The 50,934-nt window shown below is 45.8% G+C and carries 37 protein-coding genes, 1 tRNA gene and 2 pseudogenes; 14 read left to right on the top strand and 26 right to left on the bottom strand.

The window, feature by feature from the left end; genetic code table 11:
• The first annotated feature begins 73 nt into the window (after positions 1-73).
• Positions 74-661 carry a hypothetical protein gene (locus QUA40_RS10360; protein ID WP_333124881.1) on the top strand — a complete coding sequence of 196 codons (588 nt, stop codon included), beginning with the start codon at positions 74-76 and terminating at the stop codon, positions 659-661.
• 282 nt (positions 662-943) lie between these two features.
• On the opposite strand, the gene QUA40_RS10355 is transcribed toward QUA40_RS10360, so the two are convergent.
• Complete coding sequence (locus QUA40_RS10355; protein WP_333124878.1) at positions 944-1,438, bottom strand: GAF domain-containing protein; 495 nt, start codon at positions 1,436-1,438, stop codon at positions 944-946.
• A gap of 387 nt (positions 1,439-1,825) precedes the next feature.
• Here QUA40_RS10355 and QUA40_RS10350 point away from each other — a divergent pair, with 387 nt between their 5' ends.
• From QUA40_RS10350 to QUA40_RS10330, 5 genes are all read left to right on the top strand, one after another.
• Complete coding sequence (locus QUA40_RS10350; protein WP_333124876.1) at positions 1,826-2,698, top strand: alpha/beta hydrolase; 873 nt, start codon at positions 1,826-1,828, stop codon at positions 2,696-2,698.
• A 1-nt stretch (position 2,699) separates the two neighbouring features.
• A complete protein-coding gene (locus tag QUA40_RS10345; protein ID WP_333124874.1) occupies positions 2,700-2,927 on the top strand; it encodes a helix-turn-helix domain-containing protein in 228 nt (75 codons plus the stop codon).
• 630 nt (positions 2,928-3,557) lie between these two features.
• Complete coding sequence (locus tag QUA40_RS10340) at positions 3,558-3,767, top strand: hypothetical protein (RefSeq protein ID WP_333124872.1); 210 nt, start codon at positions 3,558-3,560, stop codon at positions 3,765-3,767.
• A gap of 164 nt (positions 3,768-3,931) precedes the next feature.
• Positions 3,932-5,374, top strand: a complete 1,443-nt coding sequence (locus QUA40_RS10335) for a hypothetical protein (RefSeq protein WP_333124870.1) — start codon at positions 3,932-3,934, stop codon at positions 5,372-5,374.
• A gap of 548 nt (positions 5,375-5,922) precedes the next feature.
• Positions 5,923-11,412 (top strand): response regulator, encoded by a 5,490-nt coding sequence (locus QUA40_RS10330; RefSeq protein WP_333124867.1) that lies wholly within the window; start codon positions 5,923-5,925, stop codon positions 11,410-11,412.
• Positions 11,413-11,469: 57 nt separating this feature from the next.
• Here the strand turns inward: QUA40_RS10330 and QUA40_RS10325 are convergent, their stop codons facing one another.
• The 4 genes from QUA40_RS10325 to QUA40_RS10310 all read right to left on the bottom strand — a co-directional run bounded on the left by QUA40_RS10325 (position 11,470) and on the right by QUA40_RS10310 (position 15,727).
• Positions 11,470-12,177 carry an ABC transporter ATP-binding protein gene (locus QUA40_RS10325; protein ID WP_333124864.1) on the bottom strand — a complete coding sequence of 236 codons (708 nt, stop codon included), beginning with the start codon at positions 12,175-12,177 and terminating at the stop codon, positions 11,470-11,472.
• Positions 12,178-12,238: 61 nt separating this feature from the next.
• Positions 12,239-13,018 carry an ABC transporter ATP-binding protein gene (locus QUA40_RS10320; RefSeq protein ID WP_333124861.1) on the bottom strand — a complete coding sequence of 260 codons (780 nt, stop codon included), beginning with the start codon at positions 13,016-13,018 and terminating at the stop codon, positions 12,239-12,241.
• A 208-nt stretch (positions 13,019-13,226) separates the two neighbouring features.
• Positions 13,227-14,042, bottom strand: a complete 816-nt coding sequence (locus QUA40_RS10315; RefSeq protein ID WP_333124858.1) for a class I SAM-dependent methyltransferase — start codon at positions 14,040-14,042, stop codon at positions 13,227-13,229.
• Between the two features lie 119 nt (positions 14,043-14,161).
• Positions 14,162-15,727 carry an ABC transporter permease subunit gene (locus QUA40_RS10310; RefSeq protein WP_333124856.1) on the bottom strand — a complete coding sequence of 522 codons (1,566 nt, stop codon included), beginning with the start codon at positions 15,725-15,727 and terminating at the stop codon, positions 14,162-14,164.
• A 52-nt stretch (positions 15,728-15,779) separates the two neighbouring features.
• Between QUA40_RS10310 and QUA40_RS10305 the strand changes: the two genes are divergently transcribed.
• Complete coding sequence (locus tag QUA40_RS10305) at positions 15,780-15,923, top strand: hypothetical protein (protein ID WP_333124852.1); 144 nt, start codon at positions 15,780-15,782, stop codon at positions 15,921-15,923.
• A gap of 55 nt (positions 15,924-15,978) precedes the next feature.
• Positions 15,979-16,551, top strand: coding sequence for a Uma2 family endonuclease (locus QUA40_RS10300; protein WP_333124850.1), 573 nt, complete (start codon positions 15,979-15,981; stop codon positions 16,549-16,551).
• Positions 16,552-16,683: 132 nt separating this feature from the next.
• Here the strand turns inward: QUA40_RS10300 and QUA40_RS10295 are convergent, their stop codons facing one another.
• The 4 genes from QUA40_RS10295 to QUA40_RS10280 all read right to left on the bottom strand — a co-directional run bounded on the left by QUA40_RS10295 (position 16,684) and on the right by QUA40_RS10280 (position 22,230).
• Positions 16,684-17,760, bottom strand: a complete 1,077-nt coding sequence (locus QUA40_RS10295; protein WP_333124848.1) for a branched-chain amino acid ABC transporter permease — start codon at positions 17,758-17,760, stop codon at positions 16,684-16,686.
• Positions 17,761-17,909: 149 nt separating this feature from the next.
• Positions 17,910-19,304, bottom strand: coding sequence for a branched-chain amino acid ABC transporter substrate-binding protein (locus QUA40_RS10290; RefSeq protein ID WP_333124846.1), 1,395 nt, complete (start codon positions 19,302-19,304; stop codon positions 17,910-17,912).
• 314 nt (positions 19,305-19,618) lie between these two features.
• Positions 19,619-21,070: an NAD(P)/FAD-dependent oxidoreductase gene (locus tag QUA40_RS10285; protein ID WP_333124843.1), complete on the bottom strand. Its 1,452-nt coding sequence runs from the start codon at positions 21,068-21,070 to the stop codon at positions 19,619-19,621.
• A 128-nt stretch (positions 21,071-21,198) separates the two neighbouring features.
• The gene (locus QUA40_RS10280; RefSeq protein ID WP_333124840.1) at positions 21,199-22,230 is read right to left on the bottom strand and encodes a glycosyltransferase family 2 protein; all 1,032 of its coding nucleotides are present in this window, start codon (positions 22,228-22,230) and stop codon (positions 21,199-21,201) included.
• A gap of 726 nt (positions 22,231-22,956) precedes the next feature.
• Between QUA40_RS10280 and QUA40_RS10275 the strand changes: the two are divergent.
• A pseudogene (locus tag QUA40_RS10275) lies at positions 22,957-23,931 on the top strand (glycosyltransferase family 2 protein).
• A gap of 122 nt (positions 23,932-24,053) precedes the next feature.
• Here the strand turns inward: QUA40_RS10275 and QUA40_RS10270 are convergent.
• Complete coding sequence (locus tag QUA40_RS10270) at positions 24,054-24,593, bottom strand: Dps family protein (RefSeq protein WP_333124837.1); 540 nt, start codon at positions 24,591-24,593, stop codon at positions 24,054-24,056.
• 936 nt (positions 24,594-25,529) lie between these two features.
• On the opposite strand from QUA40_RS10270, the gene hetZ reads away from it, so the two are divergent.
• From hetZ to QUA40_RS10245, 5 genes and pseudogenes are all read left to right on the top strand, one after another.
• Positions 25,530-26,711, top strand: coding sequence for a heterocyst differentiation protein HetZ (gene hetZ, locus QUA40_RS10265; protein WP_333124835.1), 1,182 nt, complete (start codon positions 25,530-25,532; stop codon positions 26,709-26,711).
• Positions 26,704-27,780, top strand: a complete 1,077-nt coding sequence (locus QUA40_RS10260) for a hypothetical protein (protein WP_333124833.1) — start codon at positions 26,704-26,706, stop codon at positions 27,778-27,780. Before hetZ ends, QUA40_RS10260 begins: the two co-directional genes overlap by 8 nt.
• Positions 27,781-27,985: 205 nt before the next feature.
• Positions 27,986-30,352 carry a transglutaminaseTgpA domain-containing protein gene (locus QUA40_RS10255; RefSeq protein WP_333124831.1) on the top strand — a complete coding sequence of 789 codons (2,367 nt, stop codon included), beginning with the start codon at positions 27,986-27,988 and terminating at the stop codon, positions 30,350-30,352.
• Between the two features lie 123 nt (positions 30,353-30,475).
• Positions 30,476-30,697: pseudogene (locus QUA40_RS10250) on the top strand (DNA-directed RNA polymerase subunit omega); the annotation flags it as partial.
• A 498-nt stretch (positions 30,698-31,195) separates the two neighbouring features.
• Positions 31,196-32,008, top strand: coding sequence for a GUN4 domain-containing protein (locus QUA40_RS10245; RefSeq protein WP_333124884.1), 813 nt, complete (start codon positions 31,196-31,198; stop codon positions 32,006-32,008).
• Positions 32,009-32,350: 342 nt separating this feature from the next.
• Here the strand turns inward: QUA40_RS10245 and QUA40_RS10240 are convergent.
• The 16 genes from QUA40_RS10240 to QUA40_RS10180 all read right to left on the bottom strand — a co-directional run bounded on the left by QUA40_RS10240 (position 32,351) and on the right by QUA40_RS10180 (position 50,129).
• A tRNA-Leu gene (locus QUA40_RS10240) sits at positions 32,351-32,432 on the bottom strand.
• Positions 32,433-32,656: 224 nt separating this feature from the next.
• Complete coding sequence (locus QUA40_RS10235) at positions 32,657-33,367, bottom strand: peptidoglycan-binding protein (protein ID WP_333124829.1); 711 nt, start codon at positions 33,365-33,367, stop codon at positions 32,657-32,659.
• A 626-nt stretch (positions 33,368-33,993) separates the two neighbouring features.
• Positions 33,994-35,934: a sucrose synthase gene (locus QUA40_RS10230; RefSeq protein ID WP_445301143.1), complete on the bottom strand. Its 1,941-nt coding sequence runs from the start codon at positions 35,932-35,934 to the stop codon at positions 33,994-33,996.
• A complete protein-coding gene (locus tag QUA40_RS28995; protein ID WP_445301142.1) occupies positions 35,935-36,099 on the bottom strand; it encodes a hypothetical protein in 165 nt (54 codons plus the stop codon).
• Positions 36,100-36,417 (bottom strand): hypothetical protein, encoded by a 318-nt coding sequence (locus tag QUA40_RS28990; RefSeq protein ID WP_445301141.1) that lies wholly within the window; start codon positions 36,415-36,417, stop codon positions 36,100-36,102.
• Between the two features lie 129 nt (positions 36,418-36,546).
• A complete protein-coding gene (locus tag QUA40_RS10225) occupies positions 36,547-38,070 on the bottom strand; it encodes a carboxypeptidase M32 (protein WP_333124826.1) in 1,524 nt (507 codons plus the stop codon).
• Positions 38,071-38,149: 79 nt separating this feature from the next.
• Positions 38,150-39,352, bottom strand: coding sequence for a tetratricopeptide repeat protein (locus QUA40_RS10220; RefSeq protein WP_333124823.1), 1,203 nt, complete (start codon positions 39,350-39,352; stop codon positions 38,150-38,152).
• A 372-nt stretch (positions 39,353-39,724) separates the two neighbouring features.
• The gene (locus tag QUA40_RS10215) at positions 39,725-40,066 is read right to left on the bottom strand and encodes a type II toxin-antitoxin system PemK/MazF family toxin (protein ID WP_333124821.1); all 342 of its coding nucleotides are present in this window, start codon (positions 40,064-40,066) and stop codon (positions 39,725-39,727) included.
• Positions 40,053-40,454 carry a type II toxin-antitoxin system prevent-host-death family antitoxin gene (locus tag QUA40_RS10210; RefSeq protein WP_333124818.1) on the bottom strand — a complete coding sequence of 134 codons (402 nt, stop codon included), beginning with the start codon at positions 40,452-40,454 and terminating at the stop codon, positions 40,053-40,055. Before QUA40_RS10210 ends, QUA40_RS10215 begins: the two co-directional genes overlap by 14 nt.
• A 141-nt stretch (positions 40,455-40,595) precedes the next feature.
• A complete protein-coding gene (locus QUA40_RS28985) occupies positions 40,596-40,742 on the bottom strand; it encodes a TPR end-of-group domain-containing protein (RefSeq protein WP_445301140.1) in 147 nt (48 codons plus the stop codon).
• Positions 40,688-42,898: a tetratricopeptide repeat protein gene (locus QUA40_RS10205; RefSeq protein ID WP_333124815.1), complete on the bottom strand. Its 2,211-nt coding sequence runs from the start codon at positions 42,896-42,898 to the stop codon at positions 40,688-40,690. The genes QUA40_RS28985 and QUA40_RS10205 overlap by 55 nt, the downstream gene beginning before the upstream one ends.
• Positions 42,879-44,225 carry an ATP-binding protein gene (locus QUA40_RS10200; protein WP_333124812.1) on the bottom strand — a complete coding sequence of 449 codons (1,347 nt, stop codon included), beginning with the start codon at positions 44,223-44,225 and terminating at the stop codon, positions 42,879-42,881. Before QUA40_RS10200 ends, QUA40_RS10205 begins: the two co-directional genes overlap by 20 nt.
• A 170-nt stretch (positions 44,226-44,395) precedes the next feature.
• Positions 44,396-44,914, bottom strand: a complete 519-nt coding sequence (locus QUA40_RS10195) for a Ycf51 family protein (RefSeq protein ID WP_333124810.1) — start codon at positions 44,912-44,914, stop codon at positions 44,396-44,398.
• 76 nt (positions 44,915-44,990) lie between these two features.
• Positions 44,991-46,049, bottom strand: coding sequence for an adenylate/guanylate cyclase domain-containing protein (locus QUA40_RS10190; protein WP_333124808.1), 1,059 nt, complete (start codon positions 46,047-46,049; stop codon positions 44,991-44,993).
• Positions 46,046-46,420, bottom strand: coding sequence for a response regulator (locus QUA40_RS10185; RefSeq protein ID WP_015177895.1), 375 nt, complete (start codon positions 46,418-46,420; stop codon positions 46,046-46,048). The genes QUA40_RS10190 and QUA40_RS10185 overlap by 4 nt, the downstream gene beginning before the upstream one ends.
• Entirely contained in the window at positions 46,413-50,129 is a 3,717-nt protein-coding gene (locus QUA40_RS10180; protein WP_333124805.1) for a response regulator, read from the bottom strand. Before QUA40_RS10180 ends, QUA40_RS10185 begins: the two co-directional genes overlap by 8 nt.
• Between the last annotated feature and the right edge of the window lie 805 nt (positions 50,130-50,934).

Genomic DNA, 50,934 nt, shown 5'->3' with positions numbered 1-50,934 from the left:
CTGAGTTTCACACGTTTGAGCTTGTTAAGAAAGTCCCTCTTGACTTTCTATCGCTCTTCTTAACTTGTCACCAATGGAGGATGACTTATTTGATGTCATCGAGTTTCTTTACGATCGTGTTTCTGAGCCGATTCATCGATACGATGAATGGAGTAATCATGGAGATTCTTATGACACCTTCGATAGGGAGACTGGTAAGCAAGAATTTAGAGATAGGATTAATGAGTTATTGTGTGACTATAGAGAGGGATATGAAATCTCCAAAAAGGGTGAAATTCTAGAATTTTCCGAGGAAGGATTGAAGGAGTTAGTTCTTGCAGAACTGCCTGCTTACGATCTTGAAAATGTTGAGCAGCGAGTTGAATCCGCAATTCTTAAATTTAGACGTTCTCGCTCATCTCTAGATGAAAAGTTTGATGCAGTTCGAAACTTATTTGATGTTCTTGAGTGGCTGCGCGATCAAATTAAGGAAGTAAAATTAAACCACGCCGAGAGGGCTTTATTTGATATAGCTAATAACTATTCAATACGACACCACAAGGATGGCCAAAAGCAGGATTATGACAAAGCCATTTGGTATAATTGGATGTTCTATTACTCTCTGGCAACGATACACGCTTGTTTAAAGCTAATTAAAAAGGATGAAAGCCAGTCACCATAAGCGCTAGGGGTAACACTTTATTGCAGCGGACGAGCAAAAACCACTGGTGATGAATTTGAGGTTATTTCTCGCCGCTGCATTTTACTGCTGATTGTCTCAATCCGTTATGACATCGGAAGCTGAATCAAGAGTTAGGAATTCCCGCTGAGATTGTCATCCAGCCCTATGAGTCGGTACAAACTCCCGCTTAACAATAGAACACCATATTTTGGTTGGTTGGTAATATTCGATCGCACAGACAATGCACCCCAACTGTCACAAAGCGGGATTTTGGATGAAAGATTAACTATCTTGAATTGTGGGAGACGTTGCCATATTTTGCGCTTGTCTTTGCATGAATTCAATATCGGACAGCGACCAAGTGCGGGGCCCGCTGCACTGATGAGCAATTAACAGCCCCCACAGTCCTTTGTTCGTTAAAATTGGCACAACTAAATTGGCGCGAACTTTCAGGCTACGCAGAAAATCTCGGTGGCATTCGTGAATTTGTCCTACTTCAATATCTGCAATTGCTTTAACTCTGCCGGCTTCGTACAAAGCAGCGTATTCGTCGTTAAAACATTCATCTGGCCCTGTTGAACCCAAGATTGAGAGTTCGATCGCACTCAACATCTCGTAAGTCACTCTACCTTGCCACTGCTTATAAAAATGATAAAGCAGCGCGCGATCGCTCTGCAAAATTTCTCGAATGTCGTAGAGGGATTTTTCAACTAATACGTCGCGCTTTAGACGATCTGTCAAGCGGTTAACAATGTTTTGCAGCCGATCGCCCGACATAGTATTAACTCCTTTAATTCCTAGTACACTCGCCCGATCTTAATTATTGAACTGGCATCTACACAACACCTCAAATTGTTGCGCTTCGGGATTTTCCCGCGCTCGAAAATGAGGAATTTTTGGCTTAACAGTTGTCTGGATGCCAGCGACATTATACTATTATTTTGACAGAGATAGCAATCTTTTTGGGAAACGGGCGATGGTGTCGGGCCCCGCAAGCTACGGCTTTTTTGGCGCGAAGAACCACCGGCGGCACGCCTGTTCCACACATGAAGAGCAAAGGAAGAGTTTATAAGTGCTAGGAGAATTGCTAGATATGCCTAAAGTTGGTTCCTCTTAAAGAGAGGAACTGCTAGGATATCTCGAAAGCTAGAGGAAGCATCAAATATGTCTGTGCTAGAAGCTGCTTGGAAACACGAATTTATCGTTACGAACGGCATTAAACTGCACTATGTCACTCAAGGTTCTGGGCCGCTGATGCTGATGCTGCACGGATTTCCTGAATTTTGGTATTCTTGGCGGCATCAAATCCCGGAATTTGCATCAGATTATAAAGTCGTCGCTGTAGATCTCAGGGGTTACAACGACAGCGACAAACCTCACGATCAATCTGCTTACGTGATGGCAGAGTTTGTGCAAGATGTCAAGGGCATTATTCAGGGTTTGGGATACGAAAGTTGCGTCTTAGTTGGTCACGACTGGGGAGGTGCGATCGCCTGGAATTTTGCTTATGCTTATCCCCAAATGGTGGATAAATTAATTGTGATGAATCTACCGCATCCAGCCAAGTTTGCTGAAGGGTTACGCACTCCCCAACAATTGCTGAGAAGTTGGTACATCTTGTTATTTCAGTTGCCAGTTTTGCCGGAGTTGTTAATTCAGTTGGGCGACTATCAGGCAATTGCGGCTACTTTGGAAGGTATGGCAGTTAACAAAAGCACCTTTAGCCCCTCAGATATCGAAGCTTACAAAGATGCGGCTGCCAAACGGGGCGCTCTGACTGCTACTATCAATTATTACCGCAATATAGCTAGCGGATTTCTCGATCGCCAGAATTGGAGCGTGCTGCAAGTTCCGACGCTGATGATTTGGGGAGAAAATGATGCCGCCCTCGGCAAAGAGTTAACCTATGGAACCGCAGATTACGTCCGGGATTTTCAGATTCATTACATTCCTAATTGCAGCCACTGGGTGCAGCAGGAACAGCCGCAGTTAGTGAATCGGTACATGAGAGATTTTTTGGCTAGCAAAGCTGTTTGAATTGACTCCTAGCCGCGATCGACTGCTGCAATTATTGGTTTTATTGGGACAAAAGTTCGGTCGCGAAATGGCACAAAGACTGTTAATTGATTTGAGATTGACTCATCAGGAGATTTCCCAAGCACTTGGGATTACGCGGATTACAGTAACGCGACTGATGGCTAGGCTGGAAGAGGAGGGATTTATCGATCGATCGCGCCGTCAATACATTGTTTTAACTTCGCGTTAGTTTGATTTTCACATAAGAGATATTTTTCATCGCAGATCAGCGCAGATCGACGCAGATATTTTTTAGGTATCTGTGTTTATATTTCAACTTACCGCAGATCACATTACTCTCGGCTATCGGTTGTAGTTCGATGAGGGGTTGAAACTGCTTTGTTGTGCATGGCAAACGCATCTAATTTATAACTTTCCCCTCATAGAGTTTTTTAGCTTTCACAAGCACTATGTACGGGTCAAGCAATATCAACTGGACGCACTAATCTCGATCTATCTATCGCAACCAGCTCTTTCTCTGACACGCTCGAATTATCTTCTGAGTCAAAAGACTGGAATAATCACGTATCTGGAATTACGTTTAATTGTCTTGGTCCAATTAATCTAGACGATGTAGATTCTAAGCTTATTGCTAATAAAAATTAACTACTTTATAAAATTTTATGGTTTACTGAATGTCTTTAAGCCCTGAACTTCACTCAAAAGAAAGATTTTGATGTTAGAGCTTGGTTAAGTTTCATCTCCTTAATAATAATATCAACAACTATTGTTAAAATTGGTTTAAAAAAAACTGCATACTCCATCTTTCCCAGCTCATGTTTCGGGACACAATACCTTTAGCCGCGCAGCAGATGTAGTTTTGACAGCTTTCTTCGGCGATAATGTTAGTTTTACCACCGTCGCCGATGCTTCGGTAAATTTGCAGCCTCTGGCTTTTAAAAGTATTACTAAATCTGCGGAGGAAGCCGGGATGAGTCGCGTTTACGGCGGTTATCACTGGTTTTCAGACAATCGAGATGGGTTGACAGCGGGCAGGAATTTGGGCAAGTACGTTGTGGAAAAGTTTTAGTAACAGGAATTACGCAAATTTTCTCAATGTATTTGACTGTTGACTAAAGACTAAAGACTTAAGCCATTAGTCATTTTCTCTCTAAAGCTTAAAATTTTTCATCTAAAATGCTAGGACTACCTGCTATATTTATAGGCGTGATTTAATCATTAGTCATTAGTCCCGTGTTATCAAAAACAACTATTCGGAATTTTACGCTAGCCATTTTGATGGCCCTCAGCCTAGCGTTGTTCAGCGGAACGACAACTTTTGCTCAAAACATCGAAACAATTAAAATTTCCGGCAATGCTGCGGGTGTTAGCACTCGCTACATCGGTGCAGTCGAGGGCAATATCAATTTCGACATCAAAGATTTGCAAGATTTGGGAATTAATACCTACCGCATTTACGGCGGGATGTCCCGATGGGAAGCCGAAGACGATGATGGTAAATACGGGTGGCCGGAAATATCCCAAATTAAGGCAAATCCAAATATAATTAATTGGGCGCATTGGGATCAGATTATGACCACTCCGCCCCAGGGTAGCGATTATTGGTGGTCGGGAAAACCTGGTATAGTTTGGCAAGGCAATGCCCGGACTATTTTTAATAGTCTCAAACAAGCAAATATTCGCCCAGTTGTGAGTATTCGGAATGTTGATAATAACTGGAATCCGAGTTGGGCGCTGCAACTGAATCCGCCGCGCACAGCAGAAGACTGGAATGAGTGGTGGGAACACGTTTTTGCTACGGTTTATTGGCTGAATGTTCGCAATGATTACCGCGTTGATGATTGGGAAATTCACAACGAACCGGACAATCGCGCTCAGGGTTGGGGGGGGACTAGGGCTGACTATTTTGAATTGGTTAAGGTGGCAAAAGATGCGATCGACTTTGTTTACACAACTTATTTGCCCGATCGCACTTACCGTATCCACGGCCCGAAAACCATAGGTGGCAGCAGTTGGCCGGCTAGTGCTTTGCAGGAAATACCGAATTATTTCAATACAGTCAATGTCCACAACTACGATGCAGATATTTCTAACTACACCCGCAAAGTGCGCGGCTGGATGAACGGTACTGTCCGCGCTAACTCGCAGCTTTGGGTAGGTGAATGGGGAACTTACAACACTAGCTACGGTGATTTATCTTTAGCTTTAAACTTGATTAAGAATTTGATTAGAGGTTCTCAACCGGGGGATAATTATATTTACGGAAGTCACATATTCTGTTTGTACGACTGGGGCAAGCCCGCAGGGGTGGAAGGTTTGCTTGGGGACGGGGGAAAACGGCGCGCAGGCTACTATGCTTTGCGGATGGGAATTAGGGCTTTGCAGGGCGGGAAAGCTACCTTTTTTCCTATCACTAACAGTTCCGATATAATGGCAGTGGCAACTCTTGATGCTAGCAAGAATGTTTACTTGCTGGTTGTCAATGACCGAGCAACATCTTACACTGTTAATGCTGATATTTCGGAGCTGATAAAAACTGGTAATGGCACGGTGCGGGAGTTCAGTTCTAAAACAATGGATGAGGTTGTTGGTAGCTTAAGGCTCAAGGGCGGAAATGCGAGTTTTGCACTGGCGGGGAACAGCGCTATTCTCATCAAGTTCGATCGCCAGAATTGAAGCTCAAATCCTCTGGGCCATAATTGGGATAAGATAGAATTAGTTATGCTCAAAATTATTTATTTTCTGCCTGTTTGGCCCTGGAACCCTGGAACCCTTGAACCCTCGAACCCCTAATTGCACAGTTGCCATACCTAAGTCGTGCTGTTGTGATTCCCCTCCTGTCGCTGGTAAATTGGTAGCGTGCAGGTATCTTGCCTCAAACAGAATGCGAGCGAGAGTTCGGTTGAGGGGCAGAAAGTAGGGTGCAGTCTAGACAATCGCAGAAATTCTTGCTCGTAAACCCGCAGCAGTTAGCTAGGCGAGGAATTACCCGCCTGCCTTCATCGGGGCCCTCTAGCAGATGGGATTGGTTCTGAAAGTCAGAAGCCGTCAATTATCAGGATATGGCACGGAATTAATTTTAAATGCCAAGATGCTGGAAGTAGGGGTGAGTTTAATCGTACAGAAACTTTGAGCGCGCTTGGAAATCTCGCGGGCAAAGCCTCTCAATCACTCTGCTGCTTGCGATCGGGTTTTTTCAACAAATATCACTTTTATGCCCCCTGATGTTTATTCCCTCTCTCAGTCAGGTCATCAACCGCAATCCCCTCACAGTCACCCCTGAGACGCCCGTAGAAAAGGCGATCGAGCTGATGAGTAGCACAGGAGCCAGTTACGTCCTCGTGGTAGAACCGCGCGGGCATTCTCAACTCGGAAATCCCACCAACGGGACTTCCCCACAATCGCGGGAACAGTCGGGTTTCTACAACGGCATACCGCCTGCGGTCGCAGGAGGCAACGGGCTGCGTCTCAACGGCTCAAAAGCTCCCTATGCGGGCGGCCAGACAGTGCTGGGGATTTTTACAACGCGAGATGTCGTACAGCTAAATTCGATCGGCGCTGCTTTGAGGGGATTTGCGATCGAGCAAATCATGATCCGAACCGTAACTGTAGCCAGAGAATCGGAAATTGCCGACTTTTTTGCGTTAGCAAATCTCCTGGAGAAAAATCAGATCAGCCATTTGCCGATCGTCAGCGACACTGAAGAACTTGTCGGTTTAATTAGCTCTCAAAGCTTGGTGCAAATGTTGCAGGGAATTGGGGAATCGACACAAAAAGCAATTAGCAGCGCTTCGCCACCTGCGGCTTTCGCGTTCCCTCCGCCGCTGCCAATTCTGAATCAGAAATTAGAGCTGCCAGCAAGTTTAATTAAACTTTATCAAATCCCTCAAATAGCAGCCTCGCGAATTATTCACGCTCCTGCTACTTCTTCGGTTCGCTATTTGGCGCAACTGATGTTTAGACACAATGTTAGTTATGTATTAATCACTGAAACCCCCGATCAACACTCGACTGGTGCGGCTCACAATTCTAAATTTACAAATCCTAACATTCACAAACTGGTTGGGGTGGTAAGTTCGCGGGATATTGTGCAGTTGCAGGCGCTGGGAAGAGATTCTAACAAAATTAAAGCGGGAGCAATTTGCAGCAGTTCGCCACCGCTGGTGCGATCGCACTCTACCCTCGAAGCAGCCGTCGCGCTGCTGCAAAAACACTACTGCCAGTTGCCTTTATTAGTCATCAACGAAACAAATCACCCGATCGGGATTATCAATCCTAAAACTATCCTTTTACAAGCGCTGGATTCAAAATCTCTGCATTCTGGCTTGATCGCTTTGCAGCGCCAGCTAGAATCTAGCAACGTTCAATACAAAAAACTCTCTGCAGAAATACAGCGGACAGCACCAAATAGCCACCTCGTGGCTGAAATTTCTCACCACAGTTTCGTAGACCGGCAAAATATCCCCCCTGCAGTCAACAATCAGGGGATTTGGGACTGGAATCTCGAAACAGATGAGTTTTTTTATTCGGCGCGGTGGCAAGAAATGCTGGGCTACCAAGAAGGGGAAATCTCGAATCGCCGATCGGAATGGTGGAGTCGCATCCACCGAGATGATATTGACTCGGTAAAGGCAGCTTTAGAAGAACACTTCGCCCAAAAGACACCGGATTTTGCAGCAGAATATCGTATGTACTGTAAAGACGGCAGCACTGTCTGGGTGCTGAACCGAGGTCAAGTTTTACGCAGCGCTACCGGCAAACCGCTGCGGGTAGTAGGAACTCATACAGATATTACTCCAAACAAGCAGTTTGAAGTCAAAAACCGCGAGCATGATCGGGAGCAGTTCCATCTATTTGACTCTTTGAAAGCAACAGTAATTTTCCACATAGATGCGGCGGGGGTTTGGAAATTTCTCAACCGCGCTTGGACGGAAATTACGAATTTTTCGGTGTCCGAAAGTTTGGAAACTAATTTTTTAGAGTGGGTGCATCCAGATGAGCGCGAGCAATGTGCAAATTTATTGGAGTCTTTGCTGTCGGGGAAGTCGGAATTTGAACGGCGAGAACTGCGATTTAAGTCCAAGTCGGTTTCGGGGAAAAACTCCTTGGGAATTCACAGTAATTCCGGCTTTGTTTCCGTGGAACTATTTGCCCAAGTCCGGCGGAATTCCCAAGGCGAAATAGCGGGAATTTTCGGGACTTTGCACGATGTCTGCAACCGCCTCGAAGGAGTTGAGGAACTGCGGGAAAGTGAGCGGGCAATTCGATCGCTCTACGAGGTAATGGTGAGCTCGGAAGGCTCTTTTGACGATCGAACTATCCGGTTGCTGGCCATGGGTTGCAGTCAGTTTGGGATGGATATCGGGCTGTTGGGCAGGGTTTTGGGCGATCGCTACGAAGTGATTGCGGCTTATGTACCGGAAGATTTTCCCTTTGGATTTGCTAAAGGAGACGGTTTTGCTTTGAGCAGAACTTTTGAGCGAGAGGTTTTGCGATCGAGCGAACCTATTTCTGTCGAATCAGCCGGCACTACTCAGTGGCGCAACCACCCCGCTTACAGCGTGCGGAAGTTGGAGGCTTTTGTGGGGACGAGAGTAATAGTGCAAGGGCGAATTTTTGGCACTTTGAGCTTTACTTCCCGCACCACTAAATCTCCTTTGAAACCGCTGAATTTTGAAATTTTAAAGTTAATGGGCAATTATATCGGCGCGGAAATTGCCCGCGAAGAGCGAGAGCGAACTTTGCAAGGTCAGTACCAGCGCGTTTTACTACTCAAACAAATTACTCAAAAAGTGCGCTCGACTTTAGATACTCAAGAAATTTTTCAGACTACAGCTACCCAAATCGGTCGCGTATTTGGCGTCAATCGCTGTACAATTCACACCTATCTTTCCGAACCTTATCCGCATCTTCCTTGCGTCGCGGAATACTTAGAACCAGGTCACGAATCGGCTTTAGATTTAGAACTTTCTGTCACTTATAACCCCTACACAGAAAAACTACTCGCTGAAGATATAGCCCTGGCATCTCCCGATGTGTTTGCAGATCCTTTGCTCGAATCTTCGGGGCCAATGTGCCGCCGCATCGGATTAAAATCTATGTTGGCTGTTCGCACTTCCTATCAAGGAGAACCGAATGGAATTATTACTTTGCACCAGTGCGATGCAACTCGCCAGTGGAATCCCGACGAAATTGAACTCTTAGAAGATGTTGCCGCTCAAGTTGGAATTACCTTAGCTCAAGCACAACTTTTAGAAACGGAAGTTCAGCGACAGCGACAGTTAGCCGAGCAAAATGAAGCTTTGGATCAAGCACGACAAGCGGCGGAAGTTGCTAATAGAGCTAAGAGCGAATTTTTAGCGACTATGAGTCACGAAATCCGCACTCCGATGAATGCGGTCATCGGGATGACGGGCTTGCTGCTGGATATGGAACTAACTGCTGAACAGCGGGATTTTGTGGAGACAATTCGTACCAGCGGCGATGCTTTGCTGACTATTATTAACGATATTCTCGACTTTTCCAAGATTGAATCTGGAAAATTGGATTTGGAACGCAGCCCCTTCGAGCTGCAAAACTGTATAGAAGAATCTCTGGAATTACTGGCTCCGAGAGCCTCAGAAAAAGGTTTAGAGCTGGCTTACTTTATTGATGATTCTGTTCCGAAAAACATTTTAGGAGATGTCACGAGGCTGCGCCAAATTTTGGTAAATCTGCTGGGGAATGCAGTTAAGTTTACAGAATCTGGAGAAATTGTGGTGTGCTGTACGGCTAGGCAAATTGAACAGGTAGCTGCTAACAGTTCGCCAGATAAAATTAATATTTTAGCGCCACAACTGCTAACAATTAACCAGGGAGAGTTGCCACGTAGCAGACAATACGAGATTCAATTTGCTGTCCAAGATACGGGAATTGGCATTCCGCCAGACCGGATGGATCGCCTGTTTAAAGCTTTTTCGCAGGTGGATGCTTCGACAACGCGACATTACGGCGGGACGGGTTTGGGACTGGCTATCAGCCAGCGTTTGAGTGATATGATGGGCGGTACAATGTGGGTTGTCAGCCAGGTTACTCCGGGAAGTTCTAAGTCTCTACCGGGAGTTTCTGCGATCGGACAAAGTATCGCTGGAAGGTCGCCTGCAGAATTTACTCCGCCGTCGATATCGGGTTCGGGTTCGATTTTTTATTTCACGGTGACTGCTGAAGCGAATGACATCCGGGCTGAGGAAAAAAGGCCCGAATTTGCCGCTGGTAAGCGCTTATTAATTGTTGAGCATCATGCCATTAATCGACAAGTTTTGATCCGGCAGGCCGAGTCTTGGGGAATGATACCCGTGGCTGTAACTTCGGGTGCTGAGGCTTTGGAAATTATTAAAGGAAACTCGCCGCTCGATTTAGCTATTTTGGCGATGAATCTACCCGATATGGACGGTGTGGCTTTGGCTGTGGAGATTCGGAAATTTGAGCTGAGCAATTTGTCTGGTGGCGACGGTCTAAATCCGAATGCCATCGTTAAAAACACTCGCAAAATAGCACTACCTTTGGTGCTGTTTACTTATTTAAGTAAGGCAGAAGTTTGGAAAAAACTTGAAACTACAGAGGTACATTTTTCTGCTTTTTTAACTAAGCCTTTAAAACAGTCTCAGTTTTATAATGTGTTGCTGCAAGTTTTTGGATATGTTACTGGCAGAAGCGGCAGGGGAGAAGTTTCAAATGTGGTGACTTTGACTTCGGGATTGAAGTATTTTGAAAATTCTCAAGAACATCACCGCGTGCAGCGGACGCCTGCTGTTTTGAGGCAGGTTGCGGCCAATTCTGCCGGACAGGATGCAGCTAATTCTAGTCAGATTCGGATTTTGCTGGCTGAGGACAATGTGGTGAATCAAAAAGTCGCTACACATTTACTCGACAGGATAGGATATCGGGCTGATATTGCGGCTAATGGGTTGGAGGTTTTGGAGGCGCTGAAGCGGCAATCTTACGATGTTGTGCTGATGGATGTGCAGATGCCTAACATGGATGGGTTGGAAGCGACGCGCCGCATTTGTCAGGAATGGCCTGCTAACAAGAAGCCGAGAATTATTGCGATGACTGCTAATGCGATGCAGGGCGATCGCGAAAAGTGTCTGGAAGCAGGTATGGACGATTATATTACTAAGCCGGTGCGCCGGGAAGAGTTGGCGATCGCCTTGAGCAAGTGCTCACCTCTGAAGCGGGATGAATTGGATGCGATTACTGAGCAAAACAATCAAGATATTTCTGATCACATTGACAGTGAGGTTGCGGCATCTTCTAGCGTTCAACCGGGAGCCGATTCGCCGATTGATTTTCATATTTTGCAAAATCTCCGCGAGCTAGACGATGATGAAGACCCAGATTTTTTGGGGGAGCTAATTAAGATATATTTGGTAGACGCACCGCAACATTTAGAAACTATTAAGGAGGCTATTTTTCTCGGCGATGCTGATAGTTTGAAGCTGGCTTCTCACACGCTGAAGTCGAGCAGCGCCAATTTAGGAGCGGTGTCTTTTTCTGCAGTTTGCAAGGAGTTGGAGTATATGGGCCGCCTGGCGGTTGAGTCTGGAGGGGAACAGGTTTTTGATGTGAGTGCGGCGCGCGATCGCCTGTTGGAAGCCCAAGCGGAGTGGGAAAAGGTGCGGGCGGCTTTTGAGACGGAATTGGAAACGGGGAAGTTGCGATCGCAAACGGGGTAATTGCTAATTGGTAATTAGTAATTGCCGTTACCGATTACCCATTACCAGAATAGCTATTTAACTTTCACCTAAATATGCTTTGCGGACAGTTTCATTTGACTGCAAATCACTAGCAGTACCAGCGACTACAACCTGACCGGTTTGGATGACATAGCCGCGATGGGCTACACTTAAAGCCATGCGGGCGTTTTGTTCCACCAGTAAAATAGTTGTTCCTTCAGCATTAATATCGCGGACGATCGCAAAAATTTGACTGACTAACATCGGTGCCAATCCCATACTCGGCTCGTCCAATAATAACAAGCGGGGGCGCGACATCAAAGCCCGGGCGATCGCCAACATTTGCTGTTCGCCACCGCTGAGAGTTCCCCCTTTTTGACTAATTCTTTCTCGCAAACGAGGAAATAAATTTAATGCTTTTTCCATATCGGACTTGATACCGAGAGTATCGTTGCGGAGATAAGCACCCATTTCTAGGTTTTCTTGCACCGTCATTCGCGGAAAAATCAACCGCCCTTCGGGACTTTGAGAAATCCCCAAACGGACGATCGCCTCTGTAGATAGTGCTTCTAAAGGCTTTCCCTCAAATAATACAGTGCCTTGGCGCGGGCGCAGCAGTCCTTGAATCGTGCGGAGAGTTGTAGTTTTCCCCGCCCCGTTGCTGCCGATTAATGTCACAACTTCTCCCTGCGAGACTGTTAGCGATACTCCTTTGAGAGCGTGGATATTTCCGTAGTAGGTGTGAAGGTCTTTAATTTCCAACATAATTGCTCTTTGTGGGCTATCTTTACCTAAATCTTAATCAAAATATGGAGATATTTACCCATTAACCATGTCCATCTTCTTCTTTTCCCAAATATGCCTCAATTACGCGAGGATCGGCGCGAACTTCTGCCGGAGTTCCCTCAGCAATTTTAGTCCCGTACTCCATAACACTAACGCGATCGCTAATTCCCATCACCACTTTCATATCATGTTCAATCAGCAAAATACTCAAATTCAACTCATCGCGAATTCGGTAAATAAAGCGAGTTAAATCAGCCGTTTCGTTCGGGTTCATCCCGGCAGTGGGTTCGTCTAAAAGTAACACTTTCGGATCGGAAGCCAAGGCTCTCGCAATTTCCAATCTCCGCTGATCGCCGTAGGAAAGGTTTTTTGCCAACTCCGGCGCTTTAGCAACACCTAAACCGACAAAATCAAGCATAGCGAGCGCTTTTATGTTAGCTTCCCGTTCCTCCAAAATCACAGCCGGAGTGCGGAGGATTGCACCCAACAAACCTGTTTTTAATCGGCAGTGTCTACCTACTAAAACATTATCCAGCACAGTCATGTTGTTAAACAAACGGATATTTTGAAAAGTTCTAGCAATGCCGAAACTTGTCAGGCGATCCGGAGGCAAACCCGTGATATTTTTCTGTTCCAAAAGCAACTGACCGCCACTTGGTTTGTAAATACCCGTAAGCATATTAAAAAAAGTAGTCTTGCCCGCACCGTTGGGGCCGATTAAACTGGCGATCGATCCTTTTTCCAAAGTTAAACTAACCTGGTTGACGGCAGTCAAACCGCCGAATCGCATTGTAAGTTGTTGTGCTTCTAATAATGACATTTTGGTTGTATTTCCTAATATTGTAGAGGAGTGCAAGCGGGATACTCGCGAGCTTTCACGCACGCGAGTCAATTTGAGATAAGCTGTTGTGCATTTAAATTGTATATTTCGAGTCCCCATCAAAAATCGTCAAATCCTCTCCCCCTCTCCTCTTCTCCCCCTCTCCCTCTCTAATACCATAGGCAATCTAGATGCAACACAGCTTATTTTAGGACATATTCTCTAGGGTACAGAGAAAATAAAACTTAAAAAGATTAGATTCTAGCGAACGGCCAGGGCGATATTGTGCGTGTAAATCGGCAGTCGAAAAGTTTTCAATAACTTTGAGATGGAGTTCGTCAGCCAAAGTTGCAATGTTTTCAAACCCAGTAATCCACGGTGCATACATACTTTCGTATTTATCTATGTAATCATTGATATCTTGGTAGCCCGTAGTTCTCAAAATTACCTTTTCCGACATATAATCAAAGGACAATCGAAAATTATCAACATAGTCGCGAATTTGTTCTAACACAAATATTACATCTTTTTTGTCAAGCAAGGTAGTGTTGCCTTCCCACAAAAAATATGTCGGTCGAGCGAAATCAAATTCACTCTGTTTCAGCAAGGGGATTAAACCGTCTTTTATGTAATCGCCGGGGATGTAGCGAACATTAGCAGTAACTTTGTTAGCTTTGAGAGTTTCTTCTTTTAATTGAAGAGTCGCGCGATCGTCTATTTCAAAATAAGTTACTTTTTCGCCATTAATTCTAGCAGCGCGAGTATCCAAACCCGAACCTAAAATAACTACTTGTTTGCAACCTCCTAAAATTTGGTTTGACAAAACATCATCAAAATATTTAGTCCGCAACTTAATCATTTCTTTAGCTGCGGGAGAGTTTTGAGCTATTTTTGCAGCTATTTCTTGTGTTTCCTCATTGAGCCAAATTTTTACTACAGGATCAGTGTAAAGAGGCATTGCTTCTTCATTCTCTTCTGCTCTAAACTCCGCAACGATAAAAGCAGTACCAGTTACATTGTTCATGGCTAATCTTTCATCCTTACTAAGCTGTTCTGCATTTAAACCAAACTTTGGGGCGGGTAGTATTCCGAACTCACAAGAATTTTAAGAAGCACGATTGTTAAAATTAGATGCACAGCAGCTTATTGACTTCTCGCATCTGCTAAAGACTCATTGCTCGCTTCAGCATCAGAATGCAGTTCAGCTTGGTGGATCTTATCAGGAATCAGTCCCTCCGGCCGCACGAGCATCATGACAACAAGAGTTAGGCCGAAGAGAAATAAGCGCATTTGAATCGGGTCTAAACTGGTTGCTAGAAAGTCTCGCAACTGGGGAATTGCAATCCTGGGGAGTACAAAAGTATTCAGAAAACCCTTGAGGACTTGCGCTAATTGTGGCAGATAAAGCCGATCGGCAGACATGATAATGATAGCGCCCAAAATCACCCCGGTCATATTCCCCAAACCGCCTAAAATCACCATACACAGGATGATTACCGACACCGAGAAATCGAAAACGCTGGGAAAAATCGCGCTGATATAGGCGGCGTAAAACGCGCCTGCAAAGCCCGAAAACGTCGCTCCCATCGCAAAAGCCGAAAGTTTGGTTTTGACTAGGTTAATGCCCATCGCACTCGCCGCTAATTCATCTTCGCGCATGGCATTCCACGCCCTGCCCAAGCGGGAATCTCGCAGCCGCGAAATCATGAAGTAAGCGAAGACAACTAGCAGCAAAATTAGGTAGTACCAGGGAAAGTAGTTGCCGGTGCTAAAAGTGCCGATAATGGGGAGAGATGGACGCCCGATCGGGTTTATGCCCGCTTCGCCGCCGGTGAGGTTAAAAGGTCGATCGCACCCAACCAGACACAGCACCAACTCGGGTTTACCCAAAACAGCCGCAACAATCTTCGAGACTGGTTCGTCGATCCGAATCGCGGTTAAATTCCTAAACACAACCGGAATAATTTCGCCAAAACCAAGGGTAACAATCGCCAAATAATCGCCCTTGAGCCGCAGTGTGGGAATACCGAGGATTACACCCGCGATCGCAGCTACACCGGCCGCGATCGGCAATACTACCCAAAAGTTCCAAGCAATATTTAACTGTCCAGAAGATAGCAAAGCAGTCGTATAAGCGCCGATCGCAAAAAACGCCGCATATCCCAAATCCAACAAACCCGCAAAACCCACAGTAATATTCAAACCCAGCGCCAACATAATAAAGATTTGAATCTGTACTACAGTAGCAATCCAGCCGGTTTGAGCCTGAATGTCGATAAACGGAAACAGAATTAGAATAAAAGCTAATGTCACCAGAGTTGCCAGCCGCTGGCGTTCCCCCTGCAAACCCTGCAAAGCACCCATTAACGTAGCTGTCAAAATTGCGATCGTCAAACTGCAAATCCCGTACAGCAGCGTCGTCGGCAAAGCAACAGCAGGTTGACCAGACAAAGGTCTAATCAAAACCCCTTCTACCACACTCGCAATTAATAGCCAAACTCCCAATCCCAATCCCGCTAAACTGCCGATCGCAGCACCCATTTTCGGGCTGTAAACCTTCTGCTCCCGACAGCTAATAAAGCCGACCGCCGTACCCATCAGCCAGCCGATTACGGTGCCGCTCCAACCGCCGAATAACAAAACAGTCAAAGAGGCAATCGCCCCTAAAATACCAGTCGATTTAATTGCTTTAATTGTTTTTTTTGACATAGGAAGAAGTTATTAGTCATTAGTCAGTAGTTAGATGAAAGAATGCTAGGAATTGCAGTTTATAGATGCGACTGACGCGGGCAGTGCAAACTTCTGCCTCAAGCAACTCGATCGACGGCTGGTTCGGGAAACTGCTGAGCGGGCTAGCTACAGTTTAGAGTCTTTTGATCTCGATTGTTTCTCGATCGCGATCTAAAATTGAAATATACTGGAACTGTTACCGGAACACACTTCAAACGGGCGATCGCGATATGGTACAAGCACCTCAAAAAACTATCACCCTAGACGAGTTTTTGCAACTCCCAGAAACCCAACCCGCTAGCGAATACATCAAAGGTGCGATCCTCCAAAAACCTATGCCACAAGGAAAACACAGCAAACTACAAGGCAGACTCGTAACAGTCGCCAACGACATCGCAGAGAAACCGCAAATTGCCCTAGCCCTACCAGAACTTCGCTGCACTTTTAGCGGACGTTCCATTGTTCCCGATGTCGCAATTTTTGTTTGGAATCGCATTCCCCTAGACGCTGACGGCGAAATTGCCAATACATTTAATGCTCATCCAGACTGGACAATAGAAATTTTGTCCCCAGCCCAAAGCCAAACCAAAGTCACAAACAATATTTTGCACTGTTTGAATGCCGGTTGTCAGATGGGTTGGTTGCTCGATCCCGATGAAAAAAACATTTTAGCCTATCCCGCAGGGCAGCAACCGATTGCATTGCAAGAACCAACAGATATACTCCCGATGCCCAAATTTATGCCGGAAATGCAGTTGACTTTAGGCGAAGTTTTTGGCTGGCTCAAACCAGGGAATATTTAAAACGTAAAACTAAAACGTAAAATGCGATCGCTTTTATTGCCCCGCCGAATTCTTTAATAATTCGGGCATCTGGGTGTCCTGTTTTTTCATGTCTACTTAAATGCCTCTTGCCATTATTTAAACCCTGCAATTTCAAACCTTCTCCTGAACATTTTCTCCTAACAAACCCCCTGGCCGAAAAGCCAAAATCACCACCAAAACCCCAAACACCCAAGCATTAGTCCAGCGGCTCGACAAATACTGATCGCTCAAAGACGAAAGCAACCCAATCAAAACCCCTCCTAACATCGCCCCGACAATATTGCCAATCCCCCCCAAAACCGCCGCTGTAAAAGCCCTCAAACCAGCCGTAAACCCCATCGTAAAAACAATAGTATTGTTGTACAGACCAACCAGAATCCCCGCCGAACCTGCCAAAGCTCCCCCAATCAAAAAAGTTAGAGCAATAATCTGATCTACATTAATTCCCATAATTTTAGCAGCATCGCGGCTTTGAGCCGTTGCGCGCATCGCCTTTCCCAGACGAGTGTATTGCACAAACACATGAAGCAAAACCATCAATACAACCGCCACCACCAACACAATTAAATCCTTCGTAGTAAATACAATACTCGTTTGAATTCCCAAAGCTTTGAAAATATCAACTCGCGGTAACAAATCGGGAAAACTTTTCGGCGCAGCAGAATTAGAACCCATCACCGGAATAAAAGCTTTCAATCCTCCCCAAAACAGTCCCATATTTTGGAAAATAAAAGAAACTCCAATTGCCGAAATTAAAGGAGCTAAACGGGGAGCATTTCGCAAAGGCCGATAAGCGTACTTTTCCACAACAATATTCAGCCCAGCACAAAACACTGAACATACAATTAAAGCGACTAACATCACCGGTATAGCAATACTTAAAGGTGCGCCATCTTGAATGCCAAAAGCCCCGAACACAGTTAGGGAAGCAAAAGCGCCCAACATATACAAATCGCCGTGAGCAAAATTGATTAACTCAATAATGCCATAAACCATAGTGTAACCCAAAGCAATAATTGCAATCAGCGCCCCGTTGACAAGACCAACTAATAACTGTTGGATAAAAACTTCAGGATTGCTGGCTATTTCCCCAACAATTTTGGGCAAGTCAAAGCCGGCAATTGGCCCTAACAACAAAACTATATAAGCTACACCTAGATATAGAAGAATACTCTGCCATTTTTTCATAATTTTGGGTTGATTGGTAATTCGTAAGGTGCGCCGAAGAGCACCCTACTTTAGTAATTGGGTAAGGTGCGCCGAAGAGCACCCTACTTTAGTAATTGGGTAAGGTGCGCATTGCTATTAATTACCGCCGATAAATGACTAATAAGTAATTATTCCGTCTTGAGGGCGTTCACGAACTCCCACTTGCCACCTTTAACAACATTTCCTGACATTGTAGTCAAGCTCGTGTCCCCGTTGGTGTCAAAACTCCAAGTGCCGAGTACCCCGTTAAAATCTTTAGTTGCCAAGACAGCTTCGCGGATAGCAGCGCGGTCATTTTTGCAAACTTTATTAATTGCTCCGATCGCAACTTTAGCAGCTTCATAGGCGTAAGCTGCATAAGCTTCCGGTTCAGCATTATATTTTGCCTTGTAACTTTCGTACCACTTCGCACCGGCACCAGTCAATTCTTGAGGAGGCAAGCCGCCAAAAGTCGCGTAAACTCCTTCGGCATCTTTGCCTGCCGCGTCAATTAAAGCTTGCTCTTTGATGCCGTCCGGGCCCATGAATTTAACTGCGTCAGGCGTCATACCGACATTTCTCATGTCTTTAATTATTTGCCCGGCATTGCTTTGAGTAGTGCCTCCAAAGTAAATCATGTCTGGATTTAAAGCTTTGATTTTATTCATTAACGCCTTATAGTCGCTAGCTTTAATATCAATTCCCTCTCTCCCGAGGACTTGAATTCCCAACTTTTTAGCAGTTGCTTCAAAAACGTCAGCGATGCCTTTGCCGTAGAGTTCTTGGTCGTCGAGAATGTAGACTTTTTGCACGCCTAAAGATTTCGCCCAGTTGCCAGCTACAGCACCTTGAAGGTCGTCAGCGGGGACAACGCGGGTGAAATTACGAGTGCCAGCGGGATAATAAACGTTGGGTTCTTTGGCTTCGCCTTTTCCTGGTTTAGTCAGTCCCGGATAAGTGTTGGCCGGACTGATCATGACGATGTTAGCTTGGTTGAGCACGGGAATGGAAAGCTTGGCGGCACCGGAGTTATAGTGACCGATGACGGCAACTACCGAACCGTCAGCCACGGCTTTGTTAGAGTTAGACGTTACTTGGGCCGGATCCCATTTGCCGGCGGCGGCGGTAGCGTCATCGAAAACTTCGTATTGGATTTTGATTTTGCCGTCGCAAGCTTTGGAGTTGGTTTCGGCAAGTGCTTGTTGGATGCCGTTGACCATTGTTTGAGCTTGACCCAAGGCGCTGCCAGTCATGGGGAGCATGGAGACAATTTTGACAGTATTTGGGTCTCCGGGGCTGCTGACTGCGACGGGAGTGGCTGCGGGACTGGTTTCGGGGCTGCCCCCGGGAGTTGTGGCGGTGGGTGCTGGAGGATTTTGACAGCTAGCGCAGAGAGAGGCTATTCCGGCGGCAAAAAGTAATTTCCGCAATCCTGCGGCGCCGATATTCTGTGTTGAGTTAGTTTTTGGGGGTGTGGCACTTTTGCCTCCTGACTTCTTGGAAAAGTTCATAGGTTGGTTGGTTTGTTGCTTGCGTCTTAGCATAATTTCACTGTTTTAAGTATGTAGTCAAGAGTTAGCACAAATTTTCAAATTTTACGCCAACTTTTAAAGATACACCGCTGCGATTAAAAGTTCGGGACTTGGGGTACATCTCCTGTCTCTGGTTCCCAGGCTCTGCCGGGGAATGCGTACCGGGAGGCTCTGCCTCCAGCAAACGAGGCTCTTTATCGAAAAATGGTTTGCAGGCAGAACCTGGGAAGCAGTTAAACAACTTAAAACCAGTTAAACTTGTGAAAAACTAAAAGGGAAAGGAAAATACTGATTTCCTTTCCCTTTCTCAACACCCCAGCGTCAAATCAGCTTGATTGCGAAATTAAAGACGAATCCTTTTTTTCTTTTGAGCGATCGACTGAAAAATCTTCATGGTACGATCGCTCAGTATTCACATCCCACAAATCGTGCTTTTCGCCGAGAATATTTCTCACAGCCAGCATCCCCGTCAGCATGGAATGGTCTTGGTTGTTGTATCGGTGCATACCGTTTCGCCCGATCGTCTGCAAATTTTCCATTCCCTTAAAAAAACCTTCAAGTACCTGCAAGTGTCCTCGATATTCGGCATCGTACACTGGATAAGCTTTAAGTTGCCGTATGACTACTCCATCTTCCACATCAGCAGTTGTTGCTAAACCCAAACCAACTAACTCGCGAGTGGCTAATTCGACAAGTTCCGCGTCCGACATTTCCCAAATGTCGTCGCCTACGCTACAGAAATATTCCATTCCCAAACAACTTTTGCTGGTGTCTGGAACTAAAGCGGCGCTCCAATTCTTAAAGTTTTGAATTCGTCCCACTTTAACTTCGGGGGAGTGAATGTAAATCCAGTTGTCAGGAAACAAATCCTTGCGATTGACAATCAGCGATACAATCAAAAAATCTCGATATTTGAGCGAACGTGCGGCGTGCAATACCTCTTCGGGCGGCTGCGGTTTCATTCTTGCTACCAGCGCTGATATCGGCATACTCGTAATGAAATTATCAGCAGAATATTGAACTAATTCTCCGTTTTGCTCCGCAGTAATACTTTTAATTCTATTACCTTCACGCTCCAAGCTAATGACTTTAGTATCGAGATAAACTTTGCCGTCTTTCTTCTCCACAGCTTCCGCGAACTTTTCCCACATCATCCCCGGCCCCAAAGCCGGATAATCAAACTCTTTGATTAATGTTTTAGTGTCGTTGCTACCAAACAAAGCATTAATAATTGCAGTCGTTAGCGACAATCCTTTAATCCGCTGCGCCGCCCAATCTGCTTGAATTTCCGAACAGGGAATGCCCCAAACTTTTTCAGTGTAAGTCTTAAAAAATGTTTTGTACAAGCGTTCGCCAAAACGATTGATCACCCACTGTTCAAAAGTTTTTTCTTCCGTAAGTGGCCAAATTCTAACTTTCAGATAGCTCAAAATAATCAGCGTACTCTCAATTATGCCCAAATTAAAGAGAGTATTGAAGGCACTGATCGGATAGTTAAAAAATTTACCTCGATAAAAAATTCGCGACAATCGTGGCACTTTAATAAACTCATTTCCCAGTACCTCTTGCCACAACTGCTGCACGGCTTCAACTTTAGTATAAAAGCGGTGGCCGCCAATGTCGAAACGATAGCCTTTGTAGGTTTCGGTGCGAGCTATTCCCCCAACTTTATCACCTTTTTCTAATACAACAGGGATGATGCCTTGCTTGACTAGCTCGTAAGCTGCCGTCAAACCCGCAGGGCCTGCACCGACGATCGCAACAGGATAATGTTTCACTCAGCCTACCTCCAGCTTTTTTATCCAAACTATACAGTTATTTATAACTTGTCAAAGGGATAGATGCACCCGTGAATACCCTGAGAAACGATCAAGCGACATGAGGTTTAAGCACAATTTGCCTTGATTTATTGAGCGGATACCGGCAAGCTAACTTTGCCAGTCACAGGCTTTTTTTGGTATAAGTAGCGACCAGTGCCGATCGCGAATGCCAGTCCGCTGTAAAAGTAGAAAAGCCAGTGCCACGGAATAGTTTTCAGGGCAAATAGGATACCGTGTTTACGGTAAAAAAATCGGTAAAGTGGTGCATTAATTGCTACCAGGGGTATTGCCAGCAAACCAGCCACTAGCAGAAAGCTCAGCGACCAGCACGTCCCCAAAATTGCCAGCAGGACTGCATAAGTTAAAATCACGCTGATGCGGTTTGAAACTTGCAAGTTGAGGTCGTTATTCAATTTGCGATCGCGCCAAATCAGTTCTGTCCAAGGCAGCGCTCGGTAGAAAAAGTCAGCTTTCACCATCCCCATAGGTTTCCACCGCTTTAAATGCTTCACCTGCAAGGTTTTACACAGCCGAATGTTATAACCTGCTTGTTTCAAACGGTAGCCGAACTCAATATCTTCGATCGAAGCTTGGCGGTAACTCTCATTAAAGCCACCCATTTGCAAAAAAATTTCCCGGCGAATCACTCCGCAAGCGCCCCAAAAAGTCGAAGCTTCTTCGTTACCTGTTTGGTGCACGTAGTGGTGCAGCAAGTTCCTGTACTGCGATAGAAAATCAGGATCTCCAGGATCATCGTCGTAAGAGCCAATGAAAGCAGCTAAGTACGGATTATTTTTGAACATCGATATCGCATAGCCCACAGCTTCTGGACAAACAGCGACATCAGCATCCACAAAAAACAGAATATCTCCCTTTGCAGCTTGGGCACCCAAATTCCTTGCCCGCGCTGGCCCCCCGCATTCGGGAATCCTGATGACTTTGGCGCCGAATTCCTTGGCCAGACGCCAGGAACCGTCGCTTTCGCCATCTGCTACTACAATAATCTCGATCGGCTTGGGCACAGCTTGAGCCAGTTTTGACAAACAGGTGCGGAAGTAAGCGCCCCCGTTGTGGACTGGGATAATAACGGATACAGTGGGGTCGGCGGTAGAAATCATTACCTAAATTGTTTAAATTTCAGGGGCTAAAATTTGCTGGAATTTTATTGGTGCTACTTTACGAAGGGTAAAATTAGCTCTACTTTTTTATTTATAACTCGATTTCTGTTTGTCTTCAACTAGATTTTTTGCTGGTATTTTCGATTTGATTTTCCCCATTCTTACCTCTATTTTACGCCATATCTTGCTGAGACTGACCTGATGTAGACAACAGCTTTACAAAATCTTTAAATATATCATTGTTTGTGTAAACCTGGGAAAAAGCCCCAGCAGCATTTTGGTGCGGCTGTGTTGCAATGCACAAGACTTTGATTTTATAAGTAGGCGCACCGTATAAAATAAAACATTATTTATACGTAGACCAGGGAACTGTCAGGACTTGCGCGGTACAATTTTTTTTACAGACCTCATCCGCGAGTGACTCCTGCACCAAGTCTCGATAGGGAGTGCGGACTCAATGCACATTTTATGAATTTTGGCAATATATTTTAAATATACCTGTTAAAATTTCCGACTCTGTACGATCGAGCTTTAGTAATTTGCTAACATACCCTTAGCTATGTCCCTTGGAGCCAAAAGTTTTACCTAAACCATTTTTTATATTACATGAACACCCCCCAAACCACTTTAAATCAGCCATTAGTTTCAGTCATCATACCAGCTTTCAACGCTGAAAATTTTATTGCTAAAACCTGAGAGTCTTTCTTATCTCAAACTTATCAAAACATAGAAGTTTTAGGAGTAGACGACGGCTCTACAGATACAACACCCGAAATCGTCCAATCTTTTGCTCAAAAAAATAGCCGAATTCTCTTATTGCAGCAGTCAAATGCAGGCGTCGCCACCGCTCGTAACCTAGCAATTGAAAAATCAAAAGGCGAATATATTGCTCCCCTTGATGCCGACGATATTTGGTATCCGCAAAACCTAGAAAAACAAGTCGAATGCTTAATTAAATCAGACCAATCTGTAGGAGTTGTCTATTCATGGTCACTTGATATAGACGAAAAAGACCTATTAACCGGTGAATTTTACAACTCCACCATCGAATGAGAAGTATACAAAGCTTTAGTTTATAAATATTTTATGGGTAATGCGAGTTCATCTCTGATCTGCCGCATTTGTTTCGAGAGAGTCGGCGGTTACAATTGCCAATTGAAAGCCGAAAACGCCCAACGCTGCGAAGACTGGGAACTTTTTCTCCGCATTGCTGAGCATTATAAATTTAAAGTAGTGCCAGAATTTTTAGTGGGCTACCGACAGATTTCCAGCAGTATGTCTTGCAACTATGCAGCAATGGCAAAATCTCACTCTCTAATTATGGCAGGTGTCCGGGAGCGGCATCCTGAAATTCCTACCAATATTTATCGCTGGTCTAACAACAGTTTTTATATATACAATTTAGCCGTTAAAAGCCACCGTAACGGCAACCACCGCAGTACATTATTTTGGCTATATCGAGCTTTTCGAGAAGATTCATTCATGACTTTTTTACGCCATAATTTGTACATTTTGTCAATAGAAAGTATATTAAAAATTTTAGTTTCATCTGTTACTCAATCTCGGTCAGACTTAAAATCAACATCAACTGAGACTGAAGGTACAACAATTTCCACCATCAAGAGGCAAACCATGATTCATAAAATGCTCCCGTCCCAGGTTTATGAAAGAATGCGATTGAATAATTTTGTCAACCGATAACGCGAATAAACCCAAGAACAAAAACCAGATTTCTTAAATAAACCTGGTTTTTGAGGCAAGCTATGGAAGAGAGTTAAATCAACAGAAATAAATTTTTGCTTCTTCCTTCTACTTATATATCTCTAAGCGTGAGAAGCTGTAGCAGTTTGAGCTTTTGGCTGCTGGCCGTCTGGCGCTAGGGATTCTCCTTCAATAAACGATCGCAACATCCAAGCCATTTGTTCGTGCTGTTCCATCAAACCCGTCAAAAAGTCTGCGGTTCCGTCATCCTTAAACTCTTCACCGCACTGTTCGACGTGTTGGCGGAGATTGCGAATAATCAGTTCGTGGTCATCAACTAAACGTGATACCATTTCCGTAGCCAAAGGCAAATCGCCGATATGTTCTTTAATCGAGCCATACTTCAGAAAACCCTCAGCAGTACCAATTGGATAACCACCTAAAGTTCTCACCCGTTCGGCCATAGCATCGATATTTAGTGTTAACGCCTGATAGTGTTCTTCCCACAACTGGTGGAGCGATCTAAACTGTGGGCCCACTACATCCCAGTGATACTTTTTGGTTTTGATTAACAGCAGATAAGCATCTGCCAGGTCGTGATTCAATAGTTCGATAACGCCTGCACGCTGCTCGTCAGATAGACCTATGTTTAACTTACGCATTGAAAATTCTTCCTTCAACTCTAACTTTACATTTATTAGAACAAATTACGCCCCAGACTTACATCAACCCAGAGGACGATCGCAGACGATCGAACTTTAGTAAAATATCTGCTTTTCAGGTTAAAGTAATTGCAATATAGATACCCTTAGATAGATGCCATGAAACTTATTGTTCTGGAGTGCCTTTGTTTGGAAAACACAAGGAGGGGGCGGCAGGTGAGCCCCCAGTCAATCCCGCTAGAGAAAAAGGCGGCACTCTGATTGCTAGTAAAAATCAAGGAATTTATGTCCCAGTTAACCAACATCCCACACACTTAATTGTGTAGGCTGCTTTAAATGACGGCATAGGGGACTTGGAATTAAATATAACCCCAGTTATCCTAGAAGGCTAGGAAACAGATTTTCTGACATGAGCGGTGCTGACCTCTGTGATTGCTAGAAATGATATTGAGTCAAACCGTTAGATAGACGTTCCAGGATGCTGCCAAGAAACAGACGGGCGATCGCCGTCTAAACTTTATGGCAAAAGTGGCGGAAGACCCAGATCAAATACAGCCATGACACCCTTTGTCCCATCTAGTAGACCACCAGGAGAAGCTGTGTGTTCGCTTCACCTTCGGGAATCCTTGCTGCTGTGACCACCACAGCACTAAGCCGAAGGTATCAACGGCAGTGTAGCGTTTTCGGCCCGCATGAAGGCTTTGTCAAACCCGACACTCTGATGAACCATCGTTATGGCAACTGTTTAAACCAGGTTTTTGACGGATGGCACCTCCAGGACAGATAAAAAAAGCAGTCCCCTGTGTTTGCGCCAAGGAGGAGATCGAGGGCATTGCAGTTTGTCCTATCTGGGGAATACGGGGTAAAGTAGCGGTAGGAAATATTTATCCATACTTTTACTAACTGTGCTAATTTCATTGTTAGCTGTAAACCATCATGCGGGAAATCTGCCAGAGCGTGGAAACCATATTTCAACTGCTGTTAGACGAACTTAAAAAGTCCACTCGCGCGTCTGAGCAGAACTGCCAAGATGTAGCAGGGCGACTCGCAGCAGAAGTCAACAGGATATGCACTGAAAGCCAGCGGATTCAAGCCTCCGGAGATATAGAAGGTGCAGCCCAGAGCCTGGCTCAGCACCGCTTGCAACAATGCCTCCACTATTACAATTTAGGCTCCGGGCCCGGGCGAGTAGAATTGCACAGTACCCTCAGCGCGATCGTCTATCGCTACATCACTCCTCCGCAGGTGCAGTCTAGCTATCAGGCGCGAGTAGAACTGATTAAAGATTTTTTGCAAGGATTTTATCTCGAAGCTTTAAAGGCATTCCGGCGCGAAACCCAACTACCACCCACCTACAGTCCCCGCACTCGCTTAGAACTAGCAGAGTATATGGCTTTTGTAGAGCGCTTTGGCAAGCGGCGCATTCCTTTACCTCGCAACCGCAGCCAGCAACTAATTATTTTACGGGCCCAAACCTTTTCCCAGCAGCAGCCCAAAGAAACCTCCGTAGATATGGAACAAGCCGCCGACGGAGGGGCTTCAGATTCCGACCAAACTTGGAACGACACCTCGGTGCACTCCGTGCGGGAAGCGATGGCGGGACAGGGTTCCGCGGCAATTCGTCCCCTCGGCGACGAGTCAGAATCTCTGCGGCAAACTGTGATTGACGAATTAGTGGCTTACTTGAAAGAGCGCAACCAAGAAGACTGCGCCGATTACTTCGTGCTGCGCTTGCAAGACTTGCCAACTAATGAAATAGAGTCGCTTCTGGGCATAACTCCCCGCCAAAGAGACTATTTGCAGCAGCGCTTCAAGTACCATTTGCTCAGGTTCGCCATGTCGCACCGCTGGGAACTCGTTCACCAGTGGCTGGAAGCAGACTTAGACCGCAATTTGGGTTTGCTGCCTTCTCAGTGGCAGGCGTTTGGCGAGCAAATTGGTCCAGAGGGACAGCGTTTGCTAAAGTTGAAACAACAAGGTCTGTCAGAGTCAGCGATCGCGCAAACCCTCGGCAGCACGGTAGCCCAGGTACAGAAACGGTGGTTTAAATTGCTGGAACTTGCCTGGGAATTGCGAAATCGTTCAGATTCCGGAGAAGGGGCATCTAGTGATGAATAACGAAACGAACAGGGATGCAGAGGCTTTCGATCGCCATTTTTTAAACTGGATATTGCAGGCGCCGATCGCGAATACCTCTAACGAAGATGAGGAGAACCTCAATCCATCCCCTCGCTCACAAGAGTGGGGCGACACAGAAGAGAATTCCGGGGTGGAATACTGGGAATGGGACGAACCAGACCCGCTGGACTATCAAGTGGGGGCGCACAGCAATGCACCCGCACAACCGCAGACTATTGGAGAAATACCGACCGTGCAAGACCGTTTTCAGACCTTGTTAAAACAAAGGCTTAAAGCCGAAATTGAATCCAACCCGCCGCTGTTCCCCTGGGAAACAGAATTCAAAAGCTACGACCACGATTACCCAGACGATGTAGCCCCGCAATGGGTTCCCCCCCTACACCTCTGGACTCCCCAACTACAAAATATCAGGTGGGGCCGCCTGCCAATTCCGATCGCCCAAGGGGTTTTTGCTCAACTGCTAGAACCTTGTCAGGAATTGGTAATGTCGTCGCTGCGGGAAGGCTCGAAGTTAGTTCGCGCTGTAGATGGCTTGTTTCCAGGCCAGTCTCAGGAACTTAACAAATTAGCTGGTTTCGTACTCATGGGTGCTGCCAGAGGAATTACAGGTTTAGAAGTAGAAGATTTACCGAATTACGAAGCGGCAACTACCGATCAACAAATGCTCATGTCGCTGTTGGCCGCCCGACAAATCATTGAGTCTCTAACTTTGGATTGTCCTGTGAATCAGCCACCGGTTTCGCGGGAGTGGCTGACTGGTTTGGGCTCACTGACTATCGAAGCTCAATACCTGTCGAACCGCAACAGAGAACAACCAATGCCGTGTTTAAGAGTTGAGTGCCAATTTCCGGGGGCAGGAAGTTTGGATCTCAAGGGAGGAGATGCTGAAGCAACTGCACATCGTCCGAATTCCGGGCATTTAAGCGTGGAGTTGTTTGACCCACAACCTGACCAGACTTATGCCCTAGAAGTTCGATTCCAAAACTTCGAGACTAGACCTCTGATGTTTGCTATTCGTCCTATTTTGGCAGAACAAGATAGCAACTAAAAAGGTCTAATTAGAGTAAATAATTTAGGTTTTTACTCTGTGGTTTGACCTCACACACAAACACATTCAATCCCCCGACTTCTGTCGTGGAAAGCCAAAAATTTTAGATATTAGTTAAAGCCCTCCCAGATTCAATGCGAGAGTCAATCTAAAATCTAAAATCTAAAATCTAAAATCTACTGCTCGTTGAATTGGATGGGTGCACATGACAACTGATAACCTGCGAAATATACCTGTTTTGGGTAAGCTGTGGGAGCAGATTGAGGCCATGCCTCCGCCGGTGATTGAGGATTCTTTACTGCTGCGAATCCTAGTTCAGTTGTTGGTAATTGTGGGAATTGTAGCTACTGACGTTGCTGCTGAAGAAGCCCTGAACCTGTGGGCTGTGCCTGTTAGTATTGTGGGAGCAACTTGGAGTTGGTATCGCCGCCGCGATCGCAATGTAGCTGCTAAGTTCTGCATAGCTATTGGAATGCTGGTGGCCCTGTTCGCTTTTTTTAACCGCTTGGTGGGAGAATTGAACGATACGCGGTTAGTTTTGGCGCAACTGTTAATCCAACTTCAAGTGCTGCACAGTTTCGATTTGCCTCGCCGCAAGGATTTAGGCTACTCGATGGTAATCGGGCTAATTTTGTTAGGGGTAGCAGCGACTCTCAGCCAAACCTTGACTTTTGGGCCCCTGTTGTTGTTGTTTTTGGCTTTAGCGCTGCCGACTTTGGTGTTGGATTATCGATCGCGCTTGGGATTTTTGAAGCCAGAAGCCATGGGCGAAAAAGCACAAGGTAAAGGGAAAAATGAAAGCCTGTCGCTATTTGCTGCTACTTTATCCCCAAAGTATTTTGCTTTGCTGCTACTAATAACTGTCGGGTTGGGGCTGACTATTTTTGCGTTTTTGCCGCGCCTCCCTGGCTATCAGTTGCGGACTTTTCCGGTGAGTGCTCCTATTGAATATCAGGGGGAGTTTGACTCCCGCAGCATTTTGAATCCGGGGTATGTTAGAGGGGGAAACCAAAAAGGAACTGGCGGAGGAAGGGGGAGAAACCCAGACTCTGGTCCAGGAGAGGTGGACTCTACTTTTTATTACGGTTTCAACCAGCGCATCAATCAAAATTTGCGGGGGGAAATGAAACCTCAAGTGGTGATGCGGGTGCGATCGCAAGCGGCGGGTTTTTGGCGGGTGTTAGGCTTCGACAAATACACCGGTCAGGGTTGGGAAATTTCTCGCAACGAACAAGCTCAAAAGCTTAGTAGACCTCGATGGTCTTATCAATTTTATCTGAATCCGTTTCCCAATGCGCCTCGGACTCAAGAGGTGATTCAAAGTTATACTATTGTGGCTCAGTTGCCGAATTTGATTCCGGCTTTAAACAAGCCGAAAGAACTTTATTTTCCGACGACAGAGGTGGCGATTGATGCGGAGGGAGGTTTGCGATCGCCTCTGGAATTGGCCGAGGGTGTGACTTATACGGTGATTTCTAATGTGCCTTTTCGCGATCGAGCTTTGTTGGGGAAAACTGGTACTAATTACCCGAAAAATATTCGCAAGTTCTATTTGGATGTGCCGCCGAAAATTGCTGAAAAGGTGCGGGCAAAAACTGAAGAAATATTGCTGGCAAGGACTAGAGTAGCTAAATCAGATAGATCGATCGACTCTCCCTACGAAAAAGCTTTGTATTTGGCTCAATATTTGAAGCAAAACCCGAATTATAAAATTGAAAAAGCTTTGCCTTACTTAGAGGAAAGTGAAGATTTAGTCGAGGGTTTTCTGTTTGGCTACAAAAACACCCAGGGCGGCAAAAAGGTGACTGGCGGATATCCAGACCACTTTTCGACTGTACTGACAATTATGCTGAGGTCGATCGGGATTCCGGCGCGACTGGCGGGGGGTTTCGATACGGGGGAATTTAACCCGTTTACGGGTTTGTATGTTGTGAAAAATACCGACGCTTTCTTGATGACGGAGGTATATTTTCCCAATCACGGCTGGTTTGGTTTTAATCCAATTCCCGGTTATCCGCTGATTCCGGCTTCGGTGGAAGACAACCAGACTTTTAGTGCGCTGGAATCGTTTTGGAAGTGGATCGCGGGTTGGCTACCGACTCCTCTCAGAAGCGGGCTCGATTCAGTCATAGGTTTTGTAATTGGCTGGATCAGTTTGATTGTGGGCTGGTTTCTGGGACAGTTTGCTAAGGGTTGGGTAGGGTTGTTTACAGGCTTGATTGCTGCGATCGGCTTTGGCTTTATTGGCTGGTTAATTTGGCAAGTGTGGCGCAAGTGGCGCCACCGCCGCTGGCTGGCGAAATTGCCGCCGGTGGAGGGGGTTTATCAGGAAATGTTGAAGGATTTGGCGAGTAGGGGATTTGCCAAGCAGAAAGCTCAAACGCCTTTGGAGTATGCTGAGGCAATGCGCGGTAATCATGCAACTGATGAAGCTGAGGTGATTGATGAAGTTTCGCTGGCTTACGTGCGGTGGAAGTATGGCGGCGAAGCGGGTAATTTGAACCAGTTGCGGCAGTTGGTGGAAAATTTGAGGCGATCGCACTTGAATAAACTCAAAAAGCGCTGGTTTTAAGCGATAAGGGTAGGAAAAATAGCGTCGGTTGCCTACCCTGTTGAGAAGTTCCACTAGCCATTATTTAATATTAATAAGTAACCCTCCTTATACTTGTAAATTTGCACCAGAAGGTACTCCATTATGAAACGTCCTACATTTGATTCCTCTCAACTCATCCGACGTGCTGAAGAGTTGGTGGCGGCATCTTCCAATCGCTACCGCATTACTGTTCAAGTTGCTAACCGTGCCAAGCGCCGTCGGTATGAGGATTTTGACAATATGGATGATCACCAGATGAAGCCAGTAATGCGAGCAATTTTCGAGATGTCAGATGAACTGACCAACCCAGAGATTATTGGTGAATTTATTGAACCTTCATTTGAAGGAATATCGCCAACACCCGCACCAACACCCGCACCAACACCCGCACCAACACCCGCACCAACACCCGCACCAACACCCGCACCAACACCTGCACCAACACCTGCACCATCGCCGACAAATACAACATCATCGCCACAACCTAGCGAACAAATTCTTCAAATAAATACTGAAGTCAATGCTAATCCTCAACTACGACAACTGAAGGAACAATCTAATTCAAATGCTTGGAATAGTCTAGTTAATTGGATTGGCGAATCTATTGGGGAAATTAATTTTGCTGCATCTGAATCGTCTGTTAAAAAGCTAAAGCACAGCTACCGAGACAAATCTCCCTATGAAATTGCTCATGTTCTTATTGTTCACAAATCCTTACAAGCGGCGGGAGTGGATTTAGTTAGAGGAATTCCGACAGCAGAAGCTGTTATCAGGGGGATAGCTAAGTACGATTTACCAGAAATCACCAAACTCTCGGCAGAAATGGTTTATCAGATTGCCGATATTTATGGATTTAATTTACAAGATCCCGAACGAAAAATAGAAGCTTTAACAGCCTTTGGTGCAGCTTTTTTGGGAGAAAGAGCTATTGAGGCAGGTATAGACTGGCTAGAGTATGGCATGATTCCGAGTAAAATAATAAGTGCTTCTGCTAAAGCGCTCATGATTTATGCAGTTGGAAATGCTGCTTGTAAGTTCTATGAAGCTAAACTTAATCAACATATTAATCCATTAACTTCGCCAACAGTTATAAATAAAATTAGGCAAGAAAGTCAACATTATTTAGATAACGCTACTTCGGAAGAAGGAATCGTCGATCTGATTTCCAGCGAAATCAATACGGCTTTGACCATAGACTATACTAGACTCAGTAGTTTACTAAAAGTGGGAGAATGGAAAAAAGCAGACCAAGAAACCTGTGACATCATAGTAAAGATAGCTAACCGTGGTTTTGAGCAAAATTTGAGAATCTTGCCCATTGAGGATTTACGCACTATCAATCAGCTTTGGTCACAGAATAGTAATGGACATTTTGGTTTTAAGGCGCAAAAACAAATTTATTGGGATGTGTCAAAAAAAGTAGGCGATTTTGGAGAAAAGATGGGCTGGCGAGGAAAAGCAGGTTTATTTGGTGGCGTTTTTGGTTGGAAATCCTATGATGATTTAAACTTTAACTTACAATATGCTCCTAAAGGGCATTTGCCAGCTTTTCCCTTAAATATATCTTGGTGGTACCACTCAGGTGAAGCAACGAGAGATTTTGCCCAATCAATTTTAGAGAGAAACGATTGGTAAAGAGTGATCAGTAAAGCTGCATATTTCAGGGAATAAGCCTCTACCAATATGCAGCTTTCTTGTCGGTGCTTCCTTCTCTACCCGTCATTATTCAAGCAATGTTTAACCTATGATAATTTCCGTCAAGCTTCAAGATTTAGGGCAACAAAACGAAACCACGATCGCTCTGACGAGGTGACAACCCCGTCAAAACATTGATAGAATCAAGGATATAGCCCTTAAACCCCTCTGAAAAAATGGCAGGTGGTAACGCAACCTTCAATTCAGGGATGCCGTTAACAAGGCAGCAAAAGTTGTGATCAACCAGGGGTGGGGTTTTTTGTTTGGGAATACAATCTGGTATGCGGATAAAAGGACTTGAACCTTCACTCCTTTCGGAACCAGAACCTAAATCTGGCGCGTCTGCCAATTTCGCCATATCCGCATTTTGACATTTAACTACTATAGCACACAACAGAGCGATCGGTCAATCGATTTTAGATTTTAGATTTTAGATTTTAGAATTGAAAAAAGCGACCCACTGATAAATCCGCAGGCTGATGACCAAATTGCTCGATCGCCCAACATCGAGAAACCCGGTCATTTTTGGACACCGGGTTCAATCATGAGTTATCGCCACAGCAATTTTCCGTATTTTTCACTTGTCACTTACTTTTGGCCGAGCGCTTTCCAGGTTGTTTCGTCCACCATGCCGTTAGCCGTCAAACCCTTAGACTGCTGAAAGTTCTTGACAGCCGAAGCAGTGCGAGCGCCAAAAATGCCGTCGATCCGGCCGGGATCGTAACCCTGTATTTCCAAACGCACCTGTAGCGTCTTCACCTTGGAACCGACAGCGCCTTTATTTAGAAGAGTTGGAGGATTGCCGGGAACAGCAGCATCGCTCAGAATTGGAGCATTGCTCTGCACAGATTCAGGAGCAGGCGCCGGATCTGCTGCTAAAGCTGTCCAAGTTTCTTTGTTTACAATGCCGTCGGCCTTCAAACCCTTAGACTGCTGAAAGGCACTCACAGCCGATGTAGTGCGAGATCCATAGGAACCGTCGATCGTCCCCACCTTGAAACTGTGCACCTGCAACCGCTGCTGTATGGCTGCAACTTCTGGACCGTCAGCTCCCGCCGAGATAGTTTTTTCCTTTTTCACTGGCGCCTGCTCGCCGGCGTAAAAAGGCTTGTTAAACATATCTTTTTGGGAATTTCCCTCGGGCGATGCTGACGCACCCGGATCGGCGGGAGCCGTAAAGTCTCTGCGGTACTGTTCCTGCACCAAGGGTTCGGAGTCGAAAGCAGCAGTGGCCTTTCGGGTTAAGCCGGGAGCGAGCAGAGCGATCAAGCTGAAAATCGTAACAGTAGTCACACGCATAAATTTCATCCTGTTAGTGAGGTTTGACAAGGTTTCGCTGTTTTCATGTTTCTAAATCTAATTGTATTACCCGGACTGCTTTCTGAAACATATAGCAAAAGGAAGAATGAACAAGGCCATTTCACTTGGCGATCGGGTAACAAGAAGTCCGAGAGAAGGGGTAATAGACCGCATTGGTTTGGGCCATTAAGAAAGTTCTAACCGTCTGGCGCGGTTGCTATATCTGCCCCGGTCTCTAGAACTTCGGCAATGGGGACACCAGCACTCAGAAGTTACGAGTTGGAAGTTACCTGTTAGAAGTAGGGGCCGGCTCGCACTATTCCTAATAAACCCGGTTGATTTTGAGATGTTCTGTTACTAAACCTTATATTCTCGTATAAACCACGTCTTTTAGCCTCAGTCTTATGGTACAAAACCTGCCGTCATTCACAAATCTTTACAGGCGGATTTTGTACAAAGTTGATATATGAAGGGCGAAGTTTTTTCCTTTAATCCCCCCGTAATATCAATTTCGGTAGTATCGGAATTATTAAACCCCTCTTGACGCAGAGGATACAGAGAAAGGGAAGAGAGACATGAATAATTCCGATACCAACGGATTTGATATAAAAAGCAAAACTCGGCAGTTATCGGTTCGCGTGTTCTGCCAATAAAGCCATCGCTTTCGGCTTGTAAATCAGATAAAACAGCGATTCTATGTAGCGGAGCATATCTTCGCGGTTTTCCTTGGACGAGTAGTTCCAGAAACCGTAAGTTCGGGCCAGCGTCAGCAGCTTGGTAGTGTGGATTTTCCAGGTATACGTGCTGTAAACTCGGTCAATTCCTCGCGTTAAAATTTCATACCAATAGTTGGGATTGTGTTCGCATTTCGATAAAAAATCGATAATTTTTTGGGCAGTCTCCTGGTGGTTAGTCGGGTTGATATAAAACCCATTTACGCCATCTTGAATGATTTCCAGCGGACCGCCAAACTGCGTCCCAAAAGTGGGAATACCGGTAATCATTGCTTCGAGAATGGTCAAGCCGAAAGCTTCCAATAAGGCTGGCTGAACAAATATACCTTGGCTGTCGGCGATTACCCGGTAGATTTCGCCAGACAGGCTTTTGGAAAGCCTCACTCCTAACCAGCGAATTTTACCGTGAAGGTTGTATTGGTCGATAATTGCGTAGAGCTTTTTAATTTCTTCTGCTTCTTCGTAATCTTCGGTTTCTTCGACCCGCAACTTGCCAGCTACTAGAATTAAGTTGCATTTTTCTTGTAATTCCTGGCTTTTGCCAAACAATTCTGCTAAGCCTGTCAGGTTTTTAATGCGATCGAGCCGGGCGATCGAAAATAAAGGGCGCTTTTGCGGGTCGTCGAGTTTGCCAAAGACTTGTTCGGGGTCTTCTAGAGTAAATAGTAATTCGTTGAGCCGATCGCGATCGCCTTGCACCCGGTCTTCGATCCGCGTGTAGGGAAAGTACACACTTTCGTTAACTCCCGGCGGCACGACGTTGAATTTAGGGCTGAACAGTTCAATCCCGTTCACAACGTGGTACAAATCCGGCATGGTAAAACACTTGTAAGATTCGTACTGACCGACACTATCGGGTTGACCGACAATCTCTTGATAGGTGCTAGTGACAATACAATTAGCTGCATTCATGGCAATTATATCTGCCGTAAATTGCAGCAAAAAATGGTACTTTTCCTCTGATTCTTGCCAGTAGAGATTGCTGAACCAATATTTAGATTTTTCCAGCGCATGGGCAATATTGCATTGAGTAGTTTTGAGTTTGCGAGATAGCAAAAACCCTACCAAGTTGCCGTCGGAATAGTTGCCGACAATTAAATCTGGCTTGCCCTGAAACTCAGCCAGCAATTCTTTTTCTGCATCGATCGCGTAAGTTTCCAAATAAGGCCAAATCTCGAATCTAGAAATCCAATTTTGAGTCAGTTTGGGATTGAACTCCCGGAAGGGAACCCGCAAAATCCAAGCATTTTCTGTGCCGTGAACTTTTTCCAAACGTTCGTTGCAGCGCGTACCGTCGCTGTTAGGAATTAACCGGGTGAGAATAATTACTTTAGGTTTGACTCCTAAACTATCGAGACCTGCCAGATGAATGTCTTCTTGTAGTTGTTTCTCTAAACTCTTGGCTTGATCAAGGACATAAACTACCTGACCTCCCGTATCCGGCCGTCCCAAAACTCCTTCTTGGCCGAACCAGCCGTGAGGAGAAACTAGGACGATTTTGAAAATCATCGGGATGCGAGAAATAAATGCTTCTAGGGTTTGCGGATCGGGGGCATCGATTAATTCGTCCAGAAGTCCTAGGGTTTCATACACTCGGGCTGCGGTATTTCCCCAACCAGCCTCCAAACCCATCATTTGCAGAACTAATCGAAATCTTTCGTAGGGTTCTTCTTCAGAAAGTTCGCTGACAAAGGTGAGAGCTTTTTTGACTTGTTCTGAAAGTTGTTCTTGGGATTTTATGCGATCGTTAATTAGTAATTGTACGCCGTTGCAGCGGTGAATGCCCAAGAAATTAAATAGAGTTTCCTGTGATTGTCTGGGGTGTTGAAACAGTTAGCTGGACAGGTATCGGTTGAGAAATTGCACTCCTTTGCCGATGTTTTTTGGGTCGCCGCGAATTGTGGGGGAATAATCGTAAAAAGGGCCGAAATCTAGTTCGAGAATGTCGCCTTCTTGCGGGTGAAAGTGGTTGACGAAGCGATCGCGCACGTCGAGCAATTATTGCACTGTCATCTGCTCAACAGTCAAGTCATCTGCAACTCGCACTATTTCGATACTAGCAATTTTTGGCTGCTGCAGAACGCAAAGACTGCCATCTTCGAGAATAATTTCCTGAACGTAGTAAATCAGTTTGCTTAAAAGAGAAGATTGATGGAACTCTTCGGGCTTTTCGTATTTGGTGCAGTAGGCGGCAAAAGCGTTAACTATATCGTTTCGTAGTAAATATTTGTTTCCCACAGCGCGTAAATCGCTGACAAACTGACGCAAGTCGGTTTTTTCGTCACTGGCCAACACAGCCTGAAAGAGTTCCGACATACATACTCCCTTATTTAAGACTTTTGATTTCCGCTGTGAAATTAGGCGATACTCAAACAGTATCGCCCTTTCTTTTAAGCGGCTACTTTTTGTGTAATTTTAAAGTCGGCAAAGTGAAGTTGCTTTCCCTCAAATGACATAAAACTCCCCGTATTTGTGGCGAATGTAACGGATAAAGGGATCGATAGTTAAAGGTGAACCTGTAACGCGATCGATCAATTCGACGGCGGTGTATTTGCGGCCGTGCTGGTAGATATTTTGTTTTAGCCAGTCGTGGAGTACGGTAAAGTTGCCCTGTTCTATTTCTACGGGAATTTCAGGATTGATTTTTACTGCTGTTTCGTAGAATTGGGCGCTCATCAAGTTGCCGAGGGTGTAACCTTGGAACATTCCGCCGATCGTACCAACATACCAGTGAACATCTTGCATGGCGCCTTCGCTGTCGGTGGTGGGGACAACTCCCAGGTCGTTTTGATAGCGTTCGTTCCAGGCTTCGGGGAGGTCTCGCACTGCTAATTTTCCCTCTAGCATTGCCAATTCTAGGTCGAAGCGGATGGCGACGTGGAGGTTGTAGGTTACTTCGTCGGCGTCGGTGCGGATGAGCGATCGCGAGACTTTGTTAATTGCCCGGTAAAATGCGTCAGTGGATACGTGTCCCAACTGTCGCAAAAATACGCCTTGGAGTTGTGGGTAGAAACATTCCCAAAAACCGCGGCTGCGCCCGACCAAATTTTCCCAAAGTCGCGACTGACTTTCGTGCAGGCCCGAGGAAATGCCGCCTGCAAGCAGCGTGCCCTCAAATTCCGGGGAATTTCCGAGTTCGTAGAGGGCGTGTCCGGCTTCGTGGATGCTGCTGAAGAGTGCTTGATCCAGGTGGTCTTCGTAGACGCGGGTGGTGATACGCACGTCGTCTATGGAGAAGTTGGTCATGAACGGGTGCAGGGTGGTGTCTTGGCGTCCCCGCTGGAAGTCGTACCCCATGCGTTCTACGACTTTGCGGGTGAATTCTAGTTGTTGCAATTCGGGGAAGTTTTGGTGCAAGCAGGAGTCGTCGGCGGGAGGTTGGGAGGTGATGGCTTCGACTATCGGCACTAATTCTTGACGCAGTTTGGCCAAAAGCGGGCGCAGCAGGGATACTTTCATGCCGTAGTCGCTACGATCGATCAAAGGATCGGCGATATGTTCGTATCCGGGGAAAAACTCGGCGTACTGCCTGCTTAATTCTAGGGTTTTTTCGAGATACGGCTCGACGGCTGCGAAATTGTTGGCTGCCCTAGCCGCAGCCCAAGCTTCGTAGCAGTCGGCTTGGTGGCGGCAGAGTGCTGACATGAAGGTTGCGGGGACTCTGGCGGCGTGATCGTAGTCTCTGCGGGCTATGCGGATCAGGCTGGCTGCGGTGGAGTCGTAGGGGAGGGTTTGTTCGTAGAAACGCAAGTCTTCTAGGAGTTCACCAATTTTGGGGTCGGTAAATTTTTCGTGGGATATTTGTTTGAGAGTCGCTAACTGGCGGCTTCTAGCACTTGCACCTTTGGCGGGCATATAGGTTGATTGATCCCAATGCAGCAGCGACGAGGCTGATTCGATGTCGTTAACTTCTCTGAGGTGGGCTGCCAGTTGAGCGAATTTTGCTTGAGTCTTGTCTAGGGTTTGCATGATGGGGGTTTATGGTGCTGTTTTGCCTACAAAGGTTGCGGTGCGGCATCCGTATCCATCAATCATTGCTACCCTGAAATCAAGCTAAAAACCGCACTTCTTCCCGTATTGTACGCAATTTAGAGTCATTTTTGCACAATTTCCGGTATTTATGCGGATTGAGTTCGATCGCCTTGGACAAGTTTTCGATCGCCAGCCGGATACTGGTAGTTACAATTTCCTGGCTGTTTGTGAGCTCGCCCGCTTCTTTTTCCAGGGCGTAAACGCAAGCTTTTTGATAGTAGAGGTTTGGATCGTTGGGGTTGAGTGCGATGATTTTATCGTAGGAGGCGATGGCTTCGGTAAATCGTTGGATTTTTTTGAGGGCGACGGCGCGGTTGTACCAAGCTTCGATGTTTTCTGGCTGCAACTCTAGGGTTTTGTCCCAAGAGGCGACTGCTTCTTCAAAGCGTTTTAAGTTGACCAAGGCTAAGCCGCGGTTGTACCAGGTTTCGCTGTTGTCTGGCTTGAGTGCGAGGGCTTTGTCCCAGGATGCGATCGCTGCTTCAAATTCTCCCATTTGTGCGATCGCCGTGCCGCGTTTGTTCCAGGCTTCGGGGGAATTCGGTCGCAGTTGCAGGGTTTTGTCGAAAGAGGCGACGGCTTCCGGGTAGAGTTTTTCATCCGTTAGGGCTAACCCACGGTTGTACCAGGCTTGATGCAAGTCTGGTCTTAGTTCCAGCGCCTTATCGAAGGAGGCGATCGCCGCTGTATTTTGGTCGGATTTTCTCAGGGCAAATGCTTTGTTGTACCAAGCTTCGCAGTAGTCTGGTTTGATGGCTATGGCTTTGTCGTAGGAGTCGATCGCTTCTGATAATTGTTCTAAGCTGACGAGGGTGTTGCCGCGGTTCGTCCAAGCTTCGGGGTAGCTGGGATTGAGTTCGATCGCCTTTTCGTAGGATGCGATCGCTTCTGAGAGTCTGTTGACCTTCCGCAAAACGTTGGCGCGATTATACCACGCTTCGGGATTGTTTGGTTTGATTTGTAGGGATTTGTTGTAGGCTGCGATCGCTTCTTCTAGCTGGCCCAGTTTTTTGAGGGCTACGCCTTGGTTGTACCAGGCTTCATAAAATTTTGGTTCAAGTTCGATCGCTTCTTCCCAAGATTCGATCGCAGCTTGGAAGCGCCCCATTGCTTCTAGGGCGTTGCCGCGTTCGTACAATGTTTGAGCCTTTTGGGTGTTGACTGCTATGGATTTTTCCCCTGAGTCGATCGGCTTTTCTATACTGGCTAATTTTTGCAAGGGGTTTCACCTCATTTTCTGTTTAATTGATTTTTTTCTTTTTTATATGCGATCTTTTTCGCCTGTGAGTGCTTTCGATCGCGACTATTTGGTTATTTATGGCAATTTTACAGGAATTTGGGGACTTTTTCAATTTTTTTCATGATAATTCTAGAGCTTGGATTTGTAGGTATAGATTAATACTATTTTTTTAAGCTGACTGCGTAGAAAAGAGGAATGGGCGATCGCACTGAGGTGTGACAAACCTCATTCAATATCTAACAGGACTTACACATCAATCCTATTTGTAGTGCATTGCGGCCCTTGTTACTACGGGTAGTGTAAAACTTTAAAAGTTGCGTAAATCCTGATATAATTTTCACCTATCGGCGATCACTGACTTAGCAAATTGCAGAGCTTTTCAGCAATTTGAGCCTGTGTATCTGATGACAATTCACCCAACTCGCGCTGAACAACCACTGTAGAAACAGTTACCAGTTGATCCAGCCTGATAGTAGATGGCACCCGCAGCCCTGAAGCCTGAAAGTCGAGAGGAGAAGCATCTAATACGATATCTGTTTCCAGTAGATTTGTTGGCAAGCGACTTGTAATATAAGCAAGAATAACATGACGCCGCGCTCCCAAAGGGTTAGTCAAACAAGCTGCTGGACGCAGTTTGTTTGCCGATAAATCATCATAGGGAAACGGTACTAGGAAAATCTTACCCTTCGTCATGGAATGGTTTACCGTCAGCTATGGTATAAATGTCTTCTTCGGGGTCTAGGATCGAACCAAAATGAGGCTCGATCGCTACTGTTTTAATCCATTCAGGGTCGTGGAATGGAAAGCCATCAGCTAAAGTGTAGATATCTTCCGCTGAGTCTCTCAGAGAATCAAAAGCGGGATTGCGGATTGCAGCTTTTAGCCATTCATATTCTTCTAGTTTTGCTTTGTTAATTAGGGCAGCTTCTAGGGCCTCCAGTCGCTTCCGGTCTGCATAAGTAATGATAGCAGCGATCGCTCTTCCTTCCTGTTCTATGACAATTCGTTCTCCAGTATCCTCGACATGGGCGATGAGTTCGGTAAATCTGTCATTGGTTAGATTAACATTTAGTTGAGTCATCTTTTACCTCGCTATTAATTATCCTATTATATCGTGTGCCTTAGCTTCGTTGAAAAGTGTTTTTGATGCTATAGCGGCGGGTTTTACCAACAATAATTGCCTAAAATCGACAATCTCATAAACCCGCCCCGCCGCAACTCCCTATTCTTGAATCAAGGCTTGAAACCGAGTATGCGATCGCAGGCTATCAAAATCCGAGTTAGTTTTTGCCATGTCTCGGTATTTGTCAGGATTCACATTGATGGCTTGCTGCCACTTCTGAATGGCTTGGTCAATTTGACTATGCAACGCATAACAGCAAGCTTTATTATAAAAGGCAGATGTCTAATACTGTAGCAGGCCAAGGGATCGCCTGGTTTGATTTCTAAGGCTTTGTCATAAGAGGCGATGGCTTCTTCTAATAAATCTAAATAAAATAACCAGGCAAAGTGATCGCCTGGTTTAATTTCTAAGGCTTTGTCATAAGAGGCGATGGCTTCTTCTAATAAGCCTAAATTACATAGTGCATGGCCCCGAAGGTACCAGAAAACGTGTAAATCGGGTTTGGTTTCTAAGGCTTTGTCGTAGGAGGCGATGGCTTCTTCTAATAAGCCTACATTACATAGTGCATGGCCCCGAATGTACCAGACAAGCTGTTGTAAATCTGGTTTGATTTCTAAAGCTTTGTCGTAGGAGGCGATCGCTTCTTCCAATTTTCCTAACCTATCTAGTGTATGGCCCCGATTGAACCAGCCTTCGTGTAAATCTGGTTTGATTTCTAAGGCTTTGTCGTAGGAGGCGATCGCTTCTTCCAATTTTCCTAACTTATCCAGTGTCCTGCCCCGATTAAACCAGTCTTCGTGTAAATCTGGTTTGATTTCTAAGGCTTTGTCGAAGGAGGCGATCGCTTCTTCCCATCTTCCTAGATTACCTAGTGCAATGCCCCGCTGGTGCCAGGCTGCGTCATCATCTGGTTTGATTTCTAAGGCTTTGTCGTAGGAGGCTATCGCTTCTTCCCATCTTCCTAAATTATTCAGTGCAATGGCCCGATTTTCCCAAGCAAAGTCATCATCGGGGTTGAATTCTAAAACTTTGTCCAAGGAGGCTATCGCTTCTTCCCATCTTCCTAAATTACACAGTTCACAGCCCCGATTGTTCCAGGCTTCCTGTAAATCTGGTTTGATTTCTAAGGCTTTGTCGTAGGAGGCGATTGCTTCTTCCCATCGTCCTAAATTACCCAGGCTTTTGCCTCTATTGAACGAGGCTTTGTATGAATCTGGTTTAATTTCTAAGGCTTTGTCATAGGAAGCGATCGCTTCTTTCAATCTTCCTAAATCATCCAGTGTATTGGCCCGATTATACCAGGCTTGGTATGAATTTGGTTTGATTTCTAAGGCTTTGTCATAGGAGGTGATCGCTTCTTCTAATCTTCCTAAATCATCCAGTGCAATGCCACGATAGTACCAGGCTTCGTCATAATCTGGTTTGATTTCTAAGGCTTTGTCGAAGGAGGCTATCGCTTCTTCCCATCTTCCTAAATTACCCAGTGCTTTGCCACGATTGTTCCAGGTTACGTGATAATCTGGTTTGAATTCTAAGGCTTTGTCATAGGAGGCTATCGCTTCTTCCCATCTTTCTAAATTAGCCAGTGCAATGCCGCGATAGTACCAGGCTTCGTCATAATCTGGTTTGAATTCTAAGGCTTTGTCGAAGGAGGCTATCGCCTTTGTATATTCTTCAGCATAGCCATATAATAAACCTTGTTCATAAAACAATTCTGCTTGTTGTTCGGGTGTTTGCCCATCCTCATCAATTAAAGATTGAATCCTCACCAATTCCCGTTTTCTTTCTTGGAAAGTCAAAGCTAGATAATCTTCTCGCTTCCCTCTTTCGGAACAAGCCTGCCTTGATTCTAGTTGCAGCAGTTCTTTATCCATCGGCAACTTAAATAAACTCGATCGCCAATCAAAAAAATCCGGGGCCCGCTGGATCAAATAATTAACTGCAAAACGAGGCAAAATAAACACAAAACAAATCTTAAAATCATCTCTAAACCTTTCCCGCTGCTGGTTTAAATTAATTAAAACAGGCGGCACACCCCGCCAACTATAAGAATAAATATCCTGGCTTTCCCATCCGATCTCTTTTTTTTCTTTCTCATATTCATAAAGTGAATATTCTAAGCCTTTCACAAACAGGATATTAATTTCATCTCGCTTTGGCAAATCTTCAATTATCTTATAAAAATTATAAACCGACTCATCCAGCGGCAACACATCAATCTTTTTCTGCGGCACATCTGCTTGAACTTTCGCAATCAAGCGTTCACCTTCCGCAGGCGAACACTCAACAAACAACAACCGGAAACCATTTGTCCGTTTGAGAGTGCGTACCAGAGTTTGATATTCTTCCTCTGGTTCTGCTTCTGGTAAATCGGCATCCCAATCAATTATTTCTACTGTCATGGCTAAGTTGTACAAGACAATCTTTAAATTGCTTAATTCCTTTAATCAGCGGATGAACATCATACCAAGGCTGCATTTCTCCTTCTTCATCATAGTATCGGTATTCCAAAATACAGCGGCTAAACAATAAATTGCGGTGCTGTTCATCGTTCAGTATGCGCTGAGTTTGGGATACTTTCGCTAAAATTTGCCATTCGCCTTCTTCAGGAGTTCTGCGGTAGACATCCCGCGCTTGAGTAATTGCCCTTTGCGCTGCTTTTGCAGTAATTGGCAAATCCTCGGTGCGAGTTATTGCTTCTTGCATCATCAACAGCAAATTTCTGACGTGACCGCCACTCATCAAACACAGGCGTTCTATAGTTTCTCCACTGTCAAACAATCCTGTTTCTAAAGATTGATTCGGATTGACTTGTTTTACCCGCTTTTCAATCAACTCTTTGATTTTAGCAAGTCCCGCTTCGTTGGTGCTGCCGTCAGGATTCTGCACCATAATCATCGGCAACACTTGCGGGTCGTTATAATTATTGATTAACTCAGTAGCGCGGTTAGAATACACCATAGAAATCGGTATGGTGTAAATGACATGACAATCTAAAGCTTTGAGTTGTTCAGTGCGGTCTAAAAAGATTTCGTCGAGATTGCTGCGTTTCCCGTCTTGGGAAAACGGCACAATTCGGTCTAAATTATCGGCAATTACTGCGAGTTGCGAAGATTTATCCGGCAAGTTTTTTTTAGCATCGCCAATAAACTCATTCAGCGCATCAATCAGCGTCGTTGTGTGGGGATTAATTTTATCTCGAATTTTTTGGCGCAGACTCGGTACGGTTCTGACATTCGCCGTCAGTTTGGCAAACTGAGCAATTTGCGACTCTAAGCTTAACGTTTCAAAAGACACTTCGGTTAGGGCTAAATCTTTCAAATCTTCCCACCTATCTCGCATCCAATCGCGTAAAGGTTTAGAGTTGGCATTTCTGAGTTCTTCTAACAAATGTCTGGTGCAAGCTAGCAAAATATCAGTATATTCAGTATCTTCGGGATTAATATCTTGTTCGTCAGCCGCGAAATAGACTACAAAGCAGCCTTGATTTTGCAAATATTCCTGAAGTCGCAGCAATTCTGTTGACTTTCCCGCACCGCGATGTCCAGCATACAACTGACAAGTCATTCGCTGCGATAGCTTAATCTTTCTGCCCAAATCTTCGATAATATCGCCATCTCCTCGCACTTCTCGACAGTCAACATACTGCGGATCTCCTGCTGGTAAAGGATAGAATGGGTCAAAAGCGTTGTAAAGGTTTGTTAGTAATTTTTCTGACTCTTGAGTCATAATTTGATATTATTTTTATAATTTTAAATTATTTTTTCAGCGCTTACGCACTACGACCAAAGAAACCGGGTTTTTTACAAAAATACTTCGTTGTAACGCGCAAATTCGGTAAAAAACCCGGTTTCTGCTCTCCCCTGCGTAAGTTCTAAGAATGCTGCTGCACCCTATTTTTAAGCTTGATATTTTTTCAGAATAGCAACTTTTTCGGGGAAGATTTCGATCGCCATTTTGTCATCATAACGAGTCGCGAGCGATCGCCTCACCTCGCCCAAAAACAGCGGCTGCGACAGCCCAGGTTCAGGATGTACAACTGTACGAACCCGGATTGTCATGTAGTCTCTTCCGCGTCCAGAGCGCCCTGGAGAGTACAAATCTGCTGCTACTTGTCGCATCGTTGCTTCTAATTCTGATTCGGTGATCGTAGGTGGCACAGTAACTACTGTTTGAGCGCCGCCTGTATCGTAAACTAAAGAATAGCGAACTGCACCGGGAATTTCTGTGCGCGAAAACAGTCCCAAACCGAGACCGAATATACTCGCAGCAATTACTGCCATAAAGCTTGTCACTCCTACCAATCGGAAGCGAAAACCCCATTTGAAGATAAATGCTATAACTGTTAGAATAGCCAAGGCTCCTGTCAGAATTCCCGCCCATTGGGCGTACATTAAAAGATTAGAATTTACGTTCATTTGTTGACTGTTGACTGTTGAGTGTTAACTGTTGATATTAGTTACCGATACCCGATGCCCAATGCCCAATGATTAATTAAGGGTTTCGGGCCACAAGCAGATAAGTCATCATATCGCCTTTCCCCTTCACCGGAATCACGCCTCGCTCCTCAAAAACGTACTTACCCCGCAGGCGCTCGTAGGTAGCAACTGTCACCTGAATGCTGCCGGAGACGCCTTGAGATTCCATCCGGGAAGCTGTATTTACCGTATCTCCCCACAAATCGTAAGTAAATTTTTTAGTACCGATTACCCCAGCTTCTACCGGGCCTGTGTGGATGCCGATGCGAATGCTGAGCGGCTGACCTCCCTTGGTACGAATCTTAGTCATTGCTGCTTGAATTTCCAACGCCATTTCGGCGATCGACTCGGCGTGGTCGTCGCTGGGCGTCGGCAAACCGCCAACCACCATATAAGCATCGCCGATCGTCTTAATTTTCTCAAGTCCATAGCGCTCGGCCAACTCGTCAAAAGCCGAAAAAATCTCGTTGAGCAACTCCACCAATTGGGCCGGCGATAAATGAGCCGAAAGCTGAGTAAAACCGACCAAATCGGCAAACATCACTGTTACCTCAGCGAAACTGTCTGCGATCGTAATTTCCCCGTGTTTCAGGCGCTGCGCGATCGCCTTCGGTAAAATATTTAACAGCAAACGCTCGGACTTTTCCTTTTCCAGGGCCAACTCCTGTAAATACGCTTGCTCCTTATCCCGCAGGCGCTTCTTTTCCAGACAAGCGCTAATCCGAGCCTTGAGCAATACCGGATTGAATGGTTTAGAAAGATAATCCTCCGCCCCCAACTCAATACACCGGACGATACTATCGATATCGTCTACCGCCGAAATCATAATCACCGGGATATGGCGCAACTTCTCGTCCGCCTTCAGATTTTCCAGCACTTGATAGCCGTTCATTTGCGGCATCATAATGTCTAGGAGAACCAAATCAAAAGGATCTCTTCGCAACATTTCCAGAGCTTGGAGGCCATCTTCAGCAACAGTCACCACATGGCCTTGACGCTGAAGTCGGCGGGCCAGCAAATCGCGGTTTACCTCATTGTCGTCAACAACCAGCACGCTGCCCTCGTCACCTTTCATGTCAGGGCCTCTTTCAGAAGCGTTTCAATTTTACCCAAAAGTCGGGGAAACTCGACCGGTTTAGTGTCGTAGTCATTGCAGCCGGCGGCAAGACACTTTTCACGATCGCCCGCCATTGCGTGAGCCGTCAGGGCAATCACTGGAATCCTGCTAGTTTCAGGAGCAGCCTTAATTTGCTGCGTTGCTTGCCACCCGTCGAGAACCGGCAGACTCATATCCATCAGAATCAAATCTGGTACTTTCGCGAGCGCCATCGACACTCCCTCAGCACCGTCAACAGCAATAAAGACCTCGTGTCCCTTGCGGGCCAGACGCCTGGAAAGCATATCTCTGTTCATTTCGTTATCTTCGACCAACAGGATTTTAGCCATTGGTGTTCTCCTTGCCTTTCGAGTCGTACCTGCGATCGAACCTGTCATTGACTATAGAGCGAACATCGCGCAACAAAGTATCGCAACTGTAGACTCCCTTTTGTAGCACCCCCTCGACGTAGCCGTTTAGTTGCTGGCTTTCGGCCGGTGTCAAGTTTTTCCCCGTGATCACAACAATCGGTATAGGATCTCCCGAATGGGATTTGCGAATTTCGCTGATCAACTCAAAACCATCCATTTCTGGCAACATCAAATCCAGTAATATCAGGTGCGGGCGAGCAACTTTTAGCCGATCGAGAGCAGCGCGTCCGCTGTCAGCTTCCGTTACTGCCCAGCCTTGTGTTTCTAGTACGCATCGCAGTATTTCGCGCGTGGCAACGTCGTCTTCCACAATTAGAATCTGACAGGTCAAATTGTTACTTGCAACGCCGTCTTGGTCGCGTCGGTACTTGTTCAACAAAGCAGCCAGCCGTTTGCCGTCCACTGGTTTGGTGAGGTACTCCGAAGCGCCCAATGCAAAGCCGAGGCTTTTGTTGCCCACAAAGGATAGCAGGATTACGGGAATGGAGGCAAGGTCAGGATCTGCCTTCAGGGCGGAGAGTACCGCCCAGCCGTCCATTCCGGGCATAATCACGTCGAGGGTAATCGCGTCTGGCCGCAGTTTTTTAGCGAGTCTGAGGGCTTGCTCGCCACCGCCGGCGACTTCTATATGCAGTCCTTGGCGACTTAGGGCGCGCTGGATTAAATCCCGCGAGATCGGGTCATCGTCCACTACCAGCACAGTGCCGATAGCGGGGGCGTCTGGAGGGCTAGTGCTGTCGCGGACTTTGTTGGGGATTTCCGGCTGTTTGATGGCGCTGGGCAAGAGCAGGGTGAAAGTGCTGCCGCCGCCTAAGCTGCTGCTGACCTCAATGCTACCGCCCATCATCTGACAGAAGCGCTGGCTGATTGCCAGTCCCAAACCGGTGCCACCGTACTCGCGGGTAGTCGAGGCATCAGCTTGGGTGAAAGGTTGGAAAACTCGCTGCAATTGGTCTTGTGTCATGCCGATGCCGGTGTCGGCGACGCGGAAACTTAAAAATTCGGAGTTGGAAATTAAAATTTGGGAAAATTCCTCTTGATTTTTCATTTTTAATTGTTCATTTTTAATTCTTTCCACTCCGATCGCAATTGTCCCGTTTTGTGTGAACTTGGCAGCGTTGCTGAGCAAGTTAAGCAGCACTTGCCGAACTTTGGTCATGTCGGCGTGCATGGTGTCGAGGTTGTCTGGACAGTACACTTCTAGGGTATTACCGTTTTTCTCGACCAGCGGCCTGGCCGTGGCAACAGCACTTTCAATTAAGGTATGGATGTCGAAGGTTTCTAAGTAGAGATCCATTCGGCCTGCTTCAATTTTAGAAATATCTAGGATGTCGTCAATCAGGGACAGCAGGTGTTTGCCGGCGCTGCGGATTTTTTCGAGGTCGGGGACGGATTCGCAACTACCCAATTCTTCGGCTTCTTCTTGAAGCATTTCGCTGTAGCCGATGATGGCGTTGAGGGGTGTGCGAAGTTCGTGGCTCATGTTGGCGAGAAATGTGCTTTTTGCCCGGTTGGCTGATTCTGCTGCTTCTAGGGCCAACTGCATGGCGGATTCTGCTTGTTTGCGATCGGTGATGTCTTGGACTGTGCCTTCGTAGTACAAAACGCTGCCGTTTTCGTCGCAGATGCTGCGGGCGTTTTCGGAAATCCAGATCGTGCTACCATCTCGGCGGTATATTTGGGATTCAAATTTTGACACTTGGCGGACTGCGCCCAATTGGGCCATAAACTCGGCGCGCCGATTGGGGTCAACGTAAAATTGGCGGTTGATATCTGTGAGTTCGGCTAGCATTTGGGCACAGGATTCGTAGCCGTAAATCTCGGCTAGTGCGCGATTGGCGCGGAGGTAACGCCCGGTCGGCGTTGTCTGGAATATGCCTTCGACTGCGTTTTCAAAGATGCTGCGGTAGCTTGATTTCTCTTGCAGCAAGGCAATTTCTGCTCGCTTGCGCTCTAGGACATTGGCGAGCATTTCTCCTACTATTTTTAGCTGTGTGGATATTTCGGTTGCTAGACCTGCTGTTTGCTTTAAGCCATCGAATCCGAGAAATCCTACTAGCTTTTTACTAATAATTAGGGGAAGAATTATCAGCGATTTAATATTTTTTAGCTGTTTTTTCAATTCTACATTATTTAGGGAAGCGCCCATCGAAGGTATTAAGGCGGTTCCTGTTTGATTGACTGTTTGGGATGGGGAGTCTGTCTGGAATTCGGCTAAATTTTGACCGAGAAAATAGGCTATTTCGGCTTTTACTGGGGGCGGGAGTTCGCCCATTTCGGGAATATAGAGGCATTGGGCGCGATCGAGCTTTTCTACGATCCAAGGGATTTGTGCGATGTCTATTTGTTTGTCGGTGCTGTCTTTGACTGCCGGAATGCTTTCGCCGCACCACTCGTAGGTTTTGTCGGCGCGGGTTTTGTCTTCTGATAACAGGTAGATGTAACTCCGGTTAAAGCCGGTGAAGGTGCCGAACGCTTCCAGGGTTTGAGCGATGCTTTTGTCTATTTCTGATAAGGGCTGGCTGATGAAATGGGTTGACCAACTGGCAATCAACTGAGCGAATTCTACTCGATACTTTAAGGATTGTTCTATTTTTTCGCGCTCGGTAACGTCTCGAAAGCTCCAGACTCTGCAAACTCTGTTCCCTCCCACTTTTTTTGAGGGAAACGAATTTAATTCGATAATTTTTCCGTCTTTAAATTCTAATAATTCGCTGATTTGAATCTCTGGATCTGCCGACACTTTTATCACGTTTTGGAGAAATCCTTGGGGGTCTTTTAATTGTTCCCTAGCGAAGGGTAATCCTGTTTCGATTGTTTTTTTGACAGTGCCGAAGGTCGATCGGCTCAACTTTCCTTTGCTGGGGGACAAATCCCACATCTCGACAAATTTCTGATTATAATTGCATATATTGCCGTTTCTGTCAACCGCTATAATTCCAGCATCTGTAGATTCTAGAACGGCTTGCAGCATCGAGAGGGATTGCTTGTGTTCTCTAATGTCAAAAAACACCAAGACTGATATTTCGCCGCCCTCAACTGCGGGATTGAAAAAATAGGAAACTGGTAAAATCTTGCCGTCGCGGCACAGAAACTCGTCGTCCCAATTGCTGTAAGGTTGACCGGAGGCGATCGCCTCTTGTAAACCTAGTGTAGGCGCGATCGCTGCATCTTCACTCTTGCTTTGGAACTGTTTCGGAGCCCTCAAAACTTGGGATTTCTTGCTTTGACTTTGCTGACTGGCGATGCGATGTACCAGGGAAACGCCTCTAAGTTCCGACTCTCGCCACCCCAGCAAGCGTTCGGCCTCTGGATTCACCCAGATGACCAACCCGTCCGCGTCAAGGATACACAATCCCGCCCCCAAACTGTTGATAATGGCTCGCAGTCGATCGATTTCTGAAGCTACTGGAGTGTCTTGAGCCGACTGGGGCGAGGATATCAAATCCTGTAGCGCCACGGACTTGGATATCAAACAAGCCTGCCGCAGCGGTTCCTGCTCGCTCCGAGATTCCTCATAGCTACAACTTACCTGCTCTAATAAAAGCTGCCACTGCTCAGCATTGGGAGGGGGGGACTCCCTAGCTAAACCGAGCTGTTCGAGTTGGCGCTGGAGGTGGGGGTGCATATTTTCTGGCGCTTTGTAGGCAACTTTCTACAGTATATCTTTTTAATTAATAGTATATATACGCCGCTCTACAGTTAGTGGAAAGGTACGGGATCGAACTTTCTCATAGGTTTTATGGAAAAGCCGATCGAGCATCTCTGCTCTCCAAAACCTTTCAAACTGCGCTAATTATATTTATAGCAGATATTGAAGGCTCTTTGGCTCCCATCGGCTTCGGGATCGGGCAAGTCGCTCAGGGTAAAAAGAAGGAAGAAGGTAGAAGCTATAAAAGCGAGCGTTTTAGCAATTAAGAACGTCATTACCCTATGGACTGTTGCTATAATATTATCAAAATTTTTTCGAGGATCAACAAACCGAGGTTCTGAATGTCGGTCGCACACTCAAAAATGGTATCTTATCAAGTTAAGTTACGCTCTAAAACCAGGTTTCTGCCAAAACTCGCTTTTTTGACGGCCCGACTTAGGTGAAGAAACCAAGTTTTTGGAGCGATATCAAACTCGGTTATATCGGAATGATACCAAGCGTGCGATCAGGACGCTCACACTGCACTCTGAAAATTATTCGGATGCCAGCGGAAACTATATCAGGACTTTCTTACTTACTGCAAACTTAATTATGCTAACATAGCCTAATATCATATTATACCTGTTTTTCACAAAACAATTAATAAAAATTAGTTTAGTAAGGTGATCAATTATAGAAACTGCGCCCGACGGTTAGGACATTCTTAATTAGGGCTTGCTGAATAATCGATCGCAAACTATGAATAGGAGCGACCGATATATTCAAACTCAACTAAAGATAA

It is taken from the genome of Microcoleus sp. Pol11C3 (assembly GCF_036701485.1).
Lineage (GTDB): Bacteria > Cyanobacteriota > Cyanobacteriia > Cyanobacteriales > Microcoleaceae > Microcoleus.
The sequence above is the reverse complement of the archived record's forward strand: the minus strand, read 5'-3'. Positions and strand labels throughout refer to the sequence as shown.

Bases quoted from the DNA above. Each gene is read 5' to 3' on its own strand.
- QUA40_RS10360 (WP_333124881.1), top strand. From the start codon at position 74: ATGGAGGATGACTTATTTGATGTCATCGAGTTTCTTTACGATCGTGTT.
- QUA40_RS10355 (WP_333124878.1), bottom strand. From the start codon at position 1,438: ATGTCGGGCGATCGGCTGCAAAACATTGTTAACCGCTTGACAGATCGT.
- QUA40_RS10350 (WP_333124876.1), top strand. From the start codon at position 1,826: ATGTCTGTGCTAGAAGCTGCTTGGAAACACGAATTTATCGTTACGAAC.
- QUA40_RS10330 (WP_333124867.1), top strand. From the start codon at position 5,923: ATGTTTATTCCCTCTCTCAGTCAGGTCATCAACCGCAATCCCCTCACA.
- QUA40_RS10325 (WP_333124864.1), bottom strand. From the start codon at position 12,177: ATGTTGGAAATTAAAGACCTTCACACCTACTACGGAAATATCCACGCT.
- QUA40_RS10320 (WP_333124861.1), bottom strand. From the start codon at position 13,018: ATGTCATTATTAGAAGCACAACAACTTACAATGCGATTCGGCGGTTTG.
- QUA40_RS10315 (WP_333124858.1), bottom strand. From the start codon at position 14,042: ATGAACAATGTAACTGGTACTGCTTTTATCGTTGCGGAGTTTAGAGCA.
- QUA40_RS10310 (WP_333124856.1), bottom strand. From the start codon at position 15,727: ATGTCAAAAAAAACAATTAAAGCAATTAAATCGACTGGTATTTTAGGG.
- QUA40_RS10300 (WP_333124850.1), top strand. From the start codon at position 15,979: ATGGTACAAGCACCTCAAAAAACTATCACCCTAGACGAGTTTTTGCAA.
- QUA40_RS10295 (WP_333124848.1), bottom strand. From the start codon at position 17,760: ATGAAAAAATGGCAGAGTATTCTTCTATATCTAGGTGTAGCTTATATA.
- QUA40_RS10290 (WP_333124846.1), bottom strand. From the start codon at position 19,304: ATGCTAAGACGCAAGCAACAAACCAACCAACCTATGAACTTTTCCAAG.
- QUA40_RS10280 (WP_333124840.1), bottom strand. From the start codon at position 22,230: ATGATTTCTACCGCCGACCCCACTGTATCCGTTATTATCCCAGTCCAC.
- QUA40_RS10270 (WP_333124837.1), bottom strand. From the start codon at position 24,593: ATGCGTAAGTTAAACATAGGTCTATCTGACGAGCAGCGTGCAGGCGTT.
- hetZ (WP_333124835.1), top strand. From the start codon at position 25,530: ATGCGGGAAATCTGCCAGAGCGTGGAAACCATATTTCAACTGCTGTTA.
- QUA40_RS10260 (WP_333124833.1), top strand. From the start codon at position 26,704: ATGAATAACGAAACGAACAGGGATGCAGAGGCTTTCGATCGCCATTTT.
- QUA40_RS10255 (WP_333124831.1), top strand. From the start codon at position 27,986: ATGACAACTGATAACCTGCGAAATATACCTGTTTTGGGTAAGCTGTGG.
- QUA40_RS10245 (WP_333124884.1), top strand. From the start codon at position 31,196: ATGGTTTATCAGATTGCCGATATTTATGGATTTAATTTACAAGATCCC.
- QUA40_RS10235 (WP_333124829.1), bottom strand. From the start codon at position 33,367: ATGCGTGTGACTACTGTTACGATTTTCAGCTTGATCGCTCTGCTCGCT.
- QUA40_RS28990 (WP_445301141.1), bottom strand. From the start codon at position 36,417: ATGTCGGAACTCTTTCAGGCTGTGTTGGCCAGTGACGAAAAAACCGAC.
- QUA40_RS10225 (WP_333124826.1), bottom strand. From the start codon at position 38,070: ATGCAAACCCTAGACAAGACTCAAGCAAAATTCGCTCAACTGGCAGCC.
- QUA40_RS10215 (WP_333124821.1), bottom strand. From the start codon at position 40,066: ATGACGAAGGGTAAGATTTTCCTAGTACCGTTTCCCTATGATGATTTA.
- QUA40_RS10210 (WP_333124818.1), bottom strand. From the start codon at position 40,454: ATGACTCAACTAAATGTTAATCTAACCAATGACAGATTTACCGAACTC.
- QUA40_RS10205 (WP_333124815.1), bottom strand. From the start codon at position 42,898: ATGACAGTAGAAATAATTGATTGGGATGCCGATTTACCAGAAGCAGAA.
- QUA40_RS10200 (WP_333124812.1), bottom strand. From the start codon at position 44,225: ATGACTCAAGAGTCAGAAAAATTACTAACAAACCTTTACAACGCTTTT.
- QUA40_RS10195 (WP_333124810.1), bottom strand. From the start codon at position 44,914: ATGAACGTAAATTCTAATCTTTTAATGTACGCCCAATGGGCGGGAATT.
- QUA40_RS10190 (WP_333124808.1), bottom strand. From the start codon at position 46,049: ATGAAAGGTGACGAGGGCAGCGTGCTGGTTGTTGACGACAATGAGGTA.
- QUA40_RS10185 (WP_015177895.1), bottom strand. From the start codon at position 46,420: ATGGCTAAAATCCTGTTGGTCGAAGATAACGAAATGAACAGAGATATG.
- QUA40_RS10180 (WP_333124805.1), bottom strand. From the start codon at position 50,129: ATGCACCCCCACCTCCAGCGCCAACTCGAACAGCTCGGTTTAGCTAGG.